Below are 56,958 nucleotides of genomic sequence, written 5' to 3'. Positions count from 1 at the left end.
TTAATATAGAGCCACAATGATTTTACCAATAATAGGTTACGGTGATCCTGTTTTAAGAAAAGTAGCTGATGCTATTGTGCCTAGTCATCCAAATTTAAAAGAGATAATTGCAAATATGTATGACACTATGTACAATGCGCATGGAGTTGGACTAGCTGCACCTCAGGTTGGTTTGCCAATACGTTTATTTATAATTGATACTACGCCATTTAGTGATGATGAAGATTTATCTGAAGAAGATCAAAAAAAAATGAACGGTTTCAAGCGTACTTTTATTAATGCTAAAATTCTTAAGGAGGAAGGAGAAGAATGGAGTTTTAACGAAGGTTGTTTAAGCATACCAGATGTAAGAGAAGATGTATATAGAAATCCTGTAGTAACAATTGAATACTGTGAAGAGGATTTTGTAATGAAAACAGAAGTTTTCGATGGTTTAATTGCAAGAGTAATTCAGCACGAATACGACCATATAGAAGGAATTTTATTTACCGATAAAATTTCGTCTTTGAAAAAACGTTTGATTCAAAAAAAATTAAAAAACATTATCGAAGGAAAAACTTTTCAAGAATACCGAATGAAGTTTTTTGGTAAAAAGGGAAGATAATTAAATAAAATATTATAAAATGAATATCGAAAAAATACTTGCTATTTCTGGGAAACCAGGTTTATACGAATTAAAAATTCAAACTCGTACAGGTTTTGTTGCCGAATCTTTATTAGACGGAAAAAAAATCACTGTTGATTTAAAGGCTAATGTAAGTTTGCTATCTGAGATTTCAGTATATACCTATGAAGCTGAAAAGCCTTTGGCTGAAATATTAAATAGTATTTCTAAAAAAGAAAAAAATGGGCCTGCAATTTCTCATAAAGAAGATCCAGCTACTTTAGCCGCTTATTTTAAAGAAATCTTACCGGATTATGATGAAGAGAGAGTTTATGGGTCTGATATTAAAAAAATTATCAATTGGTATAATATGTTGCAAGCTAAAGGTTTGGTAAATGATGAAGCGCCTAAAGCATCAAGCAAAGAGGAATCAGTTACAGAAGAGAAACCTAAAAAAGCAAAAGCTTCAAAATCATAATTGTTGTTTTTAACAGTATTAAATCCTGCTGAGATCAATTTCTTAGCAGGATTTTTTTATTTTTACCAAAACCATTTTTCACGATGAATTCAAGAGAATCACAACTTCAGGCTTTCGACAGATTGTTAACCATTATGGACGAATTGCGAGAGCAATGCCCTTGGGACAGAAAACAAACACTACAAAGTCTCCGTCACCTTACTATTGAAGAGACTTATGAGTTGGGCGATGCAATTTTAGAGAATGATCTAGATGAGGTCAAAAAGGAATTAGGCGATTTGTTATTGCACATTGTTTTTTATGCTAAAATTGGAAGTGAAACGCAAGATTTTGATATGGCTGATGTATGCAATTCCATTTGTGAAAAGTTGATTCATCGCCATCCTCATATTTACGGAGATGTTGAGGTGAAAGATGAAGAAGAGGTGAAGCAAAATTGGGAAAAACTCAAACTAAAAGAAGGAAAAAAATCCGTTTTAGAAGGAGTTCCAAAAGGCTTACCGGCATTGGTAAAAGCGAGCCGAATTCAAGATAAAGTAAAAGGTGTTGGTTTTGATTGGGAAGAACCGCATCAAGTTTGGGACAAAGTCCAAGAGGAATTGGAAGAACTACAGGTTGAAATAGCCGCTGGAAATCAAGATAAAATAGAAGCCGAATTTGGAGATGTACTCTTTTCAATGATTAACTATGCTCGATTTTTGAACATCAATCCCGAAGATGCACTAGAACGAACGAATAAAAAATTCATTTCCCGTTTTCAATATTTAGAAAGCAAAGCAACTGAATTAGGAAAACCATTGATGGATATGACTTTGGCAGAGATGGATGTGTTTTGGAACGAGGCGAAGAAAATGTAAAATCAAACTATGATATATTTAATTATTTCAATAGTATTTTATTCATTAAACAACCTGCTCTGGAAAAAAGTATTACAGCAAGCGAATAGTTGGTTAGTTATGTCCTTAAGGGCAATATTAACTAGTATTATAGGAGTGGGAGTACTTATTTTTTATTCTCCCGAAATATTATATGAAATTGATTTTAATACGGTTTGCAGAGTTACAATAGCATCTTTACTTGGTGCTTTTGGATTGATTTGTATGTTATCGGCTCTTAAAAAAGGGACATTAAGACAATTAGGAATATTTAATCTTTTGACAATTGCGTTTACGGTACTCTACCTTTTTCTTTTTGAAAAATTTAATTTTTTTGATTTTCTGTCTGGAGCAAGTATAATTATAGTAGGATTTAGTATTTACATTTTTCAAATACAAAAACTGTCTTCAGGAGAATCCAACATCAAGACTATAATTTATTTTATTTTAATGTCGCTATTCTTTGCATCATCTGAATTGGTACATTGGTATAATTTTAAACAATCAATTCCACCACTATTTTCAGTAGTCAATCAAGAAATAATTGTTTTTTTGGTGGGTGCTATCGGATTAATAATTCAACCTAAATCAGTAAAAATACAATGGTCACAAACGATTGTAAAATCAGGTTATCTTATAGTAATAATGGCTGTATTTATTTTTGCAGCCGTTTGGACTGGTTTTTTAGGATTGAAAATTACTAATCCCCTTTTAGCATCACTTTTCCCATTGGCAACTCCTATTTTAACAATTCTATTTGGCGCAATATTTTTTAAAGAAAAATGGAATAAAATAATGGGTTTCGCTCTTGTATTAATTGCAATTGGAGCCTATGTGTTACATATTAACTTAAATCAGATGTAATCAAGTAGTGTTTCAAGAAATCAACTGAAAATCGTTTGAATCCAGTTTGATCAACAATTGATTCATATTCAGTTTGAATTTCATTTAGTTTTTCTTCATTTAATGATAAAGCGATTGCTAATTGATACTTAGCAAGTAGATAAAAAAGTTTTATATAATCAGAATACGAAAGACTGAATTTAGACAAATCAATTAAATCAAAACCAATTTTAGCTTCTTTAATTTTATTTTCCCTAATTAAGTGTAATGTTTGAGTCAATAAAATCATTGCTTGAGATGGGTAACCACTCCAATTTTCAATAGTTAAGAGTTCTTCATAGTAATTTTTAATTAAGAATGTAGTTTTTTCAAAATCTTTTAGGAACAGTAATGCCGGAAAAATTTCAATGGTAAATAAATTAACTTGACCCGATTGATTGATTTTTTTTAATAAATCTTTCCAAGTTTGTTCATATTTAATTTCATCATTTCGTTTGTTATAATAGAGTAAGTTGTAGGCATAACAACGACCTTGTAAAACAGAAAAAAAGTCAGGTCGAATCCTATTTAATTCGATAGGAATTAAATTAGTACCATAAGATAAATAATGATTGTAATTTAAAATTAAATCGTAAAACAAAGCTTCATGACTTTCGACTTGAGCATATTTTTTTGCTTCTTTAATGAAACTTCCATAATAGCCGTTAAAGTAAGAGTAGTCAACAAACCAATGCAGTATATTTTCTCTAAATGTTTTATTTGAGGTTATTTTTTGTATAATTTGGTTGATTTCCTTTTTGTCTAAACTTCTAAACAATAAACAAATGTTAGCAGCAAGTTTAAGTTGGTTAGCTTCGTCAAATTGGAATATTCTTTCGTCAAAAAATTGATTAAGTACGTTGTGTTTTTTTTTATAAACGAACGTTTTAATTATTGAAGCAATCTTAATATGGTAGTCATCTGTTTTTTGTTGTCTTTCAAGCCATTCAAGATCTTCTTTCGTTATCGAATCACTTAATTCTATTTTTATAGTTTGAGTCCATACAAACCAATCCTGGTCTCTTAAATACTCTTTTTGGTAGGCACTATAATTTTTGTAACCCACAAAAACACTAAGTGTATTTAAGGTATTACTATTTGGAGTTGTACTTTTTAGAAAACCAAAAAATCGTCGAAGTGTATTGAAACCAATTTTTTTTTGGTTTCCCATTCTATTGCTTCTTGAGCCATTTTTAACTCCGAAAGTTTTTTTATTCGAAATCCAATTTGTTTCTCAACATCGATTCGTAATTGATTGTAATTGTCGGAATTCATGAGTGCGAAGTATTATGGGCTAACAATGGGCTAAATATACAATTTTTCTCTTATAAATTTGTTTCAAATTACAATTCATTGCCCTCGAAATAAAATTTGATAGAAGGTTTTCAATTAATCAAATACAAAGGGTATGTTTTACACTAAAAATTTAGATCAAATTCAGATAGTTGAATCAGAGCTCCTAATAAATATACACTTTGTTAATCAGAAGAGAATACCATTAAATGAGATTAAGAAAGTATTTGTTTCAGTTAAAAAGATTCCGCTACAGTATGAAATCTTTTACATTATAATTGGAGGGATTTTCATTGGATTAAATTTTAGTTTTTATCCAATTGGTTTTTATTTCTGGTTGGTGTTTGGGATCTATTTATTTGGGGAATATTTAGTTCACAATTACAGAACTTGTACTTTAAACGTAGAACTTCAAAATGAAAAGATACAGTTTGGTTTTATACCATATGAACTTAAGTATCAATTAGTAAATAAGATTAACGAAATAAAAGTTTGTCTTTCTTAAAGCTTTCTTGATGAGATTTAGATAACCTATTCTGCCATTTTTTTTAATTTACCAATATCTTTCAAAGTGATTTTTTTACCGGCTAACTCAATTAAGCCTAGTTTGTTAAAATCAGAAAGTAAACGGATACAACTTTCTGTAGCAGTACCTATCATGCTAGCCAATTCTTCTCTAGATAATTGCACTTTCAAACTGTTGTCTTCATTTTTTCCGAAAGTGTCAGCTAAATAAAGTAGCGTTTCAGCCAATCTTTCTTTAACGGTTTTTTGAGCCATATTTACAGTATGAACATCAGCCTCTTTTAAATCGCCACAAATTGTTTTCATAACGTTCATGGAAAACTGATTGTTTTTTTCAAAAAATCCCATTATTTCAGATTTAGGGATAAAACAAACTTCCATATCTTCTAATGCAACGGCACTAAGATTGACAGGCTCATCACTAATTATAGAACGTTGTCCTAACAATTCCCCTTTGGAGATTAGTTTTACAATATGGTCCTTACCATTGGCACTTAACTTGGACATTTTGCAAACGCCATCTTTAATACAGTAAATTCCATTAATTGTATCTCCTTCCTCAAAAATCACATCGCCCTTTTTTATAGTATAGGACTCTTTGCACTCTGAAAGTTTCACGAGTTCTTCTTTGTTTAACGCTTTCAAAGAGCTGAATTCTCTAACGATACATTGTTCACATTTACTCATAATACAAATAGGTACTTTATTGAAAAACAAATTTAATTAATATTATGACAAATGTCATATTTTAAGTAGTAGCTATTGGTGACCTTTGTCACAGGTAAATTGAGCAAAGAGTATGGACACACAAAACTGTTTCCATTGTGGTTTAGATATTGTAAAAAAGGAAGAAGTTATTTTTGACGACAAATCATTTTGTTGCACGGGTTGTAAGACAGTGTATGAAATATTTAGTCTCAACGATATGACTTGTTATTATGATTTTGAAAAATCACCTGGAGCCACTCCGCAAGACATTAATGGTAAATATGATTTCTTAGATAATGAAAGTATTGTTTCAAAACTGTTGGAATTCGAAGAGAATGCAACCGCTATTGTTTCACTTAGCATTCCTCATATACATTGTAGTTCGTGTATTTGGATTTTGGAAAATTTACAGCGTCTTCAAAAGGGAATAAGTAATTCTCAAGTTAATTTCCCTCAAAAAACAGTCCGTATTACTTACAAACCAGAAGAAGTTTCACTTAAAGAAATTGTCTATTTATTAAGTGGGATTGGTTATGAACCGTATATTAGTTTAGAAAACTATGAAGCGGGTGCTAATAATGTGGATAGAAGTTTAACCTATAAATTAGGTGTTGCTTTCTTTTGTTTTGGCAATATTATGTTGCTTTCGTTTCCTGAATATTTTGAAGTAAAAGAATATTGGTTGGATCAATACCGCGGCTTTTTTCGTTGGTTGATTTTTGCCTTGTCATTGCCAAGTTTTTTCTATTCGGCTAGTGGTTACTATGTTTCCGCCTACAAAAGTATCAAATCTAAAATGCTCAATATTGATATTCCTATCGCTTTGGGAATCATCGTTATGTTTGTGCGAAGTACTGTGGATATTATAATGGATTATGGGTCTGGTTTTTTTGATAGCTTGACTGGATTGGTTTTCTTTATGCTTTTAGGGAAAATGTTCCAAATAAAAACCTATAGTTTTTTAAGTTTTGAACGTGATTTCAAATCGTATTTTCCAATTGCAATTACAAGAATTCAAGGTAATTTTGAAGAAAGTATTCCTGTATATGATATTCAAAAAGGGGATAGATTACTCATTCGCAATCAAGAACTGATTCCTGTGGATAGTATATTAATCTCTGAGTCGGCCGAGATCGATTATAGTTTTGTTACTGGCGAAGCCATTCCGATTACAAAAAAATCCGGAGATAAAATATTTGCCGGAGGAAAGCAAATTGGCAAAATGATTGAAATGGAAGTGTTGTATTCCGTTTCACAAAGTTATTTGACGCAGTTGTGGAGTAATGATGTATTCCAAAAAAATGTGGAGCAAAAACACAAGACAATTACAGATCAGATTTCGCGCTATTTTACACCTATTTTACTTTTAATTGCCTTTTCGGGCTTTGGCTACTGGATTTTTAAAGATGTTAATACGGCATTTAATGTTTTTACTGCGGTATTGATTGTGGCTTGTCCTTGTGCATTAGCTCTAACTGCGCCGTTTACGTTCGGGAATATTTTAAGAATACTGGGTAAGAAGAAGTTTTATCTTAAAAATGCTTTAGTAATTGAACAACTAGCTAAAGTAGATACTATTGTGTTTGATAAAACAGGAACAATAACTACTAACAAGAAATCCAATATTTCATTTCAAGGAAATCCACTCTCAGAAAGGGATGTTGTTTTGATTAAAAATGTATTACGCGCTTCCAATCATCCTTTGAGCAGAATGTTGTATGATTTTTTACCGGAAACCCAAAAGTTAAAATTGGATCATTTTGAAGAAATAACAGGAAAGGGTATTCGAGCAACTATTGACGGAGCTAACATCCAATTGGGTTCGGCTTCTTTTGTGGGTTGCAATGAAGAAACCGATATCCAACAAACATCAGTTCATATTACAATCAATGATACTTATGTTGGTAAATATGTCTTTAACAATCAATATAGAGAAGGCTTGTCAACTCTTTTTGTGAATCTAAGTCAACTTTATCAATTGAAAATTTTATCGGGTGATAATGAAGGAGAGCGAGAAGCATTGGAACGATTATTACCTCCAGGTACCGAATTAATTTTCAATCAAAAGCCGGAGCAAAAATTAGAATTTATAAAAAAATTACAAGGAAAAGGACACAATGTAATGATGGTGGGTGATGGACTGAACGATGCGGGTGCTTTGGCGCAAAGTAATGTAGGGATTTCCATTTCAGAAAACGTAAATGTTTTTTCACCTGCTTGTGATGCTATTTTAGATGCCAGTGTTTTTGATCAACTAGATGCTTTTATGTTGCTTTCTAAAAAAGCCATTACTACCATAATTATGAGTTTTACAATATCCTTAGTATATAATTTAGTGGGCTTGTTATTTGCAGTTACTGGTAATTTGTTACCACTTGTTGCTGCTATAATTATGCCTTTGAGTACTATTTCAATAGTCAGTTTTGTTACTTTAATGAGTAATTATTATTCACAAAAAAACTTACAATAATAGATAGTAATTATCAACTATTTATTGAGGTATGATAAATGTCATATTTTATGAGATTTTGGAGGCTTAATTTTGTTAACATAAATGTAAGTTATGAGTGTTATTTATTTATTGATCTCTATTAGTATCCTTGTTGCCATTGGTTTTTTTATTGCGTTTATACGAGCAGTAAAAACAGGGCAGTATGATGATGATTATACGCCATCAGTTCGAATGCTATTTGACGATGAGCTTAAAATAAACCCAAATAAATCAGTACAAACAACAGAAGAAAAACAAATTTAATTATGGAAATGCAACAATTTTATTACGACAACAAAATTGTAAAGAAATTCATTTATGCTACCATCGTTTTTGGTGTAGTTGGAATGTTAGTTGGACTTATTCTGGCTTTTATGTTTCTTTTTCCCAATATCACCGACGGAATTTCGTGGTTGAGTTTTGGTAGATTGAGACCTTTACATACGAATGCTGTTATTTTTGCTTTTGTGGGTAATGCTATGTTTGCTGGAGTGTATTATTCTTTACAGCGATTGTTAAAAGCAAGAATGTACAGCGATTTTTTGAGTAATCTTAACTTTTGGGGATGGCAATTAATTATTGTTGCTGCAGCAGTTTCACTGCCATTAGGGTTTAGTACTTCAAAAGAGTATGCCGAATTAGAATGGCCAATTGATATTGCGATTGCTTTGATTTGGGTTGTTTTCGGGATCAATATGATTGGTACCATCATAAAAAGAAGAGAGCGTCACTTGTATGTAGCGATTTGGTTTTATATAGCCACATTTGTTACTGTAGCTGTATTGCATATCTTTAATAGTTTGGAATTACCTGTTTCTGCTTTAAAGAGTTATTCAGTTTATGCAGGGGTTCAAGATGCTTTAGTACAATGGTGGTATGGACATAATGCAGTAGCTTTCTTTTTAACTACACCATTCTTAGGATTGATGTATTATTTTGTTCCTAAAGCTGCTAATCGTCCAGTATATTCATATAGACTTTCAATTGTTCACTTTTGGTCTTTAATCTTTATCTACATTTGGGCTGGACCGCATCACTTATTGTACTCGGCACTTCCAAATTGGGCTCAAAATTTAGGGGTTGTTTTCTCAGTAATGTTGATTGCTCCATCTTGGGGTGGTATGATTAATGGGTTATTAACTTTAAGAGGTGTTTGGGATAAGGTAAGAGTAGAACCTGTATTGAAATTTTTCGTAGTAGCAATTACGGGTTACGGAATGGCAACTTTTGAAGGACCTATGTTGTCTCTTAAAAATGTAAATGCTATTGCACATTATACCGATTGGATTATTGCACACGTTCACGTTGGAGCCTTGGCTTGGAATGGATTTATGGCATTCGGTATGATATATTGGTTAATCCCAAGAATGACTAAATCTCCATTATATTCAACTAAACTAGCTAATTTCCATTTTTGGATTGGTACTTTAGGAATTATATTATATGCACTTCCAATGTATGTTGCTGGTTTCTTACAAGCATCAATGTGGAAACAGTTTAATCCAGATGGAACTCTAACTTATGGTAATTTCTTGGAAACGGTAACTCAATTAATACCTATGTATTGGATGAGAGCCATTGGAGGAACCATGTATCTTATTGGAATGTTAGTGTTGGTATACAACATTATTCAAACTTTAAGAGTAGGTCAATCAATTGAAGATGAATTAGCACAAGCTCCTGAATTACAAAAAATTAGTAGTGGAAGATTAAAAGGCGAAAAATTCCACCCTTGGTTAGAAAGAAAACCTATTCAGTTAACCATTTTAGCAACAGTAGCTATTTTAATTGGTGGAGTTATTCAAATCGTACCTACTATAATGGTAAAATCAAATATTCCAACAATTACTAGTGTTAAACCGTATTCTCCTTTAGAACTAGAAGGTCGTGATTTATACATTCGTGAAGGTTGTGTAGGTTGTCATTCACAATCAGTTAGACCTTTCCGTAGTGAAGTAGAACGTTATGGACCACAATCCAAAGCGGGAGAGTTTGTATACGATCACCCATTTCTTTGGGGTTCAAAACGTACAGGTCCAGACTTGTTAAGAGTAGGTGGGAAGTACAATGACAACTGGCATTTCAATCACTTTTGGAATCCACAAAGTATTTCAGCTGGTTCTATTATGCCTGGATACAAATGGTTGTTTGATAATGAAGCAATGGATATTTCATTGATTCAAAATAAAATGGAAGCGATGGTTACTCTTGGAGTTCCTTATACAAAAGAACAAGTAGCCAATGCTCAAAAAGATTTAAGAGCTCAGGCTATTACAATTGAAGAAAGCTTGAAAAATGATCCTGACTTTGTAAAAAGTTATGAGGAAAGCAAGAAAAAAGCAGCAGCTAAAGGAGAAAAGTTTGTCCCTATGAACGAAAGAGAGATTATTGCTATGATTGCTTATATGCAACGATTAGGAACTGATATTAAAGTTAAAAATAAATAGAGATCATGTTTGAACAAATTAAACACAATATGGAAACTATCGCCGGAGTTGCGATATATCCAATTCTATCGTTATTGATTTTCTTTTTATTCTTTGTTGGATTAGCATTATGGGTGTTCTCTTATAAAAAAGAGAAAATCGATGAGTTAAGTCAAATTCCATTGAACGATAATCCTACATTATAATTATTAAACTTCTAAAAATGAAAAAAATAATCCCTGTATATGTAAGAGTTCCTCTTATTTTCTTCGCTGTATTCGGCGCAATGGAATTTTTTATTGACTCTGGAGACCGACCTGCATTTATTAAGTTTCCAATGGTGTCTGTTTTTCTATTTGTATTTCTTTTTCTATTGATTGCAATTGAAATAACAGTAAGTGCTATTGATAAAATCACGTATCAGTTATTGACTGATGAACAAAAAGCAAAATTAGAAGAGGTGAACTCTATTTCTATTGCAGAAAGTGAATGGTTACAAAAGGTAATGAAATTATTAACAAAATCAGAACCAATTGAAAATGAAGGGGAGTTATTGTTAGATCATGATTATGATGGTATAAAAGAATTAGACAATAATTTACCACCATGGTGGATTTATCTATTCTATGCTTGTATTGGTTTTGCTGCAATCTATTTAGTTCGATTTGAAATTTTGGGTGCCGATGATCAAGAGATGGAATTGAAAAAAGAAATGGCTCAAGCAAAAATTGAAGTAGCTGAATACATGAAAACGGCTCCAGATTTAATGGATGAAAAGACAGTTACTTTATTGACTGATGCTCCTTCATTGGCTGAGGGAAAAACAATCTATACAACTAATTGTGCTGCTTGTCACAGAGCTGATGCTGGTGGTCAAATTGGTCCTAACCTAACCGATGACCAATGGATATTAGGAGGTGGAATCAAAAATATTTTCCACACACTTGTAAATGGAGGTAGAGATGGGAAAGGAATGATTTCTTGGAAGGGAACATTAAAACCAAAAGAAATGCAAAAAGTAGCGAGTTACATTATTTCGTTAAAAGGAAGTAATCCTAAAGATCCAAAAGCTCCAGAAGGAGAAGTTTGGGTAGATGAAGTAGCCGCAAAACCTGCAAAATAAAAACACTAACTAAAAGACCAATTTCAAATTTGAAATTGGTCTTTTAAAATTACAATACCATGGCAAATATTCAAGACGAATCCTTTAGAGATAGTATCGGAACTATTGATGAGACCGGAAACAGAAAATTTATCTTTCCAAAAAAACCTTCGGGTAAATTGTATGAATACCGTAAGATAGTAAGTTATTTTCTGTTAGCTATTTTGATTGCCAATCCATTTATTAAAATTAATGGTAATCAATTTATGATGTTTAATGTTTTGGAACGTCGTTTTAATATTTTTGGTTTTCCGTTTTGGCCTCAAGATTTTTACTTGTTTGTTTTGTTTATGATATTGGGTGTGGTATTTGTCATTCTCTTTACCGTAATTTTTGGACGTATCTTTTGTGGGTGGATTTGTCCGCAAACTATTTTTTTGGAAATGGTTTTTCGCCGAATTGAATATTGGATAGAAGGAGATAGAGGGGCTCAAATTCGATTAGCCAAACAAGAATGGAACGCTGAAAAAATCAGAAAAAAAGGATTGAAATGGTCAGTATTTTTGGTTATTTCTTTTTTCATTGCCAATGTGTTTTTAGCTTATTTAATCAGTAGCGACGAATTATTTAAAATGATTGAAGATGGTCCTGAAAGTCATTTAAGTACTTTAATTGCATTGTTAATTTTTACTGGAGTATTCTATTTTGTTTTTGTTTGGTTTAGAGAGCAGGTATGTATCATTGCCTGTCCTTACGGTAGATTACAAGGTGTACTTTTAGATAATAAATCCATTAACGTAGCCTACGATTTTGTTCGTGGAGAAAAAGAAGCAGGTAGAGCTAAATTAAATAAAAATGAGGATCGTGCTGCAACTGGAAAAGGTGATTGTATTGATTGCCATCAATGTGTACATGTTTGTCCAACGGGAATCGATATTCGAAACGGAACGCAATTAGAATGTGTAAACTGTACTGCTTGTATTGACGAATGTGATTCAATTATGGAAACAGTTGGTTTGCCAAAAGGATTAATTCGATATGCTTCTGAAGATGAAATCGAGAAAAAGACCAAGTTTCAATTTACTGCTAGAATGAAGGGGTACTCTGCCGTTTTAGTAATTTTAATTGGTGTATTAACTGGACTTTTGTTTTTAAGAACCGATGTTGAAGCAACAATATTACGTTTACCAGGACAATTGTTTCAACATAAAGGGGAAAATATCAGTAATGTATATACCTTTAAAATAATTAATAAAACAAATGATGAGTTTAAAGACATTCATTTTAAATTAGTAGGTATAAATGGAACATTGAAATTAGTAGGTAAACAAGATTTTAAAGTCCCAAAACAAGGTATGAACAGTGGTACTTTATTTATTGAAATCAATCAATATCTGTTGGATACGGATAAAACGAAATTAGATATAGAGGTATATAACGGAAATAAAAAAATTGAAACAGCTACGACAAATTTCCTTAGTCCAAGAAGTTTTGATTAAAAATCACATAGAAAATGAAAATTAAATTTAATTGGGGAACAGGTATTGTAATTGCCTTTGGTTTATTCATGACCTTCATTTTGTATTTTGTTGTTGAGGTACAATCCAATTCCAAATACGATAATGATTTAGTTGTTGAAGAGTACTATAAACACGACGCTCGATTTGGAGAAGAAATGCAACGTTCTCAAAATGCTCAGAATTTAGCACAAAAACCAACAATTGTATTGACTTCAGAAGGGGCTGAAATTAGATTTCCTGCAACTTTTGTTCCCAATAAAATCAAAGGAATGGTATCCCTATATAGGCCATCTAACAAGAAATTTGATTTCGAAATTCCGATTTCGATTTCTGAATCAACTTTGCTCATACCTAAAAAAAGTTTGATAGATGGCCGCTGGGATATTAATATGGAATGGCAATACGAAGGAAAGGCTTATTTAACTAAAGAAATTATTTATATTCGTTAGTAAAGTATGTTGTATTCTGCATTCATCTTTGGTTTAATTAGTAGCCTGCATTGTATTGGAATGTGCGGGCCAATTGCCTTGATGATCCCAGTAGACAGAACAAATCCTGCTAAAAAGGTAACTCAAATAATAACGTATCATATAGGACGATTGTCTGCTTACGCTACTATTGGATTGATTTTTGGTTTGGTAGGAAAAGGCTTTTTTTTGGCAGGAATTCAGCAACGATTATCAATCTTTATCGGGATAGCTATGATTATTACAATTGTAACTCCCGAAAGAGTTTTGGCGAATTACAATTTTTCTAAACCCGTTTACCGTCTCATTTCGAAAATTAAATCTTCTTTAGGAAAGCAATTTAAAAACAAAAGTTATCAATCGTTATTTACCATTGGTTTGCTCAATGGATTTTTACCTTGTGGAATGGTCTATGTCGCTTTATTTGGTTCCATTGCCATGCAAAGTGTACCGTTTGGAGTACTTTATATGTTGCTTTTTGGAATAGGTACAATTCCAATGATGAGTAGTGTTATCTTTTTTAATTCTATAATGACTGTCCGTTTTCGAAATAAAGTGCAAAAAGTGATTCCCTATGTTGGAGTTATTATAGGTGTCTTATTCATTTTACGAGGTTTAGGATTGGGAATTCCATACATTTCACCTGCTAATATGAGTTTGTTTGTTCAAGACACACCAAATTGTCATTGATGATTAAACTGTCATTGAAAATAATGCAGTATCGGGTGCTTTTCGCTTTAAAAGCAAGTCAAAAGCCATGCAAACATTACGAACAAATGGTTTCCCTACTTCTGTAACTTGAATCCCATTAGGGATAAAATGCACTAATCCATCTTTTTTCATTTCTTTTAATTGAGATATAATTTCTGGAATTTCATCAAAGTAGTTTTTTGGGTTAGCCCAAGAAGTTTCAAACTGACACATTAGGTTCAAAATATGTCTTCGAATGATTAAATCTTCATCTGTCAATACATGTCCTCTAAAAACAGGAATGGTATTGGTATCCAACAATTGGTAATAGTCTTCAATCGTTTTTACATTTTGAGCAAAACTATACCAACTATCACTGATAGACGAAACGCCTAAACCAATCATTAATTGCGTTTTAGAAGAACTATAACCCATAAAATTACGATGTAATTTACCAATTTCAAAGGACTCAAATAAACTATCAGTTGTTAAAGCAAAATGATCCATACCAATTTCGTGATAGTCATTTTTATACAATAATTCTTTGCCGGTTTCGTATAATTCTCGTTTTATCTCATCCTTTGGAATATCTTCATCATTAAAACCACGTTGTCCATTTCCTTTGATCCACGGCACATGAGCGTAGCTGTAAAACGCTAAACGATCCGGTTGTAATGATTTAGTCTTTTCAATAGTATCAATTACATCTTCTTTTTCCTGAAAAGGTAAACCAAATATTATATCGTGTCCTATTGAGGTATAACCAATTTCTCTTGCCCATAAAGTGACTTTGGCAACATTGATAAAGGGTTGAATACGATGAATCGCTTTTTGTACTTTTTCTGAATAATCTTGTACACCAAAACTAACACGTCTAAACCCTAAATCATACAGTTTTTGTAATTGTTCTCGTGTAGTATTATTGGGATGCCCTTCAAAGCTAAATTCATAATTATTAGCTTTATTTGCTTTCGCCAAAATCCCGTTAATTAGCAACTCTAAGTTGGCAGAGGAGAAAAAGGTTGGAGTTCCACCACCTAAATGAATTTCTTTAATGTTGGGTCTTTCTCCAAGAACCTCACAATACAAAGTCCACTCTTTCAAAATTGCTTGAATGTAAGGATGTTCTACCTCATGATTTTTTGTGATTCGTTTGTTACAACCACAAAATGTACAGATGCTTTCGCAAAATGGCAAATGAATGTACAAACTAATACCTTCAGTTGTGTTGCTTTCTTCAAATGATTTTTTGAGTGTTGATAACCAAATTTCATAGCTAAAGTTAAGCTCATTCCAATAGGGAACTGTTGGGTAACTTGTATACCTCGGGCCAGGTACATTGTACTTTTGGATTAGTGAATGAGTCATAACATAATCATTTGAAAGATCAAAAGTAAACCGACTTTCAGCCAATTAAAATGATATTTATCATTCCTTCATTTTTTTGCATAAAAAAACCTCAATCTTTTGAATTGAGGTTTTGAGAATGTATTGATCAGAAAATTATTCTTGTTTTAAATTGCGTAATTGCTTCAATTTTTCTTTCCAAACTTCTAAACTTTCTTTGTGAATGGCGATATTCTTACGAACCTCTAACACAATAGAATTTTCTTTTTTAGCATTTTTGGTATTGGTAAAAAACTGAATATTATTTTCTAACTGAAAAATTTCGTTTTGTACTTCTTCGATTTTACGAATCAAAAATATTTTTTCGCTTTCTAATTTGCGTGAATCATTGCTTTCTGACAATTGATCGATACGGTTAGCAAAACGCATCATATCCGAATCTTTTTTACTTAAACTTAATTTTTCAAAAAGGGCATCTAATATTTTATTGAATTTACCTTCAATATGACGTCTTGCAAAAGGCACTCTTCCATAGCCTTTCCAGTTTTGAATATGTAACTTAATACCATCCAAATCGGTTTTATGGTCTCCAGTTAGTTGAAACGCTCTCAAGGTTTCTAAATAGGCTTTTTTGTTTTCAAAAGCAGCTACTTCTTCACTATTTTCTTCGTTCTTTTGCTCTTTTAATTTATCGAAATAATGGTTGCAAGCATCTTTAAATTCTTTCCAAATACTATCCGAATACTTTCTTGGTACATGTCCAATTTTCTTCCATTCCTCTTGAATTTGTTTCATAATAGGAGTAGAAGTAGCAAAATCAGTACTTTCTTGTAATTCTTTGGCTTTAGCCACCAAAGCTTGTTTTTTACTCAAGTTATCGTTTTGATCTTTCTTGATGTCTTTGTAAAACGAATTCTTGAAAGAATTAAAGTTACGTACTGCAGTTTTAAAAGCACTCCAAGTAGCTTCATTGACATCAGCCGGAACTTTACCTGCTGCAAAAAATGCAGCTCTCAAAGCTTCAACTTTTTCTATTTGTGCTAACCATTGCGTGTGAGCATTTACTTTTTCAGTTGCCAACACTTCAATTTGAGCAATAATTTCATTTTTCTTTGCTAAATTTTCTACTTCGGCACCTCTTAGTTTTTCAAATAACAATTCGCGTTTATCATGCATTTGTTTTGTTAATTCACTAAAACGGTTCCAAATTTCTTCACGGTGTTCTCTAGAAACAGGTCCAATTTCTTCTTTCCAAATGCGGTGTAAATCTTGTAATTCACGGAACGCTTTGTTGATGTCTTCTTCTTTTACTAATTCTTCTACACGAGCTACAATTTTTTGTTTTTGCTCTAAATTGTGTTTGAAATCAATGTCTCTCGCTTCACGATCTAAGTGCAAATAATCATAAAAATTTTCTACATGAAAATGATAGTTATTCCAAACGTGGTTGTATTTATCTTTTGGTATAGGTCCTGCATTTTTCCAACGCTCTCTTAAATCATTAAAATGTTTTAAAATGTCTTTAATGTTGGCTTGCGGATTAATCAATTCTTTTAACTCTTCAACAATAGCCAAACGATTTTCTAAATTAGTTTTTAGGTTCGCTTGTAAACTCTTAAAATGTTCGTTTTTATGGTTTCTGTAAACAGAATAGATGTTGTCAAATTTTGATTTTAGAGGAAAATGATACTGGAATTCTTCATTTGGATCTTGATTCTCAGCAAGGAATTCTTCTTTTTTCTCTTCAATAAGATGATTGTATTTGGATAAAAATGCCTTTTTGATTTCCTCTACATGGTCTTTAATTGATGACACTTTCTCGTTGGATACTAATGTGTTCAATTCATCTACAAGTGATTCCATCGATAATGCATCATAGTCTTGCATCGGAATATCGTGACGCTCTTTCAAACTTTCGTCTTCGCTTTCTTCTGCATTACTGTCGGCGATTGCTTCAATAATGGTTTGATTTTCATCAGTTTCAGCAATTTCTTCAACTGATTCCGATACAGTTGTCACTACCTCATTTGGTGTAACTGTTGGTGTTGATTCTACTGAATCAGCACTGTTTCCGTCTGCATTTAGCAGGTTATCATTCTTTTCTTCTAACATTTTTAAAATGTGTAAGGTTCCTAATTATTCAAGTCGAAAGATAGTAAACCCGAGTGGAATTGCAAAATAAATCCCTTATTTATCATCGTTTTACGTTAAAATAAAGATGTATTTAGAATAGGTATTTCTATTCATAAGAATAGCTTTAACCCTAGGTGAAATTAATTTACTGGAATTTAACTGAGAGATTAAAAAGGAATAGTTTTTTATTTATTCCAAATCTTCCATGCCTTTTCTGCTTGAAAAATAAGCATGTCCAATCCGTTTTTAGTTGTAGCGCCTTGGTGATGTGCTTTTTTCAAAAATTGTGTTTCGGCAGGATTGTAAATCAAGTCGTAAGCGATGTGTTTTTTAGTGAAAAACTCGTAAGGTATTTCAGGATATGCCTCTGTATTAGGACTTGTGCCTACTGGGGTGGAGTTAATTACAATTTGGTATTCGTCAAAGATTAAGTCTGTTATTTGATTGTAACCCAAAACAGTTTCACTAGCTTGTCTTGAAACAAAAGTATACTCAATTCCTAATTCTTCTAAAGCAAAAGCTACTCCTTTTGAAGCGCCGCCAGTACCAAGAATTAAAGCTTTCTTGTGGTGGGATTCTAATAATGGTTCTAAGGATTTTTGAAAACCGTAATAATCAGTATTATACCCTTTTAGTTTACCTTTTTTAGTAAATCTAATAGTGTTAACTGCTCCAATTTTGATTGCTTTTTTCGATAATTTATCCAAGAATGGAATTACCTCTTCTTTGTAAGGAATAGTAACATTAATTCCGCTTAAGGGGTCATTATTTTTGATTACGTCCCAAAAAGATTCAATAGTTGGAATGTCAAAATTTTCGTAAGTGTATCCTACTAATTTTTCATTCTCAAATTTCTCCGTAAAATAGCCTTTGGAAAACGAATAGTTGATGTTCCGTCCCAGTAAACCAAAACGTTTTTTGATAGGTGGCGTCATCTTTATTTCTTATGTTTTGCAATGTAGTTTTGAACCGTTTTTTCTTCCCAAATCATTGGAAATAATTCTTCCATAAGGATGTAATTATCAAAGTTCAAACGCAAACCATTGCTCAAATGAAATTTTGCTTTGGTTTTATCTTGTATCATGAAATACAAACCTGCCAAACGGTATTCAATTTCGTTTTCTTCAGGGAAATATTCAGTAGCTTGCAATAAGGTTTGAATGGCACTATCAAATTCTCCTAAAAACTGCAAAATATCTACCCAAAACAACCAAGTATCTAATTGGTAGTCGCCAAATTCTACCGCTTTACGGTATCCAAATTCAGCTTCTTCAAAGAAATTCATTTGCTTGTTGATGGTAGCATAACGCTTCCAATACATTTGATTTTGATTGTCAATTGCCAATGCTTTATTAACGTAAAACAAAGCCTTTTGGAAGTTTTTTTCGCGAACGTAAAAGTCCGTGATTGCAATCCAACCTTTATCTAAAAGCGGGTCTTCGTGAACCGTTTGATTGTAGTATTTGATTGCTAAAGCAGTATTCCCTAGTCGTTCGTGGCATTTTCCAATGCGAAGCAAAGCATATGAAGTAGCGTCGTCTAATTCAATAGTTCTTTCATAGCTTTCAATAGCTTCAGCATACATTTTTAAGCGCTCCAATGCTTTGGCTTTTTCCATAAAAGCACCCATGAATTCGTCGTCAATTAAAGTAGCATAATTAAAAGCACGCAATGCTTCTTCGTATTCTTTTAATCCATAGTGTAAGCGACCAACTTGATGCCATGCAATTTCGCTATATGGGTTTTTCTCAATGTATTGATTCAGATAGGCGATGGCTTCTTTGTTTTGGTCCAAAAACTCAAAACAATATACCACGTTATACAAGGCAGATTGATCTTCTAAATCCTCTTCCAAACATTTGATAAAACTGTCTTTCGCCATTTCTAAATTGTCCATAAAAAGGTATTCCATTCCAATTAAGTTATAGACATCGGCGAAATCATCAGTATATTGTAAGGCAATTTTTAAAAGTTCAACTGCTTTTTCGTGTTGATCTCTTTTGGAACAGATATTGGCTTTCTGAATGTAAATTTCTTCGTTATTAGGCTCAATGGCATACAACTCATTTAGCATTTTATCTGCCAAATCCAATTGGTCTTCATAAACCAACATTTCAACTTGAACCAATTTTAAACCTGTAGATTTCGGGTGTTGTTCCAAAGCTAACTTTAAAGCTTTTTTAGCCAAAGAAGTTTTTCCCGAATCGATATAGTGAAGGATAATTTCTTCAAATTCTTCGGAGTCAAAAAACAAGACTTTATTGGTCTTTAACATCGACTCAAATTTGGAAAGAGATAAGTTGTAATCTTCTTCTTCGTTGCTTAATTGCATGCTTTTTGTTTTTGATTTTGGCCTAAATAAAATTAGGAAAATAGAATCGTCTCTTGAGAAAAAGCAAGAATTGTTGTGAACAATTTAATTAACAAAAACCGAGTTGAAATCAGCTATACTTTTTGAGCGACTTCGTCCATTACTTCTAGTAAAATGGCGCAACCTTCTCTGATTTCTTCTTCTGAAATAGTAAGTGGCGGTGTAATTCGAATAGCACATGCTTCAAAAAGCAACCAGAATAAAATCAACCCTCTGTCTTGACATTTCAAAATTACTTCGTTGGTAATATCGGCATTTTTTGTCATTGCGGCCAACATTAATCCTTTTCCTCTGACTTCCTCTATCAAAGGATGTACCAATAGTTCACGGAAGAGTTTTTCTTTAGCTAAAGCATCGGACATGAGTGTAGTCTCAGTTATTTCTTTCAAGGTCGCTAAACAAGCTGCCGCTATGACAGGATGTCCGCCAAAAGTAGTAATGTGTCCTAATTTCGGATTGTGACTTAACAAATCCATTTTAGTAGCCGAAGCGGTAAAAGCTCCAACAGGCATTCCGCCGCCCATTCCTTTACCCATGACTACAATGTCAGGAACAACATCGTAATTTTGGAAACCAAAAAGTTTTCCAGTTCGACCAAAACCAGGTTGAATTTCGTCCAAAATCATCATGGCACCGACTTCGTCGCAACGTTGACGCACTTTTTTCAAAAAATCATTTTCAGGTTGGATAAATCCTGCGCCACCTTGAATAGTTTCAAGTAAGATTCCCGCAGTTTTGGTGGTTATTTTTTCTAAATCAGCTTCGTTATTAAAAGTGATGAATTCAACATCTGGAATTAAAGGACGAAAGACTTGTTTGCGTTCTTCAAATCCCATCACACTCAAAGATCCCATGGTGTTGCCGTGATACGCATTGTGACACGAAATCAATTGGCTACGACCTGTAACGCGTCGGGCTAATTTTAAGGCTCCTTCAATTGCCTCGGTACCCGAATTAACTAAATAGGTTTTGTCTAAAGGAGCGGGCAGGAGCGAAGCCATCAATTTGCAGTATTCCACCGCCGGACTTTGCGAATATTCGCCATAGACCATCACGTGCGAATACAAATCCAATTGGTCTTTAATGGCTTGATTTACTCTTGGATGTTGGTGTCCTAATGAACAAGCAGAAACTCCCGCTACAAAATCCAAATAACGATTGTTGTTTGTATCGTAAATGTACGATCCTATAGCATGTGACACCTCCATTCCTAAAGGATAAGGAGAGGTTTGTGCTTGGTATTGTATAAAATCGTTGTTCACTTTAATATGATTTAATTGCTCTTAAAATTGATATTGCAATTGATTTTTGCGATTGCTATTTCAACCGCTATTTCTTCTTCTTTTTATCGTAATCCAAAGTTTCTTTTCGCACTTTCATCGGGACATTTTTCTTGTCTTTTTGTGCTTTAGCTTGTTTGGCTATTTTTTCATTATCCTTATTTTCTTCGGGAGGAAATATATCGTCTTTGGATAGAATCCGTTCGTCGCCACGCCAAATAAATCCTTTTAACTTTCTGTCGTTTTCTGGCAAGTCTTTTTCAGGAAATAAATCGCCATCCACTTGCTTAAAAAAGGTAATTTCATCTACCTCATTTTTATTGAATAAAATATTGATTTTACTGCTTTTATTTTTGTTGATACCAATGAGTTCCTGAGCCTCATTTCGCATATAATAAATGACTTCGGTGTTTTTGATGATATCTACATCGTGCAGTTTTCCTTCTTCAAATTTGCCAAAGAGATTCTGTCCTTTAATTTGATTGTAGCCTGTTCCAAGAGTATCTTTTGAGATGAGAAAGGTGTTGTTCAATACTTTGAGCGAGTCTAATTTTTGCGAAGTGTTGTTGCCAATGAGATGCATAATATCTCCCGTAATTTGACTCTCTCCGTTCCATAGAATGGGATTTCCAATTAATTTGGTCAGCGCTATTTTGGAACTCGAATGAATCGAATCACATTTGCCACTCATATCTTTTTTGAAAAAGCGCACATTATTGAAGGCGCGAATGATTCGGTCTCCTTCTTTTCCTGTTACCATTAATTTTTTCCCATGAATATACACCGAGTCATTTTCGACAAAGTTAATAGCAACGGCTCTTTTGGTTACAAAAAGAGAATCTTTTTTCTTGTACATTTCGGCATAATGTCCTTTGACAATACCACGATTGATGGAATCCGTAATCTTAACATTTCGCGAAGCCGAAGCAAATTCTTTATTTCTGTCGTAATACAAACTATCGCCCCGAATGATTCGGTCATCGTATTTGATATACGATTTGTTCAGGAAATGTGCTTTGTTTTTCTTGGTATCGTAAAATCCTTTTTCCGTATAAATGTAGTTGGCTTTACTTGTAATCGTAGACGCACCTAATAAGTAGGAGTGCCCTGAATTACTGTAATAATCTAAATGATTGGATTTGATAACGTATGTAGGATTGGTAATTGTGACTTCGGTTAGGAATTGGAATTTTTTCTCAGGAACATAGTATTTTCCAGACTTACTGATTAAGGTGTTTTGTAAGTTGGTAATTGTTCCTTTAGTGTTGTAAAAAACTTCTTGTGTGTTTCGGTCAAAATTAATGGTGTCGGTTACCAAAGTCGCCTCAGGAGAACTCATTACGGCATCACCTGTTGCAAATGCTTTTTTTACATTTCCACTGTATTCGGCATATTTACTATTTAGGAAGAGTGTGTCGCCTTGAACTAACTGTACGTTTCCGAAAGCTTTGATATAGTTTTCTTTTTGAAAATAGTAGGCTTTATTACAGGTTAAAACTACTCCGTCATGATTGACACGAACATTACCAGTAAGTAAAAAAGCATCCGGTATTTCTACTTGGTTTACATCGGCAAAATCAGAATGTTCTACTATGATTTTTTTAGGTACCTGTCCCATTACTTTTGGAGCAAGTACAACTGACAAAACAAAATAGAGTGCTAATCGAAATTTTTTCAAGATGAATAATTTTGGGTATAAAATTAATCAAATTGTATGAAGAGCAAGGGTATTTTAGAAATAATTATAAAGCATTTAATGAGTTTATGTCAGCAGTGAATCACAAACCTTGTCAATGCCTTAAAATAATTTATATTTGTTGCTAATTACCATTTAGAATAGTATGAAATCATTTTTACTTTCCGTTGCTTGTCTGATTACTTTATCAACTGTTGCACAATCAAATACAGAAAAAAAGAAACAAATAAATACATCAAGCTCCAAACAAAAGCTTGTAGTGTATCAAGTATTTACAAGGTTGTTTGGAAATACCAATACTACTAATGCACCTTGGGGAACCATAGAACAAAATGGGGTAGGGAAGTTTAATGATTTTACAGACAAAGCATTACAAGAAATCAAAGATTTAGGGGTAAGTCATGTTTGGTATACGGGAGTGCCACACCATGCAGTGATTAGAAATTATACACAATTCGGAATAGCTAATGATGATCCTAAAGTGGTGAAAGGAAGAGCGGGTTCTCCTTATGCTGTAAAGGATTATTATAATGTAAATCCTGATTTGGCTGTGAATCCAGCTAATCGTTTGCAAGAATTTGAAGCCCTGATTGCACGTACTCACAAAGCGGGATTAAAGTTGATCATTGATATCGTTCCGAATCACGTTGCCCGAAAATATGAAGGAAAGAATAATCCAATAGGTGTTAGCGATTTTGGTGCTGATGATGATGTAACGGTTGAATACCATAAAGACAATAATTTCTATTATATTCCTAATACTAGTTTTCAAATACCTGACGGAATTACTCCTTTGAATGGAGAAAACAATCCATTAATTGATGGAAAATTTGATGAATTTCCGGCTAAATGGACTGGAAATGGCTCACGTTTAGCAAAACCAGACAAAAACGATTGGTACGAAACGGTAAAAGTTAATTACGGAATTCGTCCTGACGGTACAAAAGATTTCCCAACACTTCCTGCTGGTTTTGAAACTAAATCGTGTGAAGATCATTTTGCTTTTTGGAAAGACAAAGAAGTACCCAATTCTTGGAAAAAATTTCGCGCTATTGCCGAATATTGGTTGGCAAAAGGAGTTGATGGTTTTCGCTATGATATGGCCGAAATGGTGCCCTATGAGTTTTGGAGTTATATGAATTCAGCTATTAAAGTACAAAGACCTGATGCGTTTTTATTAGCAGAGGTTTATAATCCAAATGAATATAGAAATTACATTCATTTTGGCAAAATGGATTATTTGTACGACAAAGTCGAATTGTACGACAAGTTGAAAGAAATTGTAAAAGGCAAAAGTCAAACGGATCCGATTACCAATATTCAAAAGGGATTGGCTGACATTGAGCATCATATGCTGCATTTCTTAGACAATCACGACGAGCAACGATTAGCAAGTCCTGAATTTGCAGGTTCAGCAGAAAACGGAAAACCGCTAATGGTAGTTTCAGCAACGATAAGTACTTCGCCAACCATGATTTATTTCGGACAAGAAGTAGGCGAGGCAGGAAATGAAAACGGAGGTTTCGGTTCTCATTCTAGAACATCTATTTTTGATTATGTTGGCGTTCCTAATCACCAACGCTGGATGAATGGCGGAAAATTTGATGGCGGGCAATTGTCTAAATCTGAAAAAGAATTGCGTGATTTCTATAAAAAAGTATTGAATTTTAGTTTGAAAAGTTCGGCTTTAATTGGCCAATTTCAAGAAATTCACTCCACTAATACTACTAATAAAAAAGGATATTTACCAGAAATGTATTCGTTTGTACGATGGTCAGACACCCAAAAATTGATTGTAATTGCTAATTTTTCAACATCTAAAGCGAGTCAATTTGAATTAATAATCCCTAAAGAGATTATTCAAAAATGGCATTTAAAAGATGGTAAATACACTATTGTTGATCAATTGTATCAAAGTAAATCCACTTTAAAAGTAATTAATGGTCAAGGAAAAGCAAAAATAGAGATGAAACCTTCGGAATCTTTTATCTTTGAGTTAAAGTAAAATTAATTTGCTATTGCGCAATAGCTTCTTCATAATTTTCTTCCACTTTTCTCCAATTGATTATAGTAAAGAAAGCGTCAATGTAGTTTTTTCTTTTGTATTGGTAATCCAAGTAATAAGCGTGTTCCCAAACATCTAAAGCTAAAATAGGTTTACCTTGTACTTTAGCATTTCTCATTAAAGGGTTATCTTGGTTAGCTGTACTTGTGATTTGTAATTTTCCAGAACGGTCAACAATCAACCAAACCCAACCCGAGCCAAACAATTTAGTTGCTTCACCTTTGAATTGAGTAACAAAATTATCGAATGATTCAAAATCTTTTTCTATTGCTGTTGCTAAAGAATCTTTTGGTTTTCCTGCTGATTTGGCTCCTAGTATCTTAAAATACAAAGAGTGGTTATAATACCCACCTGCATTGTTTTTTTGTTCTTCATTATTGGTGTCTAATTGATTTAAAACCTCTTCAATGGTTAGATTTTCTAAATTAGTACCTGCAATGGCTTCGTTTAATTTATTGGTGTAAGAAAGATAATGTTTTGAATAATGATTTTCTAAGGTCATGGCCGAAAGGTGAGGCGCCATTGCATCGTAACCATAGGAAAGCTTTTCCAATTGGAAAGATCCATCATCAGCAACAACATCATCAGGAACACCCATTGTTATTTTTTCTGTTGCACTTGGCAAAGGAACTTCTACTACTTCAGTTAGTTTTTTCTTATTACAAGAGAATAAAATAAAAAAGAATACTACATAAGATACTTTTAAAAAGTGCTTTTTCATGACTTGATTATTTTTTCAATAAAGAATTTATGATGGCTATATATTGTTCTTTTGCTTCCTCTACAGATAAATGACTAATTTGCATCCATGCATTAGTTTTAAACGCATTTCTTAAATCAAAATTATCAGATTGATTGTATTCTGCCGAACCAAATGTGGCTTGTTTATAAAACGCATACAAACGCAATTGTACATCTTGTGGCAAAGAAGCTTGCGTCATTTTTGAGGCAGCATTAACCGCCTCTTCAAAACGTTTTTCTAAATCATTATGAATCATTATGCTTTAGTTGCAATAATGGTTTTTCCTCCAATTGCTTTTTGGTTTAACACTACATTTATTGGCGTTCCCAAAGGTAAAAATAAATCTACTCTTGAACCAAATTTAATGAAACCAGCATCAGTTCCTTGAATTACTTGCATTCCTTCTTCGGCGTAGTTCACAATACGTTTGGCTAAAGCACCCGCAATTTGTCTGTACAATACTTCTCCAAATGATTTATTTTCAACTACAATGGTAGTTCTTTCATTTTCTTCACTCGCTTTTGGGTGCCAAGCCACCAAAAATTTACCAGGGTGGTATTTACTAAAATTGATTTTACCTCCCATTGGGTAACGGGTAACATGTACATTTATTGGTGACATGAAAATAGAAACTTGTAAACGTTTGTCTTTGAAATATTCGGCTTCATAAACTTCTTCAATAACTACCACTTTTCCATCTACAGGAGATAAAATTTGATCTTCGTTTAAGATAAAAGTACGTTTTGGATTTCTAAAGAATTGAAGAATGATAATTAAAAAAAGTAGTGTGATGAGTTGGATAGTCATCTTAATCCAGTTGGTGTCAATTAAATTGTCACTTACGAGTAAAACAATGGCGGTTACGAATATACCTAATAAAATAGAGGGAGTACCTTCTTTATGAAACATATGATAAAATTTGATAAAATAAATATACAATTGGTGCTACAAATATAACACTATCTAGACGATCTAGTATGCCTCCATGACCAGGCATTATTTTTCCACTGTCTTTAACTTCTGCAATTCGTTTGAATTTGGATTCAATTAAGTCGCCAATAGTTCCAAATACCCCAACAATCAATGCAATAATTGTCCAAATTAATATCGAAGTATCGCTAAAATCAGGATTTGGTTTGATGTATAGTTTTGAAATCAAATAACCTGCAAAAACGGCAAAGACTACCCCACCTAGAAAACCCTCAATTGTTTTCTTAGGAGATATTCTTTCATATAATTTATGCTTGCCAATTGATTTTCCAACCAAGTACGCAAAGGTATCATTAGTCCAAATCAAAATAAATAGACCTATAATAATTTTTGGATTGTAATCAATAATTCCAAAAGATATCTTCACTATAAATATAAAAGGCATTAAAATATAGCCCAATAAATACAAGTACTTCCATATAACCGATACGGTTTGAACTTTATTATCAAACAAGAAAAACAAACATTTTGTAAATACTAATAAGCTAATAATCAGTAAGCTGATATTCAATCGATCAACATTTACGCCCAGATGTATTGGTTTTTCTAATACATGCGAAAGGTATTCGTCAGTTTGATTCTTGTAGTAACTTAATAAACTGATTACAGAATATGCAATTATTACAAAAGATATCGGAATTATGTTTTGAAGCTTTACCAAACTACAAAATTCATAGGTTGCAATGACCAAAAAAATTCCAAATAACAAAATGAAACTTTCTGTAGAGTAAAGGATTGAGGATAATAATAGAGTGATGTAAACTACACCTGATAATCCTCTTTTAAGCGTTTCATTCATTTTAAAGATCTTCTAGAAGCAATAGATATAGATTCTTAGCTGAACTTCCATATTGTGTAAAGTCTTCTTCCTTAGCTTTTTCGAAGTATTTTATGGTTGTTATATTGGTAGGGTAGTCTCTTTCGTATTTCTTTTTAATAGCACTTAAACCATCACTTTTAGTACCAAGAATTTGGCTAGTAGTTGCAATTACAATAATGTTTAAAGGCAAAACATCCGGTTTTAGTTGTTTAATTTGCTTTGATGAAAATAATATAGAACCTTCATCAGCGATTAAATTTTCACAGCTAGCAAGTAAAAATGTTGGGTTAGCAGGGTTTTCGAAAGGTAATTTGTTTTCTTCTAAAAGGTGGAATAAATTAGTATCAAAACACAATACTTCATTTTCATACCAATCATTCTCTTCAAGAATATTTTCAAACTGTTCAGATACTTCTGACTTATTTTCGCAATAAATAAATTTTCCTCCATTTTTTTTGAAATGGTAGATAAATGCCTCGTCAACAGCCAAAGTTACTTCAGGTAAAAATTGACTTTGTTCGTTGTCTTTATCCTCATCTGAGGAAGGATTATTAGAACCAAAAAATTTTTTAAAAAGACTCATATCCGTATTTGAACTACTAAAATAGTATAGAAAACGTTCAAAGATAAAAAAATCTTAATTCAAAAGTTATTTTTGAATTAAGATTTTCTAAATAATTGAAATTAGTTAATTTAAGAAACTACTTCCTCTAGGTTTGCATCAAAACTTCGTTTACCAAAAATAGCTTCCAAATCATCTTTAAAAATAACTTCTTTTTCGATTAGAATATCAGCTAATTGGTTTAGTTTCTCTTTGTTTTCTTCTAATATTTGAATTGCTCTTTGGTATTGACCTTCGATTAATGCTGAGATTTCCTCATCAATTACTTTGGCAGTTTCATCAGAATACGGCTTAGAAAAACTGTATTCACTTTGTCCAGAAGAATCGTAATAGGTAACATTTCCAATTTTTTCATTCAAACCATAAACAGTTACCATAGCTCTCGCTTGACGAGTCACTTTTTCTAAATCACTCAATGCACCTGTAGAAATTCTGTTAAAAATCACCTTTTCAGCTGCTCTTCCGCCCATGGTAGCACACATTTCGTCTAACATTTGGTCTGGACGAACGATTAAACGTTCTTCAGGAAGATACCAGGCAGCACCTAAACTTTGTCCTCTTGGTACAATTGTTACTTTGATAAGCGGAGCAGCATGTTCTAGCATCCAACTTACAGTTGCGTGACCTGCTTCGTGTATAGCAATTGCTTTTTTCTCCTCAGGAGTTACAATTTTATTTTTCTTTTCTAAACCACCTATGATTCGATCAACGGCATCTAAGAAATCTTGTTTGTCAACTGCAGTTTTGTTGTTTCTTGCTGCAATCAAAGCTGCTTCGTTACAAACATTAGCAATGTCAGCGCCAGAGAAACCTGGAGTTTGTTTCGCTAAAAAGTCCACATCTAATCCTTCGATTTTCTTTAAAGGTGCTAAATGTACTTTAAAGATTTCTCCGCGTTCGCGAATGTCTGGTAAGTCGACAAAAATTTGTCTGTCAAAACGTCCAGCACGCATTAACGCCTTGTCTAAAACGTCAGCACGGTTGGTAGCTGCTAGTACAATAACATTCGAATTCGTTCCAAAACCATCCATCTCAGTTAACAACTGATTCAAGGTATTCTCACGTTCGTCATTACCACCTGACATATTATTTTTACCTCTCGCTCTACCTACCGCATCGATCTCATCAATGAAGATAATAGCTGGCGATTTTTCTTTAGCTTGTTTGAACAAATCTCTTACACGAGAAGCTCCAACCCCTACAAACATTTCAACAAAATCAGAACCTGATAATGAAAAGAAAGGCACCTGAGCTTCACCAGCTACAGCTTTAGCCAATAAGGTTTTACCTGTTCCTGGAGGTCCTACTAATAGCGCTCCTTTTGGGATTTTACCTCCTAAGTTGGTATATTTTTCAGGGTTTTTAAGGAACTCAACGATTTCTTGAATCTCTTCTTTAGCTCCTTCTAATCCTGCAACATCTTTAAATGTTGTTTTGATATCTGTTTTTTCGTCAAATAGTTTGGCTTTTGATTTGCCAATATTGAATATTTGGCCACCGCCACCGCCACCGCCACCTGACATTCTTCTCATGATGAATATCCAAACGGCTATGATGATGATTATTGGTAACAAACTAACAAAAATGTCCGTCCAATTGCTTTTTTGTAAGAAGTTAAAATCTTTTAACTTTCCTTCTCCGACAGCTTTCTCTAATTTATTTTGAAAAATTTGATCGTTTCCAATTTCTAAAGTATAATGAGGTCCAGCGTTAGGACGATCAAAAACATCTTTGGCAACTTTTGCATGTGTTTTATCTTTCAAAGAAGCAGCTGTTAAATAGACTTCTGCTTCACTTTTATTGTATACAATCACTTTTTCAACCTGACCCTTTTCTAGGAAATTGTTGAATTTAGACGATGTTAACTGTGCTGGTTCTTCGAAATTACTTCCTCCAGTTGCAAAACTGATGAAAAGAAAAATTAGGAGAATTCCTGCGTAAACTAACCAAGGACTAACTTTAAATTTATTTGGATTATTATTCGCCATTACTAGTGTATTTCTTTAGTATTTGTTTTCGATTGTAGTGATTTTTGCATCTCCCCAAAGGCTTTCAATATTATAATATTCACGGATGTGTTTTTGGAAAACATGCACCACCACATTCACATAGTCCATCAAAACCCATTCAGCATTGTCTGTTCCTTCAACATGCCAAGGCTTGTCTTTCAATTCTTTTGAAACTGTTTTTTGGATAGAACTTACAATTGCATTAACCTGAGTATTTGAAGTTCCATTGCAGATAATAAAATAGTCGCAAACTGCGGTATCTATTTCTCTTAAATCAAGGATGTCAACATCATTTCCTTTTACTTCTTCGATTCCTTTGATAATGTTTGCAATAAGTGCATCATTATTTATAGTCTTTTTCGCCATGAATTATTTTAATATAAGTTGGTAAAGTTACCATTTTTTGTGATTATTTTTGAACCATTAACAGAATATTAAGTTCTGTATTATAAATAAAGTTAAATGAAACTAATCAAACTCGATGCCATAGATTCTACTAATGATTTTCTTAAGGGTATATCAGCTCAACAAGATCCAGAAAACTTTACAGTTGTTACTGCTGAAAACCAAACCAAAGGTAAGGGGCAAATGGGAGCTGTTTGGAATTCAGAAGTGGGTAAAAATCTAATAATGAGTGTATTGGTTAAAGACTTTTTAATTGAAATCAATGAAATTTTCAATTTAAATATAGCCGTATCTTTAGCTGTTATTACAACTCTTAAAAAGAATAACATTCCTGATTTGAGTATCAAATGGCCAAACGACATTCTGTCAGCCAATAAAAAAATTAGTGGAATATTGATTGAAAATAGCATTAAAAGTGACGGTTCTATACATTCAATTGTAGGTTTAGGATTAAATGTGAACCAAACTAATTTTGAGGGATTACCCAAAGCGTCTTCTTTGGCAGTAATAACAGGTCAAGAGTTGGACAAAGAGGAGTTGCTTTCAGCTATTGTAACTCAACTTAAAGCCAATGTGATAGAGATTAAACATAATCCAGCTTCGTTGCGTCAACAATTTGTAGACTGTTTATATAAAAAAGATATTCCAATGCCGTTTATGAATCAAAAAGAGGAAAAATTTATGGGAATTATTCAAGGCATATCTCCAATTGGGAAGTTGCAAGTTTTGTTAGAGGATGATACGATTTCCGAATTCGACATTAAAGAAATTCAAATGTTATACTAATAAAAAAGGGCTGTAATTTGATTTACAGCCCTTTTTTTATAATCAGATTATATTATAATTTGTGCATATTCTCCGCCAAGGTTTCGATGAATTTCTGGATAGGTCCTTTAATCATCATCGCCATCATTGGGTTGAAATCCCCTTCGAAATCTAATTTTACGTCTGAACTTGTATTACTTACAGCGTCAATTGAAGCTGTTAAAGTAAAAGGTAGTTTGTCACTTGCTGCACCTAAAACGAGTTTATTTGGAGCTGCTTTTTCTTTAATGACTAATTTGATTTCAGGCATTGCTTTTAAACCAAAAATGAAAGCATCAGCGCCAATCACTTCGAATTTCGCAATATTTTCAGGCATTAATTGTTCAAAGTTTTTTACATCAGACAACAAATCAAATAGATTTTGAGCTGATTTTTGAACGCTAACTTTTGGGCTTTCTAAATTCATCTGTTTTTTATTTCAAATTATACATTCCAAGTCGAAGGATTCACGTTCCATTCGCTCAAAGTTTGTTGTTCTTCTTCAGTGATATAAGTTTTGGCAACAGCCAAGTTCAATAAGTTTTTATAATTACTTAAAGTGTATAGTTCTACATTGGCATTTTTGAAATTTTGCTCAGCAACATCAAAACCATAAGTAAAAATTGCCGCCATTCCTTTGATATTAGCCCCAGCTTCTTTCAAAGCTTCAACAGCAAGTAAGCTACTGTTTCCGGTACTAATTAAGTCTTCTACCACAACTACATTTTGACCTTTTTGTAAAAAACCTTCTACTTGGTTTTGTCTTCCGTGTTTTTTAGGTTCAGGACGAACATATACAAAAGGCAATCCCATACTTTCTGCAACAAGAATACCAATTCCAATAGCTCCAGTAGCAACTCCTGCAATTACGTCGGGTTTACCAAATTTTTTTTCAATATTTTTGGCAAACTCATCGCGAACATAATTTCGGATGGCTGGAAATGAAAGGATTAAGCGGTTGTCGCAATAGATTGGCGATTTCCATCCAGAAGCCCAAGTGAATGGATTTTTTGGATTCAATTTAATTGCATTTATTTGCAAAAGCAATTCGGCTGTTTTTTCGGCTGTTTCTTTATTAAAAATCATAGCGCAAATGTATAAAGTTTTTGTGAACGACAAACCACTTTTTTTAACAAATCATATCTCTAAGGAGACCGATTTCCAATTGTTTTTGTTAGAAAGTATTGACATCGAACAGCTTATTGTAAAAATATTTCAAAATAAAATTCAAAAAGCCTATTTGTATCATCCCGATGAAAAGGAAATTTTGAAAACTTTAAAAGAAAAAATACCTGTAAATAAAGCGGGTGGTGGCTTGGTTTACAATAAAAAAGGGGAGGTGCTTTTTATTTTTAGAAATGGAAAGTGGGATTTGCCTAAAGGCGGAACTAACAAAGGAGAAGAAATTGAGGACACTGCCATGCGTGAAGTGGAAGAAGAAACGGGAGTTGGAAAACTTAAAGTAACTAAAAAGCTTCAGAAAACCTATCATGTTTTTAAACGCAACGGCAAATACCGACTTAAAATCACGCATTGGTTTGAAATGACTTCTGATTATGATGGAACACTAGTGGGTCAAGCCGAAGAAGGAATTGAAAAAGTAGCATGGTTGAGTACATTACAAATCAAAGAGGCTTTGAAGAACTCCTATGAAAATATTAAATTATTATTTGAAGAAGAAAAGCTCCCGTAAAGGAGCTTTTTTTTATTTAGTTATTCGGTACACAGGATAGTTTAAATGAGCTTTTTCGTAGTACATAGACTGCTTGTAAATCCAATCCAATTGCGCTTTAGGATTGTTCAGAAATTCGGGTTCCTTTTGTTTTTTTACCTCCAAATCACTTTTTAATTTCGGATTGTCTTTTAATAATTGCGCTGCAGTATCTTCAAATACATAATCGGAATAGCCTTCTTTTTGTTGTAAAATTGGATCGAAGAAATTCCAATTGAAATACGAATCTACGGCTTCTGGCTCTAATGTTTCCAAGATGTATTTAATCCCTTTTTGTTGGGTCGGAATAATATAATCTCCTTTTGCGAAAGCTCTTTTTTCGATCATTGAGTTGACCACTGTGTTTCGGTGATTGTAATGTCCTTCGTAAGCTGAAGTCGTAGTTTTGAAATCAGTAATTCGGTAGCTTTCTACTTCAATAATTGTGTCTTTTTGAATAGTTTGACAGGCAATGCCATTACTTTTTAAAAGTTCAATCACAGGCCAAAAACCACGCGGAATGACATAAGCTTTTGGAATAGTAATGTCTTTGACTGACTTGTATTGCGGAAAGAAAGGCACTTCTTTTTTGAAGGGTTTGCTTCGGTCGTAATACAACCTTTGACCTGTAGTGGCTTCACTTTTTTTATAACCCGCTTCATAGCCTAAAAAAGTGAACGGTTCTTGAATTTTTTTGTCCACTTCCCACTGTAAAGTGTAGTTTTTGTTGGGTTGAAATTGCGCTTCGTTGTCTTTTCTAATCTGCTTTATTTTGGAATAATTTGTATCGGTGAATTCTAAAGTAGATTTCATGAATTCGTAGGTGACTTTGACACGATCAGCGTATTTTTTTAGCATATGTGTTTCAACTACAAATCCAATGGAATTGAATAGGGAAGTATAGCCAGTTGTGTAGCGCGGACTGTCAAAAAATTGAGCGAATCCTTGGTCTGGTGTTTCGTGGAAGGTATTGACATAAGGAGTCGTTTCGATTTTTTTCTTCTGTAAATCTGAAACCAAGCTGGGCATCATTTCTTTTCTTAAATACGAACCTAAAACAGAGCCTAATTTAGTTGGTTCGGTCATGATGTAAGTCAGTTTGTATTGGTAATCTGAACCATTACTCACGTGGTTGTCAATAAACACATCGGGATTAGTGGTATGGAAAATTTCCACAAAACTTTTGGTATTTCTCGTATCCGATTTAATGAAATCCCGATTCAAATCATAATTACGGGCATTACCTCTAAAACCATATTCTTCTGGTCCGTTTTGATTGGCTCTGGTGAAGCTGTTTCGGTTTAAAGCACCGCCAATATTGTAGACTGGAATGCATACAATTACAGTATTTTTGGGCGCTTTTATTTTGCCTAAAGCCAAATCTCTAAAGAACTGCATCGAAGCATCAATTCCGTCAGGTTCTCCTGCGTGGATTCCGTTGTTGATTAACAATACAGCTTTGTTTTTTTGAATAGTCTCAAAATCAAAAGTGGCATCCGAATTGAAGGTAACCATGTGCAAGGGTTCGCCACTATCGGTTAAGCCCATTGTTTTTATATCGATGGTTTCAAAATCGTTCGCCAATAATTGAAAATAAGCAATTGTCTCTTGGTAAGTTGCGGATTGATTGCCGTTTCTTTTTTCAAAATAAGTAGTGTATTTTGTTTGGTTTTGTGCCAAAATAGTCAAGGAAAACAGGAGTAAAAGCGTCGTTAAAAATCTCATTTTTGGTAATTTTTATAAATATCAAATGTAGCTTTTTTTAAATTATCAGTGAAAAAGAATCAAATAAAGACTTGGGTTTTCTTATTCGCAAACCAAAGCACTATCTTTGCGCCATGAATACAAAACACCATTCCAACAATATCCTTTTGAATTTAGGCATTGTAAGTCTAAATGAAATGCAAGAAGTAGCTCAAGACGCTATTTTAAACGATAACAATGTTTTATTGCTTTCGCCTACGGGTTCGGGAAAAACATTGGCTTTTTTATTGCCTATTTTTGAATTATTACAACCCGAAATACTTTCAGTACAATGTTTAATTTTAGTTCCTTCTCGTGAGCTGGGATTGCAAATAGAACAAGTTTGGAAAAAAATGGGAACCGATTATAAAGTAAATACCTGTTATGGCGGTCACTCTATTGATACAGAAATCAAAAACCTAAGCAATCCGCCAGCGGTGTTGATTGGAACTCCAGGTCGAATCGCTGATCATATTGACCGAGGTACTTTCCGAGTGGATAAAATTCAAACTTTAGTTTTGGACGAATTCGACAAATCCTTACAATTAGGGTTTCACGAGCAAATGTCGTTTATCATTGGCAAACTAACCAAGTTAAACAAACGCGTTTTGGTGTCGGCGACTTCGGATATTGAAATTCCAAAATACACTCGTGTTGTCAATCCTACTGTTTTGGATTTTATTCCCGAAACACAAGAGGAGAATAACTTAAGTATGAAAATGGTCGTTTCTAAAGAGAAAGATAAAATCAATACTTTGTTTCAATTGATATGTTCGTTGAAATCGCAAGCAGCTATTATTTTTTGCAATCATCGCGATGCGGCTGAACGCATTAGCGACACTTTAAACACCAAAGGAATTTATGCCACTTACTATCATGGCGGAATGGATCAGGATGAACGTGAACGCGCTTTGATTCAGTTTAGAAATGGAAGTGTGAGCTATTTAATCACTACTGATTTAGCGGCACGTGGATTGGACATTCCAGAGATGAAACACGTAATTCATTATCACTTGCCTTTGAAAGAAGATGAATTTACACACCGAAATGGGCGTACGGCTCGTATGCAAGCTTCGGGAACGGCTTATATCGTGGCACATGAATCAGAGAAAAAAATGGAGTATTTGGATTATGGTATGGACGTACTGAAAGTTGATTCGGCTACAACTTTACCAAAACCACCTGAATTCCAAACGATTTACATTAGCGGTGGAAAGAAAAACAAACTGAATAAGATTGATATTGTAGGTTTCTTTTCTCAAAAAGGGAAATTAGAAAAAGGTGATTTAGGATTGATTGAAGTCAAAGATTTCATTTCATTTGCAGCAGTAAAATTCAATAAAGTGAAAGATTTACTTCTTAATGTGAGAGATGAAAAAATGAAAGGGAAGAAGTTTAAAATTGAAGTCGCTCGAAAAGTGATTAAGAAAGAAGAATAATTCGATATACGATTTACGATATTCGATGTATGATTATTAATAAAAAAAACGTCTTGAGCTATCAAGACGTTTTTTTGTTTTAGTTGTAACTAAAAATTATATTTTCTTTACGTATTGTGTGATGATTACTATTTGTTGCCCATCGACTTTTCCTTCAATGTATTCGGCATTTTCGTGATCTAAACGAATGTTACGCACCGCAGTTCCTTGTTTAGCCACCATACTTGACCCTTTAACTTTCAAGTCTTTGATTAAAACTACAGAATCTCCGTGTTCCAAAATAACGCCATTACTATCGCGGTGGATGATTTTGTTTTCGTCGTCTTCTCCTTCGCCAGTGGCTTGCGCCCAAGCTAAAGTATCTTCGTCAAGGTACATCATGTCCAATAATTCTTGTGGCCAACCTGCAGTACGCATACGGCTTAACATTCGCCAAGCCACAACCTGAACTGCTATTTGTTCGCTCCACATACTGTCATTCAAACAACGCCAGTGGTTCAAATCGAAATTATCTGGATTTTCAATTTGGTCAATACATGTAGCACATGCAAAAACACTTTCTTCAATGCCGCCTTTTTGAGTAGGTAAAACGGTATATACTTTTAAGTTTTCAGTAGCAGTACACAATTCACATTGACCGCCACTACGTTTGTTTAATTCTCTATCTAAACTCATTAATTTGTTTTTTGGCGAATGTAACGCTATATAGCGCTTATCACAAATATTTAGGACATAATGCTATAGTACTCGAACGGCTTGAGGTACTAATAGTTCATATTCGCCGTGATTTCGAATCACATCGCGAACGATGCTCGAACTGATGTACGAAGTTTTGGCAGCCGTTAATAAAAAGACGGTTTCAATCTTAGACAAACGTCTGTTCGTGTGTGCAATGGCTTTTTCAAATTCGAAATCGGCAGGGTTGCGCAAACCGCGTAAAATGAAGTTAGCATTGATTTTATGACACAAATCAATCGTCAAACCTTCGTAGGTTATCACTGAAATTTTAGGTTCGTTTTTGAAAGTCTCTTCAATAAAACGTTTTCTTTCTTCTAATGAAAACATGTATTTTTTATCGGCGTTGACTCCAATTGCAATCACAATTTCATCAAACAAAGGCAATGCTCTGTTGATGATGTCTTCGTGACCTAAGGTAATCGGGTCAAATGAACCTGGAAATATAGCTTTTCTCATTTTTGTAGGAGATAATTATTTGATTTCTAAGCAAGAAATTGCTGAATAAGCTTCAGATAGAATGAAATCTTGGATAATAGAACTTTTTGAGTTGATTACTTCTGCAAGAAAATCTGTTTTTGTGTTTCCGAAACGCAACCAAATAATTTTGGGCGGATGTCCTCTGAAATTTGATAAATCAAAAAAATCGGCATCAAAAGTAACAATAGTGTAGTGGTTTTCTTTTGCAAATTTCCAAATCTCAATATCAGAATAATTTTCAATTCCTAATTGCCTAACTTGTTTAGCTTTTGGAAATAAGGAACTGATTTTCCCTATTATTCGGAAAGAGATATTTTGGTCGAACAACAAATTCACGATGCAATTTGAATTTTATGTTCTCTGTCAGCTGCATAAGCAAGACAAGCTTTGATTTGAGTTTCATTTAATTCTGGAAAATCTTCTACAATCTCGTCTGTAGTCATTCCATTGGCTAGCCAACTTAAAATATCAAAAACCGTAATTCGGGTACCGATTATAGTTGGTTTTCCGAATCTTACGTTAGCATTCATTTCTATATAGGATTTATAATCAACCATGCTATTTAATTTTTTTACAAAGTTAGTTAAATTATTGATTTTTAAGCTAAAGCCAATTCAATCGCATTAGAAAACAAATCTTCTAAAGAAATTCCTGCTTCTTTGGCTTGTTGTGGCAGTAAACTCTCCGTAGTTAAACCTGGAATAGTATTCATTTCCAGCATGTGCGGTTCACCGTCTACAATGATGAATTCAGAACGAGAGAATCCTTTCATTTTTAAGGCTTTGTACGCACGTTTGGCAATTTCGCCTACTTTTTGCGTCATTTCATCTGAAATGCGAGCCGGTGTAATTTCTTGTGATTTACCTAAATACTTGGCTTCGTAATCAAAGAAATCATTTTCTGAAACGATTTCAGTTATTGGCAAGACCGTAATTTCTCCTTTGTAATTGATAACTCCTACAGAAACCTCAGTTCCATCCAAGAAACTTTCGATGATGATTTCGTTATCTTCTTTGTAGGCTACTTCAATGGCAATTGGCAATTCGGCAGCGGTTTTTACTTTAGAGATTCCAAAACTAGAACCTGCTTTATTGGGTTTTACAAAACAAGGTAAACCAACTTTTTCCACAATAGCGTTCGTATCGATTAAGTCGCCTTTGTTCAAATAATAAGAAGTTGCAGTTTTGATGCCGTAGGGTTTTAAAACCGAAAGCAAATCACGTTTGTTGAAAGTCAAGGCTGCTTGGTAATAATCGCAGGCGGTTTGCGGAATGCCAAGCAATTCGAAATAGGCTTGCATCAATCCGTCTTCGCCTGGAGTACCGTGAATGGCATTGAAAACACAATCAAAAGTAATTTTCTTTCCGTCAACGGTTACTGAAAAATCATTTCTATCAATAGGGAATTCGGAATCATTGGCATCTACATAGACCCATTTTTCTTTGAAAATGTGGATTCTAAATCCGTTGAATTTAGTTTTGTCTAAGAATTGGTACACGACGTTTCCGCTAATTAGTGAAATTTTATATTCGCTAGAATAGCCGCCCATGATGATGGCAATGTTTTTCATTTATAGTAATTTAAGTCTTTTTTATTTTCAATAGCTGTTGAAGGTTTTCCCTAGCCCCGATAGGAGCGGCATCCTTTTTAGGGTGTGGTATTGACTTCGAGATCCTCAGTCAACATCTGTACCACACCCTAAAAAGATATAGTGGATAGCGGGAAATAGCTCCAACCAACTAGTAAACAAAATTATCATTTTTTTTGAAACGAAATAGGTTTATCTTTGTACCTACTAAAAATAAATTTATGAGTTTACGTAAGTATCTAACTAGTCGGGTGTTTGTGGGTCAAGTTTTGGCTGCGCTTGCCATTATTGCAGTTTTGGGTTATTTGTTTATGCATTGGTTGACTTTTACAACTGATCACGGACATGAAATTGCCGTGCCGAATTTAAGTAAACTAACCGAAGAGCAGGTAGAGGACAAGCTAGACGAGTTGGATTTGGACTACGTACTTTTGGATAGTGTTGATTTTAGAGGCGATTATCCTGCCTTTACTGTGGTAGAACAAGATCCATTGCCAGGCACGAAAGTGAAAGTAGGTCGCAAAGTATATATTAAAATTAACGCATCGGGATATTCTTCTGTGAAGTTGCCTGATTTGATTGATAAAACCTACCGCGAGGCAGTTCCAACATTAAAAGCTATTGGTTTAGAAGAAGGAACGATTACCTACGAGCCTAGTTTAGGAAAAGATATGGTGCTAGCAATGCGCTACAAAGGACGTAACTTAAAACCAGGAGAGCGTGTGATGAAATCGTCTAAAATTGACTTGGTTTTAGGAGATGGAAAAATGAGTTATGAAGAGGAAGTACAAATTGACAGTACGGCAACACCTGAAGAAGAAACCCCAGTAGATGAACAATAATACCGAATCCTTCGACTTAGAAGACGAATTATTTGAGCATTTTAAGTTTGAAGTTCCCAAAGGGCAAGCCTTTTTGCGAATAGACAAATACTTGATGGGACTGATTCCCAATGCGACTCGAAATAAAATTCAGAATGCCGCTAACGACGGTAACATTTTTGTCAATGACGAAATTGTAAAATCCAATTATAAGGTAAAACCGTTGGACGTGATTAAGGTGATGTTGTCGCATCCGCCTTTTGAAAATCATGTATTACCTGAGAATATCCCCTTGAATATTGTGTACGAAGATGAGGCTTTGTTATTAGTTAACAAAGAGCCTGGTTTAGTCGTGCATCCTGGTCACGGGAATTACACTGGAACTTTAGTGAATGCTTTGGCGTTTCATTTTGAGAATTTACCAATGAACAGCAGCGAACGACCAGGATTGGTGCATCGTATTGATAAAGATACTTCGGGCTTGTTAGTGATTGCTAAAACGGAAGCAGCTATGACGCATTTAGCCAAACAATTTGAAGCCAAAACGACCGAAAGAGAATACATGGCTTTGGTTTGGGGAAATGTAGCCAATGATGCCGGAACGATTGAAGGCAATTTGGCACGACACCTGAAAGACCGTATGCAAATGGCAGTTTTTGAGGATCCCGAAATTGGTAAGCCTGCGATTACGCATTACAAAGTATTGGAGCGTTTTGGGTATGTGACCTTGATTTCGTGCCAACTGGAAACGGGACGTACGCACCAGATTCGTGCGCACATGAAACACATTGGACACCCGCTATTTAATGACGAACGCTACGGCGGTCATTTGATTTTGAAAGGAACCACCTTTACCAAATACAAACAATTTATAGACAACTGTTTTAAAGCCCTACCAAGACAAGCGTTACACGCTAAGACCTTGGGCTTTATCCACCCGAATACGGGCGAGATGATGCGTTTTGATACCGAACTGCCGGATGACTTTAAAGATTGTTTGGAACGTTGGAGAAATTACTCTAAATCGCATACTGCAGACGAAGAATAAAAAAAGCCCCGATTGGGGCTTTTTTTATTCTTTCATTTTTTCTAAATTACCAGCAACACGATAGCGCAGTATTTTTTGAAGAAGTTCTTCTGGAAGTGGTTTGTCTGGTGTGAATTGAATGGTTCCTGCTGAGGTCTTGAAGTCTTTGAGTTCGGCATCAAAGTCAATTACGGTTTGGGCATTCCAAGGAAAGAAACTACAATGGTTTTTAAAAGCAGCAAAGCCACCAATCATACCATGGAAATGGTAAGCAGGCTTACTATAACTAATGAATTCTTGTGCTTCGGGAACGGTGTTTTTTATGATATGGCGCACACGCTCCAAAGCGATTTGTTGCTCTAGGGGTAAGTTGGCAATGTATCTGTTTACGCCTTCAGTATCGTTGGGTTTTGTTTTAGCCATTATCATTCAATTTATTTCAAAAATAATAAAAGTTTTGAGTGGCACGAAAACAAAGTTTGATTTTCGGTATATCTATTTGTACTTTTGAATTCAAATCAAACACAGATTAATCGTCGTTTATCATGAAGATAGTAATTTCCCCAGCCAAGTCGTTGAACTTAGAAAAAGAGTTGCCTACAACGCAATTCACGCAACCGAGTTTATTAAATGAATCTAAAAAAGTACATGCGGTTTTGAAACAGCAATCACCAGCCGAATTATCGCAATTGATGTCAATTTCGGATAAATTGGCCGACTTGAATTGGCAACGCAATAAAGCATGGAAAACGCCTTTTAATCCTACTAATTCTCGTCCTGCAGTTTATGCTTTTGACGGAGAAGTGTATAACGGTTTGGATGCCTATTCCATTCCAATGGAAAAGTTAGATTTATTACAAGATCGCTTACGCATTTTATCTGGTTTGTATGGCGTTTTAAAACCTTTGGATTTGATGCAAGCCTACCGACTAGAAATGGGAACCAAATTGCCCATTGGCGAAAGTAAAAACCTCTATGATTTTTGGAAAACTACAATAACGGCTTCTTTGAATAAAGAATTGAAAAAAGGAGAGTTGTTTGTCAACTTAGCAAGCAATGAATATTTTTCGGTTGTCGATACCAAAGCACTAAAAGTGCCAGTCATTACGCCCGACTTTAAAGACTACAAAGACGGCAAACTAAAGATGATTAGTTTCTTTGCCAAAAAGGCGAGAGGCATGATGGTACGTTATATTATTGATACGAATGCCGAAACCATTGACGACTTAAAAGGCTTCAACTACGAAGGTTATCAATTTGATGCCAACTTATCGAAGGGAAATAATTTAGTTTTTACGAGATAAAAAAAACGCAACAATTTGTTGCGTTTTTAAATAGAAATCGTGGATTTTCTCCCAACAAACACAATTTCTTAAGGGGCAAGAACGGCATTGCCAAAATTCGCATCAAAATCGACACACCAAACTACAACATACTTGTATTTGGCATAATAAATGGTATTATTTACAGTATAAGAATAGTTTCCGTTGAGTCCTTTGATATCACCTAAATCAATATGATCTGCCTTGATGGTGCTTAAATTTGCAGCCAAGTAAATATTCAAATCTGGTCCGTCATCTGATTTAAACCCTTCTAATAACAGTTGTTTTTTGTCTTTACTAATCTTGGCTATTCCAGAAGTTGGATGCGAAGAAGAAACAAAATTTCCTTTATAAATATAGTCTGAAGAAGTAGTTTCATTAGTTGAATTATTGGAGTCATCGTTACTACATGAAAATAAGGCAATCATAACCAAGCAACTACACAATATTTTTTTCATTTTCTAAAATTTAGGGATTAGTAATTATATAATCCAAAACTAGCTCTCCAAAATTGGATAAGCTGTTAGCTATCTAACAAAAATGAATTTTTTAATAATATCTTATTCTTTTGATAGGCAATACGTCCTTCTTTCTCGAGTTCATTAATTATGATATTGAAGGTGGGTCTTGAGGTTCCTACAAGTTTGGCAATTTCGCCCTGAGAATAGGGATTGTTGACAAGAATTTCACCATTTATTAATTGGACTGCACCAGTCACATCTTCTTTCAGTTCTTTTATGAACTCAATAATTCGAGTCCGGGTATCTCTAAAGAGCATGATTTGATATCTCCGTTCTATTTTTTTGAGTTTTAGTCCAATGAATTTGTAGATACTTGTACTGAATGATTTATTTCCTTGTAATAGTTCTTCCGCTTGATGTAGGGTTACCGAACAAAGGGAGGTATTTTTCTCAACCGCTTGTGCAAATTCTTTCCGATGTGTTTCGTTTAATAAAATATTTTCGCCAAAAATATCTCCTTTTTTAAGATAGGCAGTAACATATTCTTCACCTTTGTCATCGACAAAACCAATTTTTACTTTTCCTGAGTTGACAAGAAATATAGTGCTGGATACATCACCTTGAAAATAGATGTAATCTCCTTTGTGGAAAGACATGAATGGATGATCTTGTTCATAGCCTTTGTATTTGTGCGGACAAATCAAAGAGAAAAAATTGACGTCTTCAAAAACCCAATAGTTGTTCATATTGTATAATTAGAATTGGAATTTGTATTCTAATGTTGCAATAAAACCTCTTGTGAGTCCGTCTGGTCTTGCGTCTCTAAGTACCAGTGGCATTCCAATATTGAATTGCAAACTGTTAGTTGTATTTAGGGCATAATCTAGAAATACATTACCATTAAGGGTTAGCCCTTTTGAACCCTCAATAGATTTTTCTTTACCGCTTAGATCAATATAACGGTCATTGTCTAGATGGTAAATTGGTAACAGACCGGTGGTGAATTGAAGTTTATTGTTCAGTGCTAATGGGTAGGCTACACGAAAAAGTACATCGCCACTTCTCTTGAATCCATTTGTAGACTGAAATTGTTTTAAAATAGTAGGGGTGTTACTATTTTCAACCAAAAATTGATTTTTATTTTGGGTAAGCGGCTGTTGCCAAGCCAAAACGAATTGGAGTTTGTTTATTTGGTAGCCCAAACCCACAATAGCATCCAATGTTCCTAAGCTGGATTGGTAATCCATAGGAAGTGAAAGTCCATTTTCTTTTATGTTGCTGTTGGTCAGTGGAATTTTTGTTCCAACTGTTACTGTCCAATTTGGGTTTAACTTATAATTGGAACTCAAAAATAAGTCGCCTAAACCGAAACTAGTATAACCGTTTCCATTTTGAGCTAAGGAGGTTAGTTTTGTGTCAAAGCTAAATTGGTCTGAGAACTGCGTATGGTATTCTATATAATTTCCCCAAACTGAAACGGAATTATCAGCGCTACCAGTAAACATTCCAAGTTTAAGGTGGTTCTTTTTAGCGGCAATTTCTGAATTGGGTTTGAAGCTATTAATGGTGCAAAAACCAGCATCACTGCAGCCTTGCGAATAGCTTTTCAATTGGAAGATTAGGAACAAAATAACAACAATTTTCCCTTGATTTTTTTTCATAGTTATACATTTAAGTTAAAAGATTAAAATTTACCTCTTAAAAAAATAGTATAAAAAATGAACAGGGGAATAGCAATTACTGCTTGTTAATTTTTCAAACTGAAACAAATGTAGCCTAATTTTGATTTGTTTGAAACAGTCAAAATGTTAATTATTAGATAAATTAGATTGAATATTAATCCGTTAGTAAAATAATTCAAGAACCTAAAACCAAAAAACACACTCACTTTTTTTAATAGCTACAATATATTTATTTTTTCCCTGAAATTTCGATATTAAAGTTCCAAGAATGGGAATACCAAACAGAAGTATCTTCTAAACTTGTTCCTTTACGCTGGCTTGCTTCAGCACTATATCCGCCAGAAAAACAAAAACCAGTGCCAGGATTTGAATTTCCGAGACTTCCAGTATTAATACCTAGTGGAATACCATCAATTAGATACCATTGAAAAATGTAGGTGGTATCTTGTTTAAAGAAAAGATTCAAATTTCCAATATTAAAAGTTATTGCTCCGCCATTAAAGGTGCCTAGGACTGTAGTGTTAGTAGAAGCTATAATTTTACCATTTGCGTCTCTAATGTTTAATTTTAATTGAACATTTTGATTATAGTTATTTTGTGTGCTGAAGAATTTGAAACCTGAATTCATTAAAACAGTGAAAACTTGTGGATTGACATCAGTATTAAATTTAACCGCCTGTCCGGTACCAACATTTCTATCATTTGGTAAAATATCTGGAGTATTAGTTCTATTATCTCCACCAAACCATTTATTAGCATTCATATTTGTCAAACATGATTCTGAAAAACTGTCTAACATGGGTGTTAAAGTAACTAAATATTCCTTTTTGTCACCAGATTCAGATGTAACAGTGTATTTGACTGGAGTAGAGTAATCTTTAATACTAGTAGGATCAGGTGAAATGGTTGCTCTATTTGAATAACGTAAGGATACATCTAAACTCGTAAGATTTATAAAACTAGGGATTCGTTGATTGATAGTATTATTTTGACTATTTATTTGTGGTTTAAAAGTTAAGCCATTTGAATTTATAGTAAGTTCCAATAAAGAATTTTCGGTACTTAATAATCTCTTTATAGATACAGTGTAAATTTTCACATCTCCATTTTCCGCAGTTACTGTAAAACTAAAATCTCCAGTAATAGAATTAATTTTACTAGGGTCAGGACTAATTGTAGCGCCTTTAGATATTGGTACATTCAGGCTTAATCCATCTAGATCTATAGAACTATCTACAGTCCCAACAATTGAATTTTCAACAATATCAAAACTTTTAGTAAAGTTGCCTCTAGTCAAAGTTATAGAAAGAATTTTATTTTCATTACTTAATGGGACTTCAGTACAATTTGATAAAACTAAGCTAGATAATATCAATAATATTATTATTGAATACACTTTAAATGCGGGTAATAAGGATTTCATTTTTTTTGGTAAGATTTAGGATTAGAATTTGGGTTCTTTTTTAATTGGGTTTTAAGTTGTTAAAAATATAAAAATATATTCAATTCAAAATTTATAATTAATTTATTTTCGAATCGCTTTCACAAACTCCTCGATTTTTCCAGTGCCATTTTCGGTTAAATGCGTAATAAAAGCACTTCCAATAATGGCGCCTTTGGCAAATTGAGTCGCTTGGTTGAATGTTTCGGCATTATTGATTCCAAAACCAATGATTTGTGGGTTTTTCAAATTCATTTCGGCAATACGTTTGAAATAGTCTTCTTGTGTACTTCCAAAACCTGATTGCGAACCCGTTACGCTAGCTGAACTCACCATGTAAATAAATCCGTCCGATACGCTATCAATAAAACGGATGCGTTCGTCAGATGTTTGCGGTGTAATTAAAAACACATTGATAAGTCCGTATTTTTCGAAAGTAGCTTTGTAATCCTCTGCATAGACATCAACCGGTAAGTCGGGAATAATTAATCCATCAATACCAATTTCAGCGCATTTTTTACAGAAATCTTCTATTCCATATTGTAGCATCGGGTTGAAATACCCCATAATTACTAACGGAATGGAAACTGTTTTACGAATGTCTTTCAATTGGTCAAACAACACTTGGGTAGTCATTCCGTTATGCAAAGCTTGAGTAGAACTGGCTTGAATGGTTGGTCCATCAGCTAAAGGATCGCTAAAAGGCAGACCAATTTCGATCATATCGACTCCACTTTTTTCCAAATCTTGTATAATTTGCACCGTATCATTCAGGCTTGGGTATCCCGCTGAAAAATAGATAGATAATATTTTTTTTGTTTCTTGTAATTTTTGATTAATTCTGTTCATTGCTATAATTTAAAATAATCAATATAAGTATTCAAATCTTTGTCGCCACGTCCCGAAAGATTAATTACAACCACATCGTTTTGTTTGAATCTCATTTCGTCCAAAACCGCAAAGGCGTGAGCGGTTTCAATTGCCGGAATAATACCTTCTAATTTAGACAATTCCAATCCCCAATGCATCGCTTGTTCATCGGTGATTGAGATGAATCGCGCTCTGCCTGTAGCATATAAATTGGCGTGCATGGGTCCAACACCTGGGTAATCCAATCCTGCTGAAATAGAGTAGGGTTCGGTAATTTGTCCGTCAGGGGTTTGCATCAATAAAGTTTTACTTCCATGAATTACGCCTACTTTACCTAAAGCTGAGGTGGCAGCACTTTCACCCGAATGCACCCCTAAACCTGCTGCTTCTACCGCAATAATGTTTACTTCTTTTTCATCCAAAAAGTGGTAAAAAGCGCCTGCAGCATTACTTCCTCCACCCACGCAAGCAATCACATAATCTGGATTTTCTTTGCCTTCTTTTTCCAATAATTGGCTTTTGATTTCTTTCGAAATCACCGATTGGAAACGCGCCACCATATCTGGATAAGGATGGGGTCCCACTACAGAACCAATGATATAATACGTATCAACTGGATTGTTAATCCAATCGCGAATGGCTTCGTTTGTTGCGTCTTTTAAGGTACGAGATCCCGACATGGCTGGTCGTACTTCTGCGCCTAACATTTTCATACGAGCTACATTGGGTGCTTGACGCTTGATGTCAATTTCGCCCATGTACACAATACATTCCAAGCCCATCAAGGCACAAACGGTTGCCGTAGCTACACCGTGTTGACCTGCGCCCGTTTCGGCAATGATTCGCTTTTTACCCAAACGTTTGGCTAATAAAATTTGACCAATTGTATTGTTTACTTTGTGTGCTCCTGTATGACATAAGTCTTCTCTTTTTAGGTAGACTTTGGTATTGTATTTTTCAGACAATCGTGATGCAAAATAAAGCGGAGTAGGGCGACCCACATATTCTTTCAATAAATCGTCAAATTCAGCTTGAAACTCTGGTTCGGCCGTAATTTTTAAATAGTTTTGGCGTAATTCTTCTACATTGGGATATAACATTTCTGGAATGTAAGCCCCACCAAATTCTCCGTAATAGCCTTTTTCGTTGACGTTGTAACTCATGGTTGTACTTATTTAAAAGTTTATTTTTTGTTTAAAACGATGCAATTCTTCTTTGTTTTTTAATCCCGCTTCGATTTCAAATTTACTATTAACATCGATAGCATAAATGGGTAAATCGGTTTTAAGTATTTCGTTAACCAAATCTATTTCATCTAGTCCAATTCCGCCACTTAAAAAGATGGGCTTTTGCGATGGATATTTTTCTAGCACTTTCCAATCGAAAGTCGTTCCGTTGCCTCCAGGTAATTTTCCTTTGGTATCAAAAAGGAAATAATCACAAACTGTTTCAAAAGGTTTCAATTCGTCAAAATCAAATTCGGGATCAACTGAAAATACTTTAATAATTTCAATGCTTTTAGCCAATGTATTTTTTAATTCTTGGCAAAATGCTACCGACTCATGTCCATGCAATTGAACCGCTTGCAAATCGTATTGGCTTAGTTTTGACACAATATCTTCTTGACTGGCATTGACAAAAACTCCTGTTTTTTTGATGTTTTGCGGTAAATTAGGAAGTGGTCCATCAAAATAGCGAGCCGACTTTTCCCAGAATATAAAGCCCATATAATCGGGTAGGAGTGATCCTACTTGGAGAATATTGTCGGGGTATTTCATGCCGCAGATTTTGAGTTTCATATTTATTTTGCCGCTAAGACGCTAAGGCGCGAAGCTATTTTTAATTCGTGTTGTTACAATTGTGCTATAAATTCTTTTGCCGCCTGACCTGCATTATCCGTTTTCATGAAGTTTTCCCCAATTAAGAACCCTTGGTAACCATAAGGTTTCAATTCTGTGATTGCTTCGATAGACGAAATACCGCTTTCGGATACTTTTACAAATTCATTCGGAATTTGAGCAGCCAATTCTTTACTAAAATCCAAATTTACTTCAAAGGTTTTTAGATTTCGGTTATTCACACCAATCATGTCCAAACTTGGCATAATCGATTTTTCTAATTCTTCTTGATTGTGGACTTCCAAAAGGACTTCTAATCCTAAACCATGTGCAAATTCAGACAAACTTTTGATTTCCTCTCGGCTCAAAACCGCAGCGATTAGCAAAATTAAATCGGCACCGTGGGCTTTGGCTTCCAAAATTTGGTATTCGTCCACAATGAATTCTTTTCGCAAAAGCGGAATATTGACTGTGGCTCTTGCCAATAACAAATCGTCCAAAGAACCGCCAAAATATTTTCCATCCGTTAAAACAGATATACCACAAGAACCCGCTGTTTCATAGCCTTTGACTACTTCTTCTACGGTAAAACCGTAATTGATTTCCGCTTTGGAAGGCGAACGACGTTTGTGTTCAGCAATAATCCCTGAACTACTGTTTTGTAAATTATGGCTCAACGAAATAGTTTGTTTTTCAAAAAACACCGATGCCTCCAATTGTGAAACTGGAATAATCGATTTTTTGAGTACTACTTCTCTTCGTTTGTCTTGTATTATTTTATCTAATATGTTCATTTTTTTTGCCGCTAAGGCGCTAATGCGCAAAGGTTAAAAATTGATTTTTAAATTCATTTGTGCTAATTCGAGCAATTCGTGTAATTCGTATTTCTATTTACTTAATTCTTGTAACGTTTGTAGGGCTTGCAATCCTTTTCTAGAGAACAAACTCTCTTTGGCTAATTCAAAACCTTCTAACGGACTGCATTGTGTTACCGTTGCAATCGCCATTGCAGCATTGGCACAGACTACATTATTTTGGGCTTCGGTTCCTTTTCCTGAAATGATATCGGTAAATAATTGTGCTGACTCTTCAATAGTTTTACCGCCTTCAATTTCGGTTTGTGACAAAAGACGAACGCCAAAATCGTCTGGATTCAGCATCAGTTCTTTTGTGTTTGTAATACATTTGGTCGGACAGGTTAAGGAAACTTCATCATAACCGTCCAAGGAATGTAAAATCGTAAAATTTCTATCGGTGTTTTGGTACAAATAGGCATACATTCGAGCCAATTCCAAATTGAAAACTCCCACCAATTGATTCTGAGGAAACGCCGGATTTACCATAGGTCCCAACATATTGAAAAAGGTTTTTACACCCAATTCTTTTCGAATAGGTCCCACATTTTTCATTGCAGGGTGGAAGAGTGGTGCATGCAAAATACAGATGCCTGCTTTTTCCATACATTTTTCTAAGAAACCAGCTTCATTACTGAATTTGATTCCCATTTTTTCCATCACATTACTCGATCCAGAAATTGACGAAACACCGTAATTTCCGTGTTTTGCTACTTTGATTCCTGCTCCAGCAGCTACAAAAGACGCCAAGGTTGAAATGTTAAACGTATCTTTTCCATCGCCACCGGTCCCGCACAAATCGATGGTGTTATAGCCTGATAAATCGACACGAATACACAAATCCAATAAGGCTTCGCGGAAACCAGCTAATTCTTCGATACTAATGCTACGCATCATGTAAACGGTTAAGAAAGAAGCAATTTGGCTTGTATTGTATTCCCCATTGGATATTTTGACCAAAACGTTTTTAGCTTCTTCTTTCGAGAGCATTTCGTGATTGATTAATCTGTTGAGTATGTTTTTCATTTTTCTTTTCTTTTCTTTTGCCGCAAAGGCTCCAAGACACAAAGATTTTTGTTTTTTTTAATCCCAATTTTCACATGGGTACTGTTTGAATAATTTCTATAAAAACTGGAAGATCGAATCCTCTAACCATCTAAATTATCTAACAATTTAACTTAACTTTTTACCCAATTTTCTAACATTTTCTTTCCGTTTGGTGTTAATACACTTTCTGGATGAAATTGAACTCCTCTAACATCGTAAGTCTTGTGTCGTAGCGACATTACTTGTCCGTTTTCGTCAAAAGAGGAGGCTTCCAAACAATCTGGTAAATTAGCGTCTACCACCCAAGAATGGTAACGTCCCACTTCAAATTCGTTCTCCAATCCTTCAAATAACAATTCGTCATTGACTGATTTAGTAACTTTGGTTGCTACACCATGATACACTTTGTCCAAATTCGAAAGCGTTCCGCCATACACTTCGCCAATGGCTTGTTGTCCTAGGCATACGCCAAAAATACTTTTGGTTGGACCGTACTGCTGAATGACTTGTTTTAATAATCCCGCTTCATCAGGAATTCCTGGGCCTGGGGATAATAAAATTTTGTCAAAATGATCAATTTCGTCCAACTCAAATTCATCGTTTCTATAGACAGTCACTTCGCAATCTAAATCTTCTAAATAGTGGACTAGATTGTACGTAAAGCTATCGTAATTGTCTATGACTAGTATCTTTTTCATTCTGTTTGTATTAAATTGTTTCTGCCAAATCCAAAGCCGTATTCAAGGCTCTTAATTTGTTGTACACTTCTTGCATTTCGCTTTCTTCATCTGAATTTGCTACAATTCCTGCTCCTGCTTGAGAATGCAATTGGTGGTTTTTACTTAAGAAAGTACGAATCATAATCGCATGATTGAAATTGCCTTTAAAATCCATAAATCCAATGGCACCACCATAAAAGTTACGATTGGTTGTTTCATACTCTTCAATCAATTGCATGGCGCGGTGTTTTGGCGCGCCACTCAACGTTCCCGCAGGGAAAGTATCTGCTACTACTTGCATCGTGGAAGCTGTATCGTGTAAATGCCCTGTTACTTTGGATACCAAATGAATCACATGCGAAAAAAATTGTACTTCTCTATATTTTTCAACTTGCACATCGTGACCGTTTCGGCTTAAATCATTACGTGCCAAATCGACCAACATCACGTGTTCGCTATTTTCTTTTTTGTCTTCTGATAATTGTTTGGCTAAACCAGCATCTTTTTCATCATCGCCTGTTCTTTTGAACGTTCCGGCAATCGGGTGAATTTCTGCTTTTCGGTCTTTCACGATGATTTGAGCTTCGGGAGACGAACCAAATATTTTAAAGTCTCCGTAATCAAAGAAGAAGAGGTAAGGCGATGGGTTAATGCTTCGTAACGCGCGGTACACATTGAATTCGTCGCCTTTGAATCCTTGCGTAAAACGTCTGGATAAAACCAATTGGAACACATCGCCACGGTAACAATGTTTTTTGGCTAAAGCCACATTAAGCTTGAACTCCTCATCGGTTAAATTAGAAAATCCTTGACCGTCTTTTGAAAATGAATAGGAAGCAATATTGCGAGATTGTAATAACTGTTCAATTTCTGCAATGTTGTTCTTTCCGTCCAAACTATGGCAGAAAATATATGCCTCGTTTTTGAAATGGTTGATGGCGATAATATTTTGGTACACTGCGTAAAAAACATCAGGAATTGTATTGCTGTTTTCTTTTTTGGCAATGTTTACTTTCTCAAAATAACGCACGGCATCATACGAAATGTAACCAAACAAACCGTTATTAATAAATTTGAAATCGTTTTTCTCTGATTCAAATTGCCCTGAAAATTCTTGGATTACGGCAGGAATATCAGTTGTAGCATCGATGGCTATTTTTTCAGCACTTCCGTCAGGATAGTTTTTGATAATCGTTTCGTTTTCAATTTTAATCGAAGCTATCGGATTGCAACAGATGTACGAAAAACTATTGTCGTTTCCGTGGTAGTCGCTACTTTCCAAAAGCAAACTATTCGGGAATTTATCGCGTATTTTCAAGTACACACTCACCGGCGTAATGGTGTCGGCAAGGATTTGTTTGTATTTTGTATTTAAAATAAAAGATTTCAAAATGGTCTTTTTTATAATGTTATAATTAGCTTACTTAAGGATATGAAAAAAGGCTTGTCGTGATGACAAGCCTTTTATATTTATAGTAATACTATAGGAGCTCTGTTCACGACGTCTGACGTAAATTATTCCACCACCAAGTATTGTTTGTTATTGTTTTCATATTGATATTCTTCGATTACAAATATAGAAAGGTTATTTGGTTAATTCAATACAAAAAAGCGAAAAAAAATATATTTTTCTTGCTTTTTTGTTAAACTTAGTATAGGTTGTATACTTGTTGGTTCCTTTTTTTTAACCACATAGATACATAGAATTGCAGTGTATTTAAAAGATTTGGATAGGCATTTTACTTTTCACATAGCTAATCTATGTGAAGAATAGAATTATTTCTATCCATTCTTTAACTGTAAATCATAAATCTATGTTTCTATGTGGTTCATTTTTTTTAATTTGAATTCCAACCCAAACGGATTGTATTTTCAATTATGAAACCAATTCGCCTTGATTTCTAAAGACCAATTGTCCGTCGAAGGCATCCAAAAGGATGATACTTTCGGTTTTGATGCTACCTGCCAATATCTCTTTAGATAATTGGTTCAATACTTCCCTTTGAATAACACGTTTTACGGGTCTGGCTCCAAATTGCGGATCGTATCCTTTTTCAGATAAATAGGTTATTGCTTCAGGAGTAGCGTCCATGGTAATGCCTTGTTGCGCTAACATTTTGGTAACCGATTTCAATTGTAAGCCTACAATTTGAGCAATATTTGCATGAGTCAAAGGCGTAAACATTACAATTTCGTCAATACGATTGATGAATTCCGGACGCACGGTTTGTTTTAATAAACCCAACACTTCCACTTTAGCTGCTTCGGTTGCCGCTTCGATTCCGCCTTTTAAGTTTTCGAATTTTTCTTGAATAATTTGGCTACCCATATTCGATGTCATGATGATAATCGTGTTTTTAAAGTCGGCCAAGCGTCCTTTGTTATCCGTCAAACGTCCTTCGTCTAAGACTTGTAATAGGATATTAAACGTATCCGGATGTGCTTTTTCAATTTCGTCCAACAAGATAACAGAGTAGGGTTTTCTACGCACGGCTTCGGTCAATTGTCCGCCTTCATCATAGCCCACATATCCTGGAGGCGCTCCTACTAAACGACTTACTGAGTGGCGTTCTTGGTATTCGCTCATGTCAATTCGGGTCATGGCGTTTTCATCATCAAATAAATATTCGGCTAGTGCTTTCGCCAATTCCGTTTTACCTACTCCCGTTGTTCCCAAGAAAAGGAAAGTACCCACAGGCTTTTTCATGTCTTGTAAACCGGCACGACTTCTACGAACGGCATCACTTACCGCTTCAATAGCTTCTTCTTGTCCCACTACACGTTTGTGCAATTGGGCTTCCAAATGCAATAATTTTTCTCTTTCACCTTGTAGCATTTTCATCACCGGAATTCCAGTCCATTTAGCTACTACTTCGGCAATATCTTCTCGGGTAACGACTTCTTTGATCAAAGAAGTTCCGGATTGATTTTCTTGCAATTGTTTGACCAAAGCATCCAAACGTTCTTGTGCTTCTTTGATTTTTCCATAACGAATTTCGGCTACTTTTCCATAGTCTCCATCTCGTTCCGCACGTTCGGCTTCGTATTTGAAGTCTTCTATTTCGGTTTTTACCGCTTGAATATTATCCACCACATCTTTTTCCGATTTCCATTTGGCATAAATCTCGTTGCGGTCTTCTTTTAAGTTGGCTAACTCCATTCCCAAGACTTTCAACTTGCTTTCGTCTTTTTCACGTTTGATGGCCTCAATTTCGATTTCCAATTGCATAATTTTTCGATCCAAAACGTCCAATTCTTCGGGTTTTGAATTGATTTCCATTCGCAATTTAGAAGCGGCTTCGTCCATTAAATCAATGGCTTTATCGGGTAAAAAACGATTGGTGATATAACGCTGCGATAATTCTACCGCTGCAATAATAGCTTCATCTTTGATTTGCACTTTGTGGTGCGTTTCGTATTTTTCTTTGATCCCACGCAAGATAGAAATAGCACTTTCGGTATCGGGTTCTTCTACGATTACCTTTTGGAAACGTCTTTCCAGCGCTTTGTCTTTTTCAAAATATTTTTGGTATTCGTCCAAAGTCGTTGCACCAATTGCACGCAATTCGCCACGCGCCAAAGCAGGTTTAAGAATATTAGCGGCATCCATAGCTCCTTCGCCACCTCCAGCACCTACTAAAGTGTGGATTTCGTCAATGAAAAGGACAATATCGCCTTCGGCAGAAGTCACTTCTTTCACCACTGATTTCAAACGTTCTTCAAATTCACCTTTGTATTTGGCACCCGCAATCAAAGCGCCCATATCGAGTGAGAAGATGATTTTATCTTTTAGATTTTCAGGTACGTCACCATCTACAATTCGGTGCGCTAAACCTTCTGCAATAGCAGTTTTACCCACACCGGGTTCGCCCACTAGCATCGGGTTGTTTTTAGTTCGTCTGGTTAAAATTTGCAACACACGACGGATTTCTTCATCACGACCAATAACAGGATCTAGTTTGCCGCTTCGAGCTAAATCGTTCAGGTTTTTGGCATATTTGTTTAAGGCGTTGTAGGTTTCTTCGGCAGAGGCAGAGGTCACTCTTTCGCCTTTCCTCATTTCTTCAATGGCGGCTTTCAGTCCTTTTTCGGTTACGCCTTGGTCTTTTAGAATTTGAGCGATTTTACTTTTGGAACCAAAAATTGCCAATACCAAATGTTCAACCGAAACGAATTCATCATTCATTTTGCTGGCTAAAATCTCCGCTTCGTTCAAAGTAGCGTTAGCTGTTCTGGACAACATAATATCGCCACCCGATACTTTTGGAAAACTTTGAATGGTACCTTCCAAGATTTGTTTGAAAAGCGCCACATTCACGTTTAGTTTTTTCAATAAAAAAGGCGTTACATTTTCATCGACTTCTAAAAGCGCTTTGAAAATGTGTTCGTTTTCGATTTGTTGCTGACCCAATCCTTGCGCTATTTGTTGCGAAAGTTGGATGGCCTCTTGCGATTTGGTGGTAAATTTATTGATGTTCATTTTTATCTTTTTTAAATTCGTATTTGGGGTTAAATAATTAACTTTGGTGAAAATTCGTCAATTGTTATTCCACTCCTAAATTTACGACAATTTGACGTATATCAAGGGATTACAGCCGACAAAATGACTTAAAAAACGACAAAATGACTTTATTTACTTCTATTTTTGGAGATTCAGAAAATAAAAACACCAATGCATCCAAAATCAATTGGATTCCATTGACTGATTTGGGACAATTGAACGAGATTATGGAATTGTCTCATCAACAACCGGTAGCGATTTTTAAACACAGCACGCGTTGTAGTATTAGCCGCATGGCGTTGAAACAATTTGAGAATGAATTTGATTTAGAAGGCAGTGTAACGCCTTATTTTTTGGACTTACTGAATCACAGGGATATCTCGCAGGAAATTGCGACTCGTTTTGATGTCTACCACCAATCACCACAATTGCTTTTGATTAAAGAAGGAAAATCAATATATGATGCTTCGCATAGCGATATTGATGCTGTGGAGTTGAAGGGGCGAGTATAGTTACTTTTTATTCTCCTTCACAAACATATTGAAAATTAATCCGCCCACAAGTGCTCCATAGAGTGTGGAGTTGAGTGGTTTTGAAGTAATAGCACAAGTGCCTGAAGCACAACCTACATAAAAATAATACCCATAACCGGCAAGGGCGCCAATGACAGCTCCGATACCGGTTAGGAGTAAGGCCTTTTTAGTCATTAGTTGCATTTTTCAAGGATTACTTTTATAAGGTCTTCTTTAGATAGTACCCCTGATTGTCGCCATAATGGTTTGCCTTTTTGAAACAAAATCATGGTTGGTACTCCGCGAACTTGATATTGCGCAGCCACGGCTTGGTTTTTATCCACATCAATTTTAATGATTGAGATTCGTTCGCCTAAATTGGTTTTTACCTCAGTTAAAATAGGGCCTAACATTTGGCAAGGTCCGCACCAGGTCGCAAAAAAGTCCACCAAAACTGGTTTGTCTGATTGTATAATTTCATTAAAAGAGCTCATACTACTATTTTTATAGGTTTCAAATTAGAGTTAAAACTTTGCACTTTAGTGCCTTTAGCTTTAGCTTCTAAAAAATTATTACCGCAAATTCGCAAATTTTAAAATGTTATTATTGATGTAATTTGTGAATTTGCGGTAAAAATTCAAAATCCAACTTTGCAGACTTTCAGTCCATTGTGGTTTATTTTTTTGAGTAGCGAACAGCACAACCATTCGGTCCGCAACCCATATTAAAAATCACTTGAATCAAGAAGAAGGCACCAAAAGCCACAAAACCCCATTCTCTCAAAATATAGGCTTGACTGAAAAGAAAAATGGCAAATGCCAA

General features: G+C 34.5%; 59 protein-coding genes (1 of these 59 running past the window's edge). 20 read left to right on the top strand and 39 right to left on the bottom strand.

All coding sequences use genetic code 11. The features are described 5' to 3' along the window. Window positions 1–16 precede the first annotated feature (16 nt). The 4 genes from def (at window position 17) to LPC23_RS09340 (ending at window position 2,821) form a co-directional block, all read left to right on the top strand. Complete coding sequence (gene def / locus LPC23_RS09355; protein WP_229324931.1) at window positions 17–604, top strand: peptide deformylase; 588 nt, start codon at window positions 17–19, stop codon at window positions 602–604. A 19-nt stretch (window positions 605–623) separates the two neighbouring features. Continuing rightward, window positions 624–1,082 (top strand): DUF5606 family protein, encoded by a 459-nt coding sequence (locus LPC23_RS09350; protein ID WP_229329782.1) that lies wholly within the window; start codon window positions 624–626, stop codon window positions 1,080–1,082. Window positions 1,083–1,165: 83 nt separating this feature from the next. After that, window positions 1,166–1,939 carry a nucleoside triphosphate pyrophosphohydrolase gene (mazG, locus tag LPC23_RS09345; protein WP_229329781.1) on the top strand — a complete coding sequence of 258 codons (774 nt, stop codon included), beginning with the start codon at window positions 1,166–1,168 and terminating at the stop codon, window positions 1,937–1,939. A 9-nt stretch (window positions 1,940–1,948) separates the two neighbouring features. Beyond that, window positions 1,949–2,821, top strand: a complete 873-nt coding sequence (locus LPC23_RS09340) for a DMT family transporter (RefSeq protein WP_229329780.1) — start codon at window positions 1,949–1,951, stop codon at window positions 2,819–2,821. Here the strand turns inward: LPC23_RS09340 and LPC23_RS09335 are convergent. After that, complete coding sequence (locus LPC23_RS09335) at window positions 2,802–4,010, bottom strand: hypothetical protein (protein WP_229329779.1); 1,209 nt, start codon at window positions 4,008–4,010, stop codon at window positions 2,802–2,804. The two genes, LPC23_RS09340 and LPC23_RS09335, sit on opposite strands and share 20 nt — an antisense overlap. A 653-nt stretch (window positions 4,011–4,663) precedes the next feature. Further along, complete coding sequence (locus tag LPC23_RS09330; RefSeq protein WP_229324921.1) at window positions 4,664–5,344, bottom strand: Crp/Fnr family transcriptional regulator; 681 nt, start codon at window positions 5,342–5,344, stop codon at window positions 4,664–4,666. 112 nt (window positions 5,345–5,456) lie between these two features. Here LPC23_RS09330 and LPC23_RS09325 point away from each other — a divergent pair, with 112 nt between their 5' ends. The 8 genes from LPC23_RS09325 (at window position 5,457) to LPC23_RS09290 (ending at window position 14,061) form a co-directional block, all read left to right on the top strand. Beyond that, window positions 5,457–7,835, top strand: a complete 2,379-nt coding sequence (locus LPC23_RS09325) for a heavy metal translocating P-type ATPase (RefSeq protein WP_229329778.1) — start codon at window positions 5,457–5,459, stop codon at window positions 7,833–7,835. 93 nt (window positions 7,836–7,928) lie between these two features. Further along, entirely contained in the window at window positions 7,929–8,120 is a 192-nt protein-coding gene (gene ccoS, locus LPC23_RS09320) for a cbb3-type cytochrome oxidase assembly protein CcoS (RefSeq protein WP_229324917.1), read from the top strand. Between the two features lie 2 nt (window positions 8,121–8,122). Further along, window positions 8,123–10,303 carry a cytochrome-c oxidase, cbb3-type subunit I gene (gene ccoN, locus LPC23_RS09315; protein WP_229324915.1) on the top strand — a complete coding sequence of 727 codons (2,181 nt, stop codon included), beginning with the start codon at window positions 8,123–8,125 and terminating at the stop codon, window positions 10,301–10,303. A 5-nt stretch (window positions 10,304–10,308) separates the two neighbouring features. Then, window positions 10,309–10,488 carry a CcoQ/FixQ family Cbb3-type cytochrome c oxidase assembly chaperone gene (locus LPC23_RS09310; protein ID WP_229324913.1) on the top strand — a complete coding sequence of 60 codons (180 nt, stop codon included), beginning with the start codon at window positions 10,309–10,311 and terminating at the stop codon, window positions 10,486–10,488. A 17-nt stretch (window positions 10,489–10,505) separates the two neighbouring features. Next, on the top strand, window positions 10,506–11,405 hold the full coding sequence (locus tag LPC23_RS09305; protein ID WP_229329777.1) for a cbb3-type cytochrome c oxidase N-terminal domain-containing protein: 900 nt from the start codon (window positions 10,506–10,508) through the stop codon (window positions 11,403–11,405). A 59-nt stretch (window positions 11,406–11,464) separates the two neighbouring features. Beyond that, entirely contained in the window at window positions 11,465–12,883 is a 1,419-nt protein-coding gene (gene ccoG, locus LPC23_RS09300) for a cytochrome c oxidase accessory protein CcoG (protein WP_229329775.1), read from the top strand. Window positions 12,884–12,903: 20 nt separating this feature from the next. After that, window positions 12,904–13,353, top strand: coding sequence for a FixH family protein (locus LPC23_RS09295; RefSeq protein ID WP_229327155.1), 450 nt, complete (start codon window positions 12,904–12,906; stop codon window positions 13,351–13,353). A gap of 6 nt (window positions 13,354–13,359) precedes the next feature. Continuing rightward, complete coding sequence (locus LPC23_RS09290; RefSeq protein ID WP_229329774.1) at window positions 13,360–14,061, top strand: sulfite exporter TauE/SafE family protein; 702 nt, start codon at window positions 13,360–13,362, stop codon at window positions 14,059–14,061. 3 nt (window positions 14,062–14,064) lie between these two features. Here LPC23_RS09290 and hemN read toward each other — a convergent pair whose 3' ends face one another. The 6 genes from hemN to LPC23_RS09260 form a co-directional block, all read right to left on the bottom strand. Beyond that, window positions 14,065–15,429: an oxygen-independent coproporphyrinogen III oxidase gene (gene hemN / locus LPC23_RS09285; protein ID WP_229329773.1), complete on the bottom strand. Its 1,365-nt coding sequence runs from the start codon at window positions 15,427–15,429 to the stop codon at window positions 14,065–14,067. Between the two features lie 135 nt (window positions 15,430–15,564). Then, on the bottom strand, window positions 15,565–17,520 hold the full coding sequence (locus tag LPC23_RS09280) for a DUF349 domain-containing protein (protein ID WP_229329772.1): 1,956 nt from the start codon (window positions 17,518–17,520) through the stop codon (window positions 15,565–15,567). A gap of 206 nt (window positions 17,521–17,726) precedes the next feature. Beyond that, a complete protein-coding gene (locus LPC23_RS09275; protein WP_229329771.1) occupies window positions 17,727–18,476 on the bottom strand; it encodes a shikimate dehydrogenase family protein in 750 nt (249 codons plus the stop codon). A 2-nt stretch (window positions 18,477–18,478) separates the two neighbouring features. Next, entirely contained in the window at window positions 18,479–19,873 is a 1,395-nt protein-coding gene (locus LPC23_RS09270) for a tetratricopeptide repeat protein (protein WP_229329770.1), read from the bottom strand. Window positions 19,874–19,986: 113 nt separating this feature from the next. Beyond that, window positions 19,987–21,174 carry an aspartate aminotransferase family protein gene (locus LPC23_RS09265; RefSeq protein WP_229329768.1) on the bottom strand — a complete coding sequence of 396 codons (1,188 nt, stop codon included), beginning with the start codon at window positions 21,172–21,174 and terminating at the stop codon, window positions 19,987–19,989. A gap of 67 nt (window positions 21,175–21,241) precedes the next feature. Then, window positions 21,242–22,810, bottom strand: coding sequence for an OstA-like protein (locus LPC23_RS09260; RefSeq protein ID WP_229331588.1), 1,569 nt, complete (start codon window positions 22,808–22,810; stop codon window positions 21,242–21,244). A gap of 223 nt (window positions 22,811–23,033) precedes the next feature. On the opposite strand from LPC23_RS09260, the gene LPC23_RS09255 reads away from it, so the two are divergent. Then, the gene (locus tag LPC23_RS09255) at window positions 23,034–24,893 is read left to right on the top strand and encodes an alpha-amylase family protein (RefSeq protein ID WP_229329766.1); all 1,860 of its coding nucleotides are present in this window, start codon (window positions 23,034–23,036) and stop codon (window positions 24,891–24,893) included. Window positions 24,894–24,903: 10 nt separating this feature from the next. Here LPC23_RS09255 and LPC23_RS09250 read toward each other — a convergent pair whose 3' ends face one another. The 7 genes from LPC23_RS09250 to rsfS all read right to left on the bottom strand — a co-directional run bounded on the left by LPC23_RS09250 (window position 24,904) and on the right by rsfS (window position 30,502). Next, complete coding sequence (locus LPC23_RS09250) at window positions 24,904–25,674, bottom strand: superoxide dismutase (RefSeq protein WP_229329764.1); 771 nt, start codon at window positions 25,672–25,674, stop codon at window positions 24,904–24,906. A 7-nt stretch (window positions 25,675–25,681) separates the two neighbouring features. After that, window positions 25,682–25,951 (bottom strand): acyl-CoA-binding protein, encoded by a 270-nt coding sequence (locus LPC23_RS09245; RefSeq protein WP_229329761.1) that lies wholly within the window; start codon window positions 25,949–25,951, stop codon window positions 25,682–25,684. After that, a complete protein-coding gene (locus LPC23_RS09240) occupies window positions 25,951–26,604 on the bottom strand; it encodes a phosphatidylserine decarboxylase family protein (RefSeq protein WP_229324888.1) in 654 nt (217 codons plus the stop codon). Before LPC23_RS09240 ends, LPC23_RS09245 begins: the two co-directional genes overlap by 1 nt. Continuing rightward, window positions 26,594–27,484 carry a phosphatidate cytidylyltransferase gene (locus tag LPC23_RS09235; RefSeq protein ID WP_229329759.1) on the bottom strand — a complete coding sequence of 297 codons (891 nt, stop codon included), beginning with the start codon at window positions 27,482–27,484 and terminating at the stop codon, window positions 26,594–26,596. Before LPC23_RS09235 ends, LPC23_RS09240 begins: the two co-directional genes overlap by 11 nt. A gap of 1 nt (window position 27,485) precedes the next feature. Then, window positions 27,486–28,088, bottom strand: a complete 603-nt coding sequence (locus LPC23_RS09230; protein ID WP_229324884.1) for a lactate utilization protein B/C — start codon at window positions 28,086–28,088, stop codon at window positions 27,486–27,488. 110 nt (window positions 28,089–28,198) lie between these two features. After that, complete coding sequence (gene ftsH / locus LPC23_RS09225) at window positions 28,199–30,115, bottom strand: ATP-dependent zinc metalloprotease FtsH (protein WP_229329756.1); 1,917 nt, start codon at window positions 30,113–30,115, stop codon at window positions 28,199–28,201. Window positions 30,116–30,130: 15 nt separating this feature from the next. Beyond that, a complete protein-coding gene (gene rsfS / locus LPC23_RS09220) occupies window positions 30,131–30,502 on the bottom strand; it encodes a ribosome silencing factor (protein WP_229324880.1) in 372 nt (123 codons plus the stop codon). 96 nt (window positions 30,503–30,598) lie between these two features. On the opposite strand from rsfS, the gene LPC23_RS09215 reads away from it, so the two are divergent. After that, window positions 30,599–31,327, top strand: a complete 729-nt coding sequence (locus tag LPC23_RS09215; protein ID WP_229329754.1) for a biotin--[acetyl-CoA-carboxylase] ligase — start codon at window positions 30,599–30,601, stop codon at window positions 31,325–31,327. Between the two features lie 52 nt (window positions 31,328–31,379). Here LPC23_RS09215 and LPC23_RS09210 read toward each other — a convergent pair whose 3' ends face one another. Together LPC23_RS09210 and pyrE are read right to left on the bottom strand one after the other, a co-directional pair. Then, window positions 31,380–31,772, bottom strand: coding sequence for an SRPBCC family protein (locus LPC23_RS09210; protein ID WP_229329752.1), 393 nt, complete (start codon window positions 31,770–31,772; stop codon window positions 31,380–31,382). 17 nt (window positions 31,773–31,789) lie between these two features. Beyond that, complete coding sequence (gene pyrE, locus LPC23_RS09205) at window positions 31,790–32,431, bottom strand: orotate phosphoribosyltransferase (RefSeq protein ID WP_229329750.1); 642 nt, start codon at window positions 32,429–32,431, stop codon at window positions 31,790–31,792. Between the two features lie 7 nt (window positions 32,432–32,438). On the opposite strand from pyrE, the gene LPC23_RS09200 reads away from it, so the two are divergent. Next, window positions 32,439–33,038 carry an NUDIX hydrolase gene (locus tag LPC23_RS09200; protein WP_229329748.1) on the top strand — a complete coding sequence of 200 codons (600 nt, stop codon included), beginning with the start codon at window positions 32,439–32,441 and terminating at the stop codon, window positions 33,036–33,038. A gap of 12 nt (window positions 33,039–33,050) precedes the next feature. Here the strand turns inward: LPC23_RS09200 and LPC23_RS09195 are convergent, their stop codons facing one another. Further along, the gene (locus LPC23_RS09195) at window positions 33,051–34,781 is read right to left on the bottom strand and encodes a M14 family metallopeptidase (RefSeq protein ID WP_229329746.1); all 1,731 of its coding nucleotides are present in this window, start codon (window positions 34,779–34,781) and stop codon (window positions 33,051–33,053) included. Between the two features lie 113 nt (window positions 34,782–34,894). On the opposite strand from LPC23_RS09195, the gene LPC23_RS09190 reads away from it, so the two are divergent. After that, the gene (locus LPC23_RS09190; RefSeq protein ID WP_229329744.1) at window positions 34,895–36,238 is read left to right on the top strand and encodes a DEAD/DEAH box helicase; all 1,344 of its coding nucleotides are present in this window, start codon (window positions 34,895–34,897) and stop codon (window positions 36,236–36,238) included. Between the two features lie 96 nt (window positions 36,239–36,334). Here LPC23_RS09190 and LPC23_RS09185 read toward each other — a convergent pair whose 3' ends face one another. The 5 genes from LPC23_RS09185 to LPC23_RS09165 form a co-directional block, all read right to left on the bottom strand. Continuing rightward, entirely contained in the window at window positions 36,335–36,913 is a 579-nt protein-coding gene (locus LPC23_RS09185) for a PhnA domain-containing protein (RefSeq protein WP_229329742.1), read from the bottom strand. Window positions 36,914–36,976: 63 nt separating this feature from the next. After that, a complete protein-coding gene (gene coaD / locus LPC23_RS09180) occupies window positions 36,977–37,432 on the bottom strand; it encodes a pantetheine-phosphate adenylyltransferase (RefSeq protein WP_229329740.1) in 456 nt (151 codons plus the stop codon). Window positions 37,433–37,447: 15 nt separating this feature from the next. Next, window positions 37,448–37,789, bottom strand: coding sequence for a DUF5615 family PIN-like protein (locus LPC23_RS09175; protein ID WP_229324852.1), 342 nt, complete (start codon window positions 37,787–37,789; stop codon window positions 37,448–37,450). After that, on the bottom strand, window positions 37,786–38,010 hold the full coding sequence (locus tag LPC23_RS09170; RefSeq protein WP_229324850.1) for a DUF433 domain-containing protein: 225 nt from the start codon (window positions 38,008–38,010) through the stop codon (window positions 37,786–37,788). The genes LPC23_RS09175 and LPC23_RS09170 overlap by 4 nt, the downstream gene beginning before the upstream one ends. A 41-nt stretch (window positions 38,011–38,051) precedes the next feature. Next, window positions 38,052–39,023: a D-alanine--D-alanine ligase gene (locus tag LPC23_RS09165; protein ID WP_229324848.1), complete on the bottom strand. Its 972-nt coding sequence runs from the start codon at window positions 39,021–39,023 to the stop codon at window positions 38,052–38,054. A gap of 239 nt (window positions 39,024–39,262) precedes the next feature. Here LPC23_RS09165 and LPC23_RS09160 point away from each other — a divergent pair, with 239 nt between their 5' ends. Both LPC23_RS09160 and LPC23_RS09155 read left to right on the top strand, forming a co-directional pair. Continuing rightward, window positions 39,263–39,883 (top strand): PASTA domain-containing protein, encoded by a 621-nt coding sequence (locus tag LPC23_RS09160; protein ID WP_229329738.1) that lies wholly within the window; start codon window positions 39,263–39,265, stop codon window positions 39,881–39,883. Next, window positions 39,873–40,910: an RluA family pseudouridine synthase gene (locus LPC23_RS09155; protein ID WP_229329735.1), complete on the top strand. Its 1,038-nt coding sequence runs from the start codon at window positions 39,873–39,875 to the stop codon at window positions 40,908–40,910. Before LPC23_RS09160 ends, LPC23_RS09155 begins: the two co-directional genes overlap by 11 nt. Before the next feature lie 24 nt (window positions 40,911–40,934). On the opposite strand, the gene LPC23_RS09150 is transcribed toward LPC23_RS09155, so the two are convergent. Then, on the bottom strand, window positions 40,935–41,312 hold the full coding sequence (locus tag LPC23_RS09150) for an iron chaperone (protein ID WP_229329733.1): 378 nt from the start codon (window positions 41,310–41,312) through the stop codon (window positions 40,935–40,937). A gap of 122 nt (window positions 41,313–41,434) precedes the next feature. On the opposite strand from LPC23_RS09150, the gene yaaA reads away from it, so the two are divergent. After that, complete coding sequence (gene yaaA / locus LPC23_RS09145; RefSeq protein WP_229329730.1) at window positions 41,435–42,193, top strand: peroxide stress protein YaaA; 759 nt, start codon at window positions 41,435–41,437, stop codon at window positions 42,191–42,193. Window positions 42,194–42,261: 68 nt separating this feature from the next. On the opposite strand, the gene LPC23_RS09140 is transcribed toward yaaA, so the two are convergent. The 12 genes from LPC23_RS09140 to clpB form a co-directional block, all read right to left on the bottom strand. Beyond that, window positions 42,262–42,669 carry a DM13 domain-containing protein gene (locus tag LPC23_RS09140; protein ID WP_229329728.1) on the bottom strand — a complete coding sequence of 136 codons (408 nt, stop codon included), beginning with the start codon at window positions 42,667–42,669 and terminating at the stop codon, window positions 42,262–42,264. A 65-nt stretch (window positions 42,670–42,734) separates the two neighbouring features. After that, window positions 42,735–43,418, bottom strand: coding sequence for a Crp/Fnr family transcriptional regulator (locus LPC23_RS09135; RefSeq protein ID WP_229329726.1), 684 nt, complete (start codon window positions 43,416–43,418; stop codon window positions 42,735–42,737). A 9-nt stretch (window positions 43,419–43,427) separates the two neighbouring features. Further along, window positions 43,428–44,333, bottom strand: a complete 906-nt coding sequence (locus tag LPC23_RS09130; protein ID WP_229329724.1) for a hypothetical protein — start codon at window positions 44,331–44,333, stop codon at window positions 43,428–43,430. Window positions 44,334–44,583: 250 nt separating this feature from the next. Further along, window positions 44,584–45,777: a DUF5018 domain-containing protein gene (locus LPC23_RS09125; protein ID WP_229329723.1), complete on the bottom strand. Its 1,194-nt coding sequence runs from the start codon at window positions 45,775–45,777 to the stop codon at window positions 44,584–44,586. A 102-nt stretch (window positions 45,778–45,879) separates the two neighbouring features. After that, window positions 45,880–46,644 carry a tryptophan synthase subunit alpha gene (gene trpA / locus LPC23_RS09120; RefSeq protein WP_229329721.1) on the bottom strand — a complete coding sequence of 255 codons (765 nt, stop codon included), beginning with the start codon at window positions 46,642–46,644 and terminating at the stop codon, window positions 45,880–45,882. Between the two features lie 2 nt (window positions 46,645–46,646). Continuing rightward, complete coding sequence (gene trpB / locus LPC23_RS09115; protein ID WP_229329718.1) at window positions 46,647–47,828, bottom strand: tryptophan synthase subunit beta; 1,182 nt, start codon at window positions 47,826–47,828, stop codon at window positions 46,647–46,649. Between the two features lie 12 nt (window positions 47,829–47,840). Further along, window positions 47,841–48,464 (bottom strand): phosphoribosylanthranilate isomerase, encoded by a 624-nt coding sequence (locus tag LPC23_RS09110; RefSeq protein WP_476729699.1) that lies wholly within the window; start codon window positions 48,462–48,464, stop codon window positions 47,841–47,843. Window positions 48,465–48,517: 53 nt separating this feature from the next. After that, window positions 48,518–49,297 carry an indole-3-glycerol phosphate synthase TrpC gene (trpC, locus tag LPC23_RS09105; RefSeq protein WP_229329713.1) on the bottom strand — a complete coding sequence of 260 codons (780 nt, stop codon included), beginning with the start codon at window positions 49,295–49,297 and terminating at the stop codon, window positions 48,518–48,520. A 93-nt stretch (window positions 49,298–49,390) separates the two neighbouring features. After that, complete coding sequence (gene trpD, locus LPC23_RS09100) at window positions 49,391–50,383, bottom strand: anthranilate phosphoribosyltransferase (RefSeq protein ID WP_229329710.1); 993 nt, start codon at window positions 50,381–50,383, stop codon at window positions 49,391–49,393. 152 nt (window positions 50,384–50,535) lie between these two features. After that, the gene (locus LPC23_RS09095) at window positions 50,536–51,102 is read right to left on the bottom strand and encodes an anthranilate synthase component II (protein ID WP_229329709.1); all 567 of its coding nucleotides are present in this window, start codon (window positions 51,100–51,102) and stop codon (window positions 50,536–50,538) included. Between the two features lie 10 nt (window positions 51,103–51,112). Further along, complete coding sequence (locus LPC23_RS09090; protein WP_229329708.1) at window positions 51,113–52,513, bottom strand: anthranilate synthase component I family protein; 1,401 nt, start codon at window positions 52,511–52,513, stop codon at window positions 51,113–51,115. A gap of 486 nt (window positions 52,514–52,999) precedes the next feature. Then, window positions 53,000–55,603 (bottom strand): ATP-dependent chaperone ClpB, encoded by a 2,604-nt coding sequence (gene clpB / locus LPC23_RS09085; protein WP_229329707.1) that lies wholly within the window; start codon window positions 55,601–55,603, stop codon window positions 53,000–53,002. A gap of 143 nt (window positions 55,604–55,746) precedes the next feature. Here clpB and ytxJ point away from each other — a divergent pair, with 143 nt between their 5' ends. Then, the gene (gene ytxJ / locus LPC23_RS09080; protein ID WP_229329706.1) at window positions 55,747–56,136 is read left to right on the top strand and encodes a bacillithiol system redox-active protein YtxJ; all 390 of its coding nucleotides are present in this window, start codon (window positions 55,747–55,749) and stop codon (window positions 56,134–56,136) included. Here ytxJ and LPC23_RS09075 read toward each other — a convergent pair whose 3' ends face one another. The 3 genes from LPC23_RS09075 to LPC23_RS09065 form a co-directional block, all read right to left on the bottom strand. After that, window positions 56,137–56,331: a DUF6132 family protein gene (locus LPC23_RS09075; RefSeq protein ID WP_229329705.1), complete on the bottom strand. Its 195-nt coding sequence runs from the start codon at window positions 56,329–56,331 to the stop codon at window positions 56,137–56,139. It lies immediately after the preceding gene. After that, window positions 56,331–56,630: a thioredoxin gene (trxA, locus tag LPC23_RS09070; RefSeq protein WP_229329704.1), complete on the bottom strand. Its 300-nt coding sequence runs from the start codon at window positions 56,628–56,630 to the stop codon at window positions 56,331–56,333. The genes LPC23_RS09075 and trxA overlap by 1 nt, the downstream gene beginning before the upstream one ends. A 181-nt stretch (window positions 56,631–56,811) precedes the next feature. Continuing rightward, window positions 56,812–56,958, bottom strand: the 3' portion of a protein-coding gene (locus LPC23_RS09065) for a hypothetical protein (protein ID WP_229329702.1). Its footprint extends 48 nt past the window's final position; only the last 147 of its 195 coding nucleotides appear in the window; its start codon lies off the right edge, out of view; the stop codon is at window positions 56,812–56,814.

Source organism: Flavobacterium ammonificans (assembly GCF_020885975.1).
GTDB classification, from domain to species: Bacteria; Bacteroidota; Bacteroidia; order Flavobacteriales; family Flavobacteriaceae; genus Flavobacterium; species Flavobacterium ammonificans.
This window is presented reverse-complemented; position numbering and strand designations above follow the sequence as displayed.

What these genes read in the sequence shown, in the direction of transcription:
- def (WP_229324931.1), top strand. Translation starts at nt 17, where the DNA reads ATGATTTTACCAATAATAGGTTACGGTGATCCTGTTTTAAGAAAAGTA.
- LPC23_RS09350 (WP_229329782.1), top strand. Translation starts at nt 624, where the DNA reads ATGAATATCGAAAAAATACTTGCTATTTCTGGGAAACCAGGTTTATAC.
- mazG (WP_229329781.1), top strand. Translation starts at nt 1,166, where the DNA reads ATGAATTCAAGAGAATCACAACTTCAGGCTTTCGACAGATTGTTAACC.
- LPC23_RS09340 (WP_229329780.1), top strand. Translation starts at nt 1,949, where the DNA reads ATGATATATTTAATTATTTCAATAGTATTTTATTCATTAAACAACCTG.
- LPC23_RS09335 (WP_229329779.1), bottom strand. Translation starts at nt 4,010, where the DNA reads ATGGGAAACCAAAAAAAAATTGGTTTCAATACACTTCGACGATTTTTT.
- LPC23_RS09330 (WP_229324921.1), bottom strand. Translation starts at nt 5,344, where the DNA reads ATGAGTAAATGTGAACAATGTATCGTTAGAGAATTCAGCTCTTTGAAA.
- LPC23_RS09325 (WP_229329778.1), top strand. Translation starts at nt 5,457, where the DNA reads ATGGACACACAAAACTGTTTCCATTGTGGTTTAGATATTGTAAAAAAG.
- ccoS (WP_229324917.1), top strand. Translation starts at nt 7,929, where the DNA reads ATGAGTGTTATTTATTTATTGATCTCTATTAGTATCCTTGTTGCCATT.
- ccoN (WP_229324915.1), top strand. Translation starts at nt 8,123, where the DNA reads ATGGAAATGCAACAATTTTATTACGACAACAAAATTGTAAAGAAATTC.
- LPC23_RS09310 (WP_229324913.1), top strand. Translation starts at nt 10,309, where the DNA reads ATGTTTGAACAAATTAAACACAATATGGAAACTATCGCCGGAGTTGCG.
- LPC23_RS09305 (WP_229329777.1), top strand. Translation starts at nt 10,506, where the DNA reads ATGAAAAAAATAATCCCTGTATATGTAAGAGTTCCTCTTATTTTCTTC.
- ccoG (WP_229329775.1), top strand. Translation starts at nt 11,465, where the DNA reads ATGGCAAATATTCAAGACGAATCCTTTAGAGATAGTATCGGAACTATT.
- LPC23_RS09290 (WP_229329774.1), top strand. Translation starts at nt 13,360, where the DNA reads ATGTTGTATTCTGCATTCATCTTTGGTTTAATTAGTAGCCTGCATTGT.
- hemN (WP_229329773.1), bottom strand. Translation starts at nt 15,429, where the DNA reads ATGACTCATTCACTAATCCAAAAGTACAATGTACCTGGCCCGAGGTAT.
- LPC23_RS09280 (WP_229329772.1), bottom strand. Translation starts at nt 17,520, where the DNA reads ATGTTAGAAGAAAAGAATGATAACCTGCTAAATGCAGACGGAAACAGT.
- LPC23_RS09275 (WP_229329771.1), bottom strand. Translation starts at nt 18,476, where the DNA reads ATGACGCCACCTATCAAAAAACGTTTTGGTTTACTGGGACGGAACATC.
- LPC23_RS09270 (WP_229329770.1), bottom strand. Translation starts at nt 19,873, where the DNA reads ATGCAATTAAGCAACGAAGAAGAAGATTACAACTTATCTCTTTCCAAA.
- LPC23_RS09260 (WP_229331588.1), bottom strand. Translation starts at nt 22,810, where the DNA reads ATGGGACAGGTACCTAAAAAAATCATAGTAGAACATTCTGATTTTGCC.
- LPC23_RS09255 (WP_229329766.1), top strand. Translation starts at nt 23,034, where the DNA reads ATGAAATCATTTTTACTTTCCGTTGCTTGTCTGATTACTTTATCAACT.
- LPC23_RS09250 (WP_229329764.1), bottom strand. Translation starts at nt 25,674, where the DNA reads ATGAAAAAGCACTTTTTAAAAGTATCTTATGTAGTATTCTTTTTTATT.
- LPC23_RS09245 (WP_229329761.1), bottom strand. Translation starts at nt 25,951, where the DNA reads ATGATTCATAATGATTTAGAAAAACGTTTTGAAGAGGCGGTTAATGCT.
- LPC23_RS09240 (WP_229324888.1), bottom strand. Translation starts at nt 26,604, where the DNA reads ATGTTTCATAAAGAAGGTACTCCCTCTATTTTATTAGGTATATTCGTA.
- LPC23_RS09235 (WP_229329759.1), bottom strand. Translation starts at nt 27,484, where the DNA reads ATGAATGAAACGCTTAAAAGAGGATTATCAGGTGTAGTTTACATCACT.
- LPC23_RS09230 (WP_229324884.1), bottom strand. Translation starts at nt 28,088, where the DNA reads ATGAGTCTTTTTAAAAAATTTTTTGGTTCTAATAATCCTTCCTCAGAT.
- ftsH (WP_229329756.1), bottom strand. Translation starts at nt 30,115, where the DNA reads ATGGCGAATAATAATCCAAATAAATTTAAAGTTAGTCCTTGGTTAGTT.
- rsfS (WP_229324880.1), bottom strand. Translation starts at nt 30,502, where the DNA reads ATGGCGAAAAAGACTATAAATAATGATGCACTTATTGCAAACATTATC.
- LPC23_RS09215 (WP_229329754.1), top strand. Translation starts at nt 30,599, where the DNA reads ATGAAACTAATCAAACTCGATGCCATAGATTCTACTAATGATTTTCTT.
- LPC23_RS09210 (WP_229329752.1), bottom strand. Translation starts at nt 31,772, where the DNA reads ATGAATTTAGAAAGCCCAAAAGTTAGCGTTCAAAAATCAGCTCAAAAT.
- pyrE (WP_229329750.1), bottom strand. Translation starts at nt 32,431, where the DNA reads ATGATTTTTAATAAAGAAACAGCCGAAAAAACAGCCGAATTGCTTTTG.
- LPC23_RS09200 (WP_229329748.1), top strand. Translation starts at nt 32,439, where the DNA reads ATGTATAAAGTTTTTGTGAACGACAAACCACTTTTTTTAACAAATCAT.
- LPC23_RS09195 (WP_229329746.1), bottom strand. Translation starts at nt 34,781, where the DNA reads ATGAGATTTTTAACGACGCTTTTACTCCTGTTTTCCTTGACTATTTTG.
- LPC23_RS09190 (WP_229329744.1), top strand. Translation starts at nt 34,895, where the DNA reads ATGAATACAAAACACCATTCCAACAATATCCTTTTGAATTTAGGCATT.
- LPC23_RS09185 (WP_229329742.1), bottom strand. Translation starts at nt 36,913, where the DNA reads ATGAGTTTAGATAGAGAATTAAACAAACGTAGTGGCGGTCAATGTGAA.
- coaD (WP_229329740.1), bottom strand. Translation starts at nt 37,432, where the DNA reads ATGAGAAAAGCTATATTTCCAGGTTCATTTGACCCGATTACCTTAGGT.
- LPC23_RS09170 (WP_229324850.1), bottom strand. Translation starts at nt 38,010, where the DNA reads ATGGTTGATTATAAATCCTATATAGAAATGAATGCTAACGTAAGATTC.
- LPC23_RS09165 (WP_229324848.1), bottom strand. Translation starts at nt 39,023, where the DNA reads ATGAAAAACATTGCCATCATCATGGGCGGCTATTCTAGCGAATATAAA.
- LPC23_RS09160 (WP_229329738.1), top strand. Translation starts at nt 39,263, where the DNA reads ATGAGTTTACGTAAGTATCTAACTAGTCGGGTGTTTGTGGGTCAAGTT.
- LPC23_RS09155 (WP_229329735.1), top strand. Translation starts at nt 39,873, where the DNA reads ATGAACAATAATACCGAATCCTTCGACTTAGAAGACGAATTATTTGAG.
- LPC23_RS09150 (WP_229329733.1), bottom strand. Translation starts at nt 41,312, where the DNA reads ATGGCTAAAACAAAACCCAACGATACTGAAGGCGTAAACAGATACATT.
- yaaA (WP_229329730.1), top strand. Translation starts at nt 41,435, where the DNA reads ATGAAGATAGTAATTTCCCCAGCCAAGTCGTTGAACTTAGAAAAAGAG.
- LPC23_RS09140 (WP_229329728.1), bottom strand. Translation starts at nt 42,669, where the DNA reads ATGAAAAAAATATTGTGTAGTTGCTTGGTTATGATTGCCTTATTTTCA.
- LPC23_RS09135 (WP_229329726.1), bottom strand. Translation starts at nt 43,418, where the DNA reads ATGAACAACTATTGGGTTTTTGAAGACGTCAATTTTTTCTCTTTGATT.
- LPC23_RS09130 (WP_229329724.1), bottom strand. Translation starts at nt 44,333, where the DNA reads ATGAAAAAAAATCAAGGGAAAATTGTTGTTATTTTGTTCCTAATCTTC.
- LPC23_RS09125 (WP_229329723.1), bottom strand. Translation starts at nt 45,777, where the DNA reads ATGAAATCCTTATTACCCGCATTTAAAGTGTATTCAATAATAATATTA.
- trpA (WP_229329721.1), bottom strand. Translation starts at nt 46,644, where the DNA reads ATGAACAGAATTAATCAAAAATTACAAGAAACAAAAAAAATATTATCT.
- trpB (WP_229329718.1), bottom strand. Translation starts at nt 47,828, where the DNA reads ATGAGTTACAACGTCAACGAAAAAGGCTATTACGGAGAATTTGGTGGG.
- LPC23_RS09110 (WP_476729699.1), bottom strand. Translation starts at nt 48,464, where the DNA reads ATGAAACTCAAAATCTGCGGCATGAAATACCCCGACAATATTCTCCAA.
- trpC (WP_229329713.1), bottom strand. Translation starts at nt 49,297, where the DNA reads ATGAACATATTAGATAAAATAATACAAGACAAACGAAGAGAAGTAGTA.
- trpD (WP_229329710.1), bottom strand. Translation starts at nt 50,383, where the DNA reads ATGAAAAACATACTCAACAGATTAATCAATCACGAAATGCTCTCGAAA.
- LPC23_RS09095 (WP_229329709.1), bottom strand. Translation starts at nt 51,102, where the DNA reads ATGAAAAAGATACTAGTCATAGACAATTACGATAGCTTTACGTACAAT.
- clpB (WP_229329707.1), bottom strand. Translation starts at nt 55,603, where the DNA reads ATGAACATCAATAAATTTACCACCAAATCGCAAGAGGCCATCCAACTT.
- ytxJ (WP_229329706.1), top strand. Translation starts at nt 55,747, where the DNA reads ATGACTTTATTTACTTCTATTTTTGGAGATTCAGAAAATAAAAACACC.
- LPC23_RS09075 (WP_229329705.1), bottom strand. Translation starts at nt 56,331, where the DNA reads ATGACTAAAAAGGCCTTACTCCTAACCGGTATCGGAGCTGTCATTGGC.
- trxA (WP_229329704.1), bottom strand. Translation starts at nt 56,630, where the DNA reads ATGAGCTCTTTTAATGAAATTATACAATCAGACAAACCAGTTTTGGTG.